General features: G+C 65.1%; 60 protein-coding genes and 2 pseudogenes (2 of these 62 only partly in view). 30 read left to right on the top strand and 32 right to left on the bottom strand.

The annotated features are described in order from the left end of the window. Both QBL02_RS11345 and QBL02_RS11340 read right to left on the bottom strand, forming a co-directional pair. On the bottom strand, positions 1 to 1,229 hold the 5' portion of the coding sequence (locus QBL02_RS11345) for a conjugal transfer protein TrbL (RefSeq protein WP_282726528.1). 151 nt of this gene lie to the left of the window's left edge; 1,229 of the gene's 1,380 nt are visible here — the first part of the coding sequence; it begins with the start codon at positions 1,227 to 1,229; its stop codon lies off the left edge, out of view. 30 nt (positions 1,230 to 1,259) lie between these two features. Then, a complete protein-coding gene (locus QBL02_RS11340) occupies positions 1,260 to 1,529 on the bottom strand; it encodes a DUF6112 family protein (protein ID WP_194582290.1) in 270 nt (89 codons plus the stop codon). Positions 1,530 to 1,878: 349 nt separating this feature from the next. On the opposite strand from QBL02_RS11340, the gene QBL02_RS11335 reads away from it, so the two are divergent. Next, positions 1,879 to 2,037: a hypothetical protein gene (locus tag QBL02_RS11335; protein WP_164743187.1), complete on the top strand. Its 159-nt coding sequence runs from the start codon at positions 1,879 to 1,881 to the stop codon at positions 2,035 to 2,037. Between the two features lie 8 nt (positions 2,038 to 2,045). Here QBL02_RS11335 and QBL02_RS11330 read toward each other — a convergent pair whose 3' ends face one another. The 13 genes from QBL02_RS11330 to QBL02_RS11270 all read right to left on the bottom strand — a co-directional run bounded on the left by QBL02_RS11330 (position 2,046) and on the right by QBL02_RS11270 (position 15,145). Then, positions 2,046 to 2,312 (bottom strand): DUF6112 family protein, encoded by a 267-nt coding sequence (locus tag QBL02_RS11330; RefSeq protein WP_114320130.1) that lies wholly within the window; start codon positions 2,310 to 2,312, stop codon positions 2,046 to 2,048. After that, complete coding sequence (locus QBL02_RS11325) at positions 2,312 to 3,493, bottom strand: M23 family metallopeptidase (RefSeq protein WP_114320131.1); 1,182 nt, start codon at positions 3,491 to 3,493, stop codon at positions 2,312 to 2,314. The genes QBL02_RS11330 and QBL02_RS11325 overlap by 1 nt, the downstream gene beginning before the upstream one ends. 6 nt (positions 3,494 to 3,499) lie before the next feature. After that, complete coding sequence (locus QBL02_RS11320; protein WP_114320132.1) at positions 3,500 to 4,195, bottom strand: hypothetical protein; 696 nt, start codon at positions 4,193 to 4,195, stop codon at positions 3,500 to 3,502. A 76-nt stretch (positions 4,196 to 4,271) separates the two neighbouring features. Then, positions 4,272 to 5,348, bottom strand: a complete 1,077-nt coding sequence (locus tag QBL02_RS11315; RefSeq protein ID WP_282726525.1) for a ParB N-terminal domain-containing protein — start codon at positions 5,346 to 5,348, stop codon at positions 4,272 to 4,274. Further along, positions 5,345 to 6,214: a hypothetical protein gene (locus QBL02_RS11310; protein WP_087013593.1), complete on the bottom strand. Its 870-nt coding sequence runs from the start codon at positions 6,212 to 6,214 to the stop codon at positions 5,345 to 5,347. Before QBL02_RS11310 ends, QBL02_RS11315 begins: the two co-directional genes overlap by 4 nt. Before the next feature lie 78 nt (positions 6,215 to 6,292). Then, entirely contained in the window at positions 6,293 to 6,718 is a 426-nt protein-coding gene (locus QBL02_RS11305; protein ID WP_282726524.1) for a hypothetical protein, read from the bottom strand. Next, the gene (locus QBL02_RS11300; RefSeq protein ID WP_282726523.1) at positions 6,715 to 7,395 is read right to left on the bottom strand and encodes a DUF2637 domain-containing protein; all 681 of its coding nucleotides are present in this window, start codon (positions 7,393 to 7,395) and stop codon (positions 6,715 to 6,717) included. The genes QBL02_RS11305 and QBL02_RS11300 overlap by 4 nt, the downstream gene beginning before the upstream one ends. Then, entirely contained in the window at positions 7,392 to 8,297 is a 906-nt protein-coding gene (locus QBL02_RS11295) for a bifunctional DNA primase/polymerase (protein ID WP_282726522.1), read from the bottom strand. Before QBL02_RS11295 ends, QBL02_RS11300 begins: the two co-directional genes overlap by 4 nt. Then, positions 8,297 to 9,379: an ArdC-like ssDNA-binding domain-containing protein gene (locus tag QBL02_RS11290; protein ID WP_114320137.1), complete on the bottom strand. Its 1,083-nt coding sequence runs from the start codon at positions 9,377 to 9,379 to the stop codon at positions 8,297 to 8,299. The genes QBL02_RS11295 and QBL02_RS11290 overlap by 1 nt, the downstream gene beginning before the upstream one ends. Before the next feature lie 145 nt (positions 9,380 to 9,524). Then, a complete protein-coding gene (locus QBL02_RS11285; RefSeq protein ID WP_226824064.1) occupies positions 9,525 to 10,541 on the bottom strand; it encodes an AraC family transcriptional regulator in 1,017 nt (338 codons plus the stop codon). Positions 10,542 to 10,611: 70 nt separating this feature from the next. Further along, positions 10,612 to 12,858, bottom strand: a complete 2,247-nt coding sequence (locus QBL02_RS11280) for a heavy metal translocating P-type ATPase (RefSeq protein WP_282726521.1) — start codon at positions 12,856 to 12,858, stop codon at positions 10,612 to 10,614. Next, complete coding sequence (locus tag QBL02_RS11275) at positions 12,855 to 14,924, bottom strand: cytochrome c oxidase assembly protein (protein ID WP_258771880.1); 2,070 nt, start codon at positions 14,922 to 14,924, stop codon at positions 12,855 to 12,857. Before QBL02_RS11275 ends, QBL02_RS11280 begins: the two co-directional genes overlap by 4 nt. Beyond that, positions 14,921 to 15,145, bottom strand: a complete 225-nt coding sequence (locus tag QBL02_RS11270; protein WP_114320140.1) for a heavy metal-associated domain-containing protein — start codon at positions 15,143 to 15,145, stop codon at positions 14,921 to 14,923. The genes QBL02_RS11275 and QBL02_RS11270 overlap by 4 nt, the downstream gene beginning before the upstream one ends. A 142-nt stretch (positions 15,146 to 15,287) precedes the next feature. Here QBL02_RS11270 and QBL02_RS11265 point away from each other — a divergent pair, with 142 nt between their 5' ends. The 8 genes from QBL02_RS11265 to QBL02_RS11230 are packed head-to-tail and all read left to right on the top strand — an operon-like array spanning position 15,288 to position 23,458. Then, a complete protein-coding gene (locus QBL02_RS11265) occupies positions 15,288 to 16,163 on the top strand; it encodes a TauD/TfdA family dioxygenase (RefSeq protein ID WP_258771881.1) in 876 nt (291 codons plus the stop codon). After that, on the top strand, positions 16,160 to 16,711 hold the full coding sequence (locus QBL02_RS11260; protein ID WP_114320141.1) for an FcoT family thioesterase: 552 nt from the start codon (positions 16,160 to 16,162) through the stop codon (positions 16,709 to 16,711). Before QBL02_RS11265 ends, QBL02_RS11260 begins: the two co-directional genes overlap by 4 nt. Then, positions 16,701 to 17,486, top strand: a complete 786-nt coding sequence (locus QBL02_RS11255; RefSeq protein ID WP_114320142.1) for a glycosyltransferase family 2 protein — start codon at positions 16,701 to 16,703, stop codon at positions 17,484 to 17,486. The genes QBL02_RS11260 and QBL02_RS11255 overlap by 11 nt, the downstream gene beginning before the upstream one ends. A gap of 4 nt (positions 17,487 to 17,490) precedes the next feature. After that, complete coding sequence (locus QBL02_RS11250) at positions 17,491 to 19,452, top strand: glycosyltransferase (RefSeq protein ID WP_114320143.1); 1,962 nt, start codon at positions 17,491 to 17,493, stop codon at positions 19,450 to 19,452. A gap of 10 nt (positions 19,453 to 19,462) precedes the next feature. Further along, the gene (locus tag QBL02_RS11245; protein ID WP_282726520.1) at positions 19,463 to 21,544 is read left to right on the top strand and encodes a hypothetical protein; all 2,082 of its coding nucleotides are present in this window, start codon (positions 19,463 to 19,465) and stop codon (positions 21,542 to 21,544) included. Next, complete coding sequence (locus tag QBL02_RS11240; protein WP_114320145.1) at positions 21,544 to 21,762, top strand: hypothetical protein; 219 nt, start codon at positions 21,544 to 21,546, stop codon at positions 21,760 to 21,762. Before QBL02_RS11245 ends, QBL02_RS11240 begins: the two co-directional genes overlap by 1 nt. Next, on the top strand, positions 21,759 to 22,829 hold the full coding sequence (locus QBL02_RS11235; protein ID WP_282726519.1) for a serine hydrolase domain-containing protein: 1,071 nt from the start codon (positions 21,759 to 21,761) through the stop codon (positions 22,827 to 22,829). The genes QBL02_RS11240 and QBL02_RS11235 overlap by 4 nt, the downstream gene beginning before the upstream one ends. Beyond that, complete coding sequence (locus QBL02_RS11230) at positions 22,826 to 23,458, top strand: 4'-phosphopantetheinyl transferase superfamily protein (protein WP_282726518.1); 633 nt, start codon at positions 22,826 to 22,828, stop codon at positions 23,456 to 23,458. The genes QBL02_RS11235 and QBL02_RS11230 overlap by 4 nt, the downstream gene beginning before the upstream one ends. 218 nt (positions 23,459 to 23,676) lie before the next feature. On the opposite strand, the gene QBL02_RS11225 is transcribed toward QBL02_RS11230, so the two are convergent. Next, a complete protein-coding gene (locus QBL02_RS11225) occupies positions 23,677 to 23,868 on the bottom strand; it encodes a hypothetical protein (protein WP_282726517.1) in 192 nt (63 codons plus the stop codon). A 141-nt stretch (positions 23,869 to 24,009) separates the two neighbouring features. Between QBL02_RS11225 and QBL02_RS11220 the strand changes: the two genes are divergently transcribed. From QBL02_RS11220 to QBL02_RS11200, 5 genes are all read left to right on the top strand, one after another. Then, positions 24,010 to 24,477: a hypothetical protein gene (locus tag QBL02_RS11220; RefSeq protein ID WP_282726516.1), complete on the top strand. Its 468-nt coding sequence runs from the start codon at positions 24,010 to 24,012 to the stop codon at positions 24,475 to 24,477. Next, positions 24,461 to 25,411: a glycoside hydrolase family 16 protein gene (locus QBL02_RS11215; RefSeq protein WP_282726515.1), complete on the top strand. Its 951-nt coding sequence runs from the start codon at positions 24,461 to 24,463 to the stop codon at positions 25,409 to 25,411. The genes QBL02_RS11220 and QBL02_RS11215 overlap by 17 nt, the downstream gene beginning before the upstream one ends. Before the next feature lie 232 nt (positions 25,412 to 25,643). Then, positions 25,644 to 26,234: a DUF5134 domain-containing protein gene (locus tag QBL02_RS11210; protein ID WP_114320150.1), complete on the top strand. Its 591-nt coding sequence runs from the start codon at positions 25,644 to 25,646 to the stop codon at positions 26,232 to 26,234. Positions 26,235 to 26,296: 62 nt separating this feature from the next. After that, the gene (locus QBL02_RS11205; protein ID WP_114320151.1) at positions 26,297 to 27,034 is read left to right on the top strand and encodes a YcnI family protein; all 738 of its coding nucleotides are present in this window, start codon (positions 26,297 to 26,299) and stop codon (positions 27,032 to 27,034) included. Beyond that, positions 27,031 to 28,752 (top strand): copper resistance protein CopC, encoded by a 1,722-nt coding sequence (locus tag QBL02_RS11200; protein WP_282726514.1) that lies wholly within the window; start codon positions 27,031 to 27,033, stop codon positions 28,750 to 28,752. Before QBL02_RS11205 ends, QBL02_RS11200 begins: the two co-directional genes overlap by 4 nt. A gap of 505 nt (positions 28,753 to 29,257) precedes the next feature. Here QBL02_RS11200 and QBL02_RS11195 read toward each other — a convergent pair. Next, entirely contained in the window at positions 29,258 to 29,635 is a 378-nt protein-coding gene (locus QBL02_RS11195; RefSeq protein WP_181871849.1) for a helix-turn-helix domain-containing protein, read from the bottom strand. A 66-nt stretch (positions 29,636 to 29,701) separates the two neighbouring features. Here QBL02_RS11195 and QBL02_RS11190 point away from each other — a divergent pair, with 66 nt between their 5' ends. Both QBL02_RS11190 and QBL02_RS11185 read left to right on the top strand, forming a co-directional pair. Continuing rightward, on the top strand, positions 29,702 to 30,565 hold the full coding sequence (locus tag QBL02_RS11190) for an NmrA family NAD(P)-binding protein (protein ID WP_282726513.1): 864 nt from the start codon (positions 29,702 to 29,704) through the stop codon (positions 30,563 to 30,565). 168 nt (positions 30,566 to 30,733) lie between these two features. After that, entirely contained in the window at positions 30,734 to 33,346 is a 2,613-nt protein-coding gene (locus tag QBL02_RS11185; RefSeq protein ID WP_282726512.1) for an excinuclease ABC subunit UvrA, read from the top strand. 477 nt (positions 33,347 to 33,823) lie between these two features. On the opposite strand, the gene QBL02_RS11180 is transcribed toward QBL02_RS11185, so the two are convergent. Beyond that, the gene (locus QBL02_RS11180) at positions 33,824 to 34,753 is read right to left on the bottom strand and encodes an AEC family transporter (protein ID WP_282726511.1); all 930 of its coding nucleotides are present in this window, start codon (positions 34,751 to 34,753) and stop codon (positions 33,824 to 33,826) included. A gap of 26 nt (positions 34,754 to 34,779) precedes the next feature. Between QBL02_RS11180 and QBL02_RS11175 the strand changes: the two genes are divergently transcribed. Together QBL02_RS11175 and QBL02_RS11170 are read left to right on the top strand one after the other, a co-directional pair. Beyond that, entirely contained in the window at positions 34,780 to 35,301 is a 522-nt protein-coding gene (locus QBL02_RS11175) for a CGNR zinc finger domain-containing protein (RefSeq protein WP_270910652.1), read from the top strand. A gap of 453 nt (positions 35,302 to 35,754) precedes the next feature. Further along, positions 35,755 to 37,173: an MFS transporter gene (locus QBL02_RS11170; RefSeq protein ID WP_282726510.1), complete on the top strand. Its 1,419-nt coding sequence runs from the start codon at positions 35,755 to 35,757 to the stop codon at positions 37,171 to 37,173. A gap of 58 nt (positions 37,174 to 37,231) precedes the next feature. Here QBL02_RS11170 and QBL02_RS11165 read toward each other — a convergent pair whose 3' ends face one another. Both QBL02_RS11165 and QBL02_RS11160 read right to left on the bottom strand, forming a co-directional pair. After that, on the bottom strand, positions 37,232 to 38,890 hold the full coding sequence (locus tag QBL02_RS11165) for an FAD-dependent oxidoreductase (RefSeq protein WP_282726509.1): 1,659 nt from the start codon (positions 38,888 to 38,890) through the stop codon (positions 37,232 to 37,234). 129 nt (positions 38,891 to 39,019) lie between these two features. Further along, positions 39,020 to 39,211 (bottom strand): annotated as a pseudogene (locus QBL02_RS11160) (hypothetical protein). A gap of 93 nt (positions 39,212 to 39,304) precedes the next feature. Here QBL02_RS11160 and QBL02_RS11155 point away from each other — a divergent pair. After that, positions 39,305 to 39,589, top strand: a complete 285-nt coding sequence (locus tag QBL02_RS11155; protein WP_282726508.1) for a metal-sensitive transcriptional regulator — start codon at positions 39,305 to 39,307, stop codon at positions 39,587 to 39,589. A 38-nt stretch (positions 39,590 to 39,627) separates the two neighbouring features. Here the strand turns inward: QBL02_RS11155 and QBL02_RS11150 are convergent, their stop codons facing one another. Further along, on the bottom strand, positions 39,628 to 40,221 hold the full coding sequence (locus QBL02_RS11150) for an ABATE domain-containing protein (protein WP_282726507.1): 594 nt from the start codon (positions 40,219 to 40,221) through the stop codon (positions 39,628 to 39,630). A gap of 96 nt (positions 40,222 to 40,317) precedes the next feature. Here QBL02_RS11150 and QBL02_RS11145 point away from each other — a divergent pair, with 96 nt between their 5' ends. The 3 genes from QBL02_RS11145 to QBL02_RS11135 are packed head-to-tail and all read left to right on the top strand — an operon-like array spanning position 40,318 to position 42,508. Continuing rightward, positions 40,318 to 41,385, top strand: a complete 1,068-nt coding sequence (locus QBL02_RS11145; RefSeq protein ID WP_282726506.1) for an LLM class flavin-dependent oxidoreductase — start codon at positions 40,318 to 40,320, stop codon at positions 41,383 to 41,385. Between the two features lie 50 nt (positions 41,386 to 41,435). Then, entirely contained in the window at positions 41,436 to 42,065 is a 630-nt protein-coding gene (locus QBL02_RS11140; RefSeq protein ID WP_282726505.1) for a cysteine hydrolase family protein, read from the top strand. 17 nt (positions 42,066 to 42,082) lie between these two features. Continuing rightward, positions 42,083 to 42,508: an OsmC family protein gene (locus tag QBL02_RS11135; RefSeq protein ID WP_282726504.1), complete on the top strand. Its 426-nt coding sequence runs from the start codon at positions 42,083 to 42,085 to the stop codon at positions 42,506 to 42,508. A gap of 138 nt (positions 42,509 to 42,646) precedes the next feature. Here the strand turns inward: QBL02_RS11135 and QBL02_RS11130 are convergent, their stop codons facing one another. After that, positions 42,647 to 43,054, bottom strand: coding sequence for a nuclear transport factor 2 family protein (locus QBL02_RS11130; protein ID WP_282726503.1), 408 nt, complete (start codon positions 43,052 to 43,054; stop codon positions 42,647 to 42,649). Between the two features lie 98 nt (positions 43,055 to 43,152). On the opposite strand from QBL02_RS11130, the gene QBL02_RS11125 reads away from it, so the two are divergent. Beyond that, positions 43,153 to 43,545 carry a helix-turn-helix domain-containing protein gene (locus QBL02_RS11125; RefSeq protein ID WP_282726502.1) on the top strand — a complete coding sequence of 131 codons (393 nt, stop codon included), beginning with the start codon at positions 43,153 to 43,155 and terminating at the stop codon, positions 43,543 to 43,545. Positions 43,546 to 43,580: 35 nt separating this feature from the next. On the opposite strand, the gene QBL02_RS11120 is transcribed toward QBL02_RS11125, so the two are convergent. Beyond that, positions 43,581 to 43,811: a hypothetical protein gene (locus tag QBL02_RS11120; RefSeq protein ID WP_282726501.1), complete on the bottom strand. Its 231-nt coding sequence runs from the start codon at positions 43,809 to 43,811 to the stop codon at positions 43,581 to 43,583. 169 nt (positions 43,812 to 43,980) lie between these two features. On the opposite strand from QBL02_RS11120, the gene QBL02_RS11115 reads away from it, so the two are divergent. After that, positions 43,981 to 44,349 (top strand): hypothetical protein, encoded by a 369-nt coding sequence (locus QBL02_RS11115; RefSeq protein WP_282726500.1) that lies wholly within the window; start codon positions 43,981 to 43,983, stop codon positions 44,347 to 44,349. A 231-nt stretch (positions 44,350 to 44,580) separates the two neighbouring features. Here QBL02_RS11115 and QBL02_RS11105 read toward each other — a convergent pair whose 3' ends face one another. From QBL02_RS11105 to QBL02_RS11080, 6 genes and pseudogenes are all read right to left on the bottom strand, one after another. Continuing rightward, positions 44,581 to 44,865, bottom strand: coding sequence for a carboxymuconolactone decarboxylase family protein (locus QBL02_RS11105; protein WP_282726499.1), 285 nt, complete (start codon positions 44,863 to 44,865; stop codon positions 44,581 to 44,583). A gap of 309 nt (positions 44,866 to 45,174) precedes the next feature. Beyond that, entirely contained in the window at positions 45,175 to 45,747 is a 573-nt protein-coding gene (locus QBL02_RS11100; RefSeq protein WP_282726498.1) for a class I SAM-dependent methyltransferase, read from the bottom strand. Positions 45,748 to 45,790: 43 nt separating this feature from the next. Beyond that, positions 45,791 to 46,171: pseudogene (trxA, locus tag QBL02_RS11095) on the bottom strand (thioredoxin); the annotation flags it as partial. Positions 46,172 to 46,204: 33 nt separating this feature from the next. Continuing rightward, positions 46,205 to 46,759 carry a TetR/AcrR family transcriptional regulator gene (locus QBL02_RS11090; RefSeq protein ID WP_282726497.1) on the bottom strand — a complete coding sequence of 185 codons (555 nt, stop codon included), beginning with the start codon at positions 46,757 to 46,759 and terminating at the stop codon, positions 46,205 to 46,207. Positions 46,760 to 46,777: 18 nt separating this feature from the next. Further along, on the bottom strand, positions 46,778 to 47,470 hold the full coding sequence (locus tag QBL02_RS11085; protein WP_282726496.1) for a DsbA family oxidoreductase: 693 nt from the start codon (positions 47,468 to 47,470) through the stop codon (positions 46,778 to 46,780). After that, positions 47,467 to 47,619 carry a hypothetical protein gene (locus tag QBL02_RS11080; RefSeq protein ID WP_282726495.1) on the bottom strand — a complete coding sequence of 51 codons (153 nt, stop codon included), beginning with the start codon at positions 47,617 to 47,619 and terminating at the stop codon, positions 47,467 to 47,469. The genes QBL02_RS11085 and QBL02_RS11080 overlap by 4 nt, the downstream gene beginning before the upstream one ends. 180 nt (positions 47,620 to 47,799) lie before the next feature. Here QBL02_RS11080 and QBL02_RS11075 point away from each other — a divergent pair, with 180 nt between their 5' ends. The 6 genes from QBL02_RS11075 to QBL02_RS11050 all read left to right on the top strand — a co-directional run bounded on the left by QBL02_RS11075 (position 47,800) and on the right by QBL02_RS11050 (position 52,318). Beyond that, positions 47,800 to 48,642, top strand: a complete 843-nt coding sequence (locus QBL02_RS11075) for an NAD(P)H-binding protein (protein WP_282726494.1) — start codon at positions 47,800 to 47,802, stop codon at positions 48,640 to 48,642. A 147-nt stretch (positions 48,643 to 48,789) separates the two neighbouring features. Then, positions 48,790 to 49,536, top strand: coding sequence for a thioredoxin domain-containing protein (locus QBL02_RS11070; protein WP_282726493.1), 747 nt, complete (start codon positions 48,790 to 48,792; stop codon positions 49,534 to 49,536). 7 nt (positions 49,537 to 49,543) lie between these two features. Beyond that, positions 49,544 to 50,413: a cytochrome c biogenesis CcdA family protein gene (locus QBL02_RS11065; protein WP_282726492.1), complete on the top strand. Its 870-nt coding sequence runs from the start codon at positions 49,544 to 49,546 to the stop codon at positions 50,411 to 50,413. Continuing rightward, the gene (locus QBL02_RS11060; protein ID WP_282726491.1) at positions 50,410 to 50,955 is read left to right on the top strand and encodes a hypothetical protein; all 546 of its coding nucleotides are present in this window, start codon (positions 50,410 to 50,412) and stop codon (positions 50,953 to 50,955) included. Before QBL02_RS11065 ends, QBL02_RS11060 begins: the two co-directional genes overlap by 4 nt. After that, complete coding sequence (locus QBL02_RS11055; RefSeq protein ID WP_282726490.1) at positions 50,952 to 51,335, top strand: BlaI/MecI/CopY family transcriptional regulator; 384 nt, start codon at positions 50,952 to 50,954, stop codon at positions 51,333 to 51,335. Before QBL02_RS11060 ends, QBL02_RS11055 begins: the two co-directional genes overlap by 4 nt. Further along, positions 51,332 to 52,318 (top strand): M56 family metallopeptidase, encoded by a 987-nt coding sequence (locus tag QBL02_RS11050; protein ID WP_282726489.1) that lies wholly within the window; start codon positions 51,332 to 51,334, stop codon positions 52,316 to 52,318. Before QBL02_RS11055 ends, QBL02_RS11050 begins: the two co-directional genes overlap by 4 nt. Before the next feature lie 142 nt (positions 52,319 to 52,460). Here QBL02_RS11050 and QBL02_RS11045 read toward each other — a convergent pair whose 3' ends face one another. The 3 genes in view from QBL02_RS11045 to QBL02_RS11035 are tightly spaced (each overlapping or abutting the next) and all read right to left on the bottom strand, a layout consistent with a single transcriptional unit that may run on beyond the window. Next, positions 52,461 to 52,826, bottom strand: coding sequence for an SDR family NAD(P)-dependent oxidoreductase (locus QBL02_RS11045; protein ID WP_282726488.1), 366 nt, complete (start codon positions 52,824 to 52,826; stop codon positions 52,461 to 52,463). Then, the gene (locus QBL02_RS11040) at positions 52,823 to 53,995 is read right to left on the bottom strand and encodes a glycosyltransferase (protein ID WP_349238644.1); all 1,173 of its coding nucleotides are present in this window, start codon (positions 53,993 to 53,995) and stop codon (positions 52,823 to 52,825) included. The genes QBL02_RS11045 and QBL02_RS11040 overlap by 4 nt, the downstream gene beginning before the upstream one ends. Further along, positions 53,995 to 54,602: the end of a hypothetical protein gene (locus tag QBL02_RS11035; RefSeq protein ID WP_282726486.1), read on the bottom strand. It continues 676 nt past the right edge of the window; only the last 608 of its 1,284 coding nucleotides appear in the window; its start codon lies beyond the right edge, outside the window; it ends in the stop codon at positions 53,995 to 53,997. Before QBL02_RS11035 ends, QBL02_RS11040 begins: the two co-directional genes overlap by 1 nt.

Here is a 54,602-nt window from a genome sequence, read left to right as displayed (position 1 = left end):
GCGGCACCGCCGACCTTGCCGCCGAGTTTCGGGCCCGCGGTCGCCGCCGCACCCACCACCTGGGCCCCGACGACGACAGCTGCCGCGGGCCCGGCGGCGGCCGCGCCCGCCCCGGCTCCTGCGCCGCTCGCGCCGGCTCCGACGCTCCCGGAAGCAGCCGCACCGCCGGTCGCGGCGGGTGCCGCACTGGACGCAGTTGGCGTAGCCCCACCGGCGGAGGGTCCCGCACTGCCGCCGCCTCCGGTAGGTGTGTCGCCGGCGCCATCGAGCACCTTCTTCGCCCCGTCCGTCTTCGGCGCTGACGGCACAGGGACGGGACGGTTGAGCGCGGACTTGGCTTCTTGTTCCGCGCTCATCGAGTGGTACATATCGAATCCGATGAACGTGACGAACTTGTACGTCATGTACGGGGCGAACGCGGCGATGAACATCAGCACGACCCCGGCGATGGGGTCGCTGATCGACGCGAGATCCAGCTCGATCGGAGCACTCACTTGGGTGATCGCGACGAGGAAGATCACCACGAGCACGAGCTTCGACAAGATCAGCGCGATCACGAACGTCGCCCACTTCCCGAACCAGCCCTTGGTCGCATCCCACGAGAACCCAGCGAGAGCGATGGGTGCGAACACGATCGCGACGAGCAGGAGGGCTTTGCGGATCAGGAGGGAGAACCACACGATCGCAGCCGCGCTGATGGCAAGGCCGGCGAGGAAGATCGTGACGATCGCCCCGACACCGGGAGCGGCGATGTTGATCCCCGCGAACCCCGCCGCGAGCAGGGTGATCCGGTCGCCGATGGATTCCATCGTGTTCCCCGTCGCCTGCACGATCCCGACCGCGAGCTGATCCGTGATCTCCAACAACAGCCCGGTGAGGCCGATAGCGACGAACGAGCCGAGAATGCTCTTCGCCGCTCCGAGAGCGGCGCGGGTGAGGGCGGTGGGGTCGCGGTGGATAAGGCCGGTGATCAGTTGCAGGCAGAAGAAGATCAGCACCACGAACACCGCCACCCCGAACAGGATGTTGTAGACCCCGACATAGCCTTCGTCTGTGACGTCGACGAGGGTGGTGGTGTCGAACACCGCCCAGACCGCCTCAAACAGCCACGCCGCCGCCCCGCCCATCGCCTGGGCGAGCCAGTCGAACGGGGCCGCGATCAACTGCGCGGCGCCTTGGCCGACGGTGTCGCACACTGCCGAGATCACCGGCACATCACACACACTCACCGCATCCTCCTTCCCTCGTACGCGGTGGGGCTAGACGGCTTGGCCGACGCCCCAGAAGAAGTTGATGAGCGTCACGCTGGCGCCGCAGATGATCGCCGCCCCACAGGACACGAGCACGCCGACCTTCCCGCGCGACGCGAGGTGCGGGTTGGAGGAGTTCGCGCCGAAACCCCACACGATCGCTGAGATGATCAGGGCGAGGACGGAGAGGATCAGGCCGACGGTCATGACCGCGCCGACGATGATGCGCAACTGCTCGATACCGGGAAGCCCGGTACCGTTCGGATCAATATCAATCACAGGGATGCTCCTTCTGCTCACAAGCGCCGGGGAATGGCGGACTTGCCAGCCAGGTGCACCATGAGGCCCCTTGATAGGCTCGATTGGTCACAGGCGGATTCGCGTTGCCCTGATGTCGGCAAACGAAGGAACGGGGCCAGGGGCGAGTCTTATTGATGTGATTGCCGCTACTCGAGTCACGAGAAGGGGCCGGTACCTTCTGGCAATGTGTGCTGTCGCCACTGGCGTGCTGCTAGCGGGATGCTCTCCGGTTTCCGACGTGAGGACCGTGGACGCAAACGGCAACCAGTGGTCGGTCGGGGTCGCTGACCCACGTTTCTCCGGGGACGACCGATGTGACTCTGATTCCATGATTGAGGCCACGGTTATGAGCGCGGACCTGCCACCTTCCGGCCTCGGCATCACTCTCAAGCCCGAAGCGACCGAGGATAATGCGCAACGCATCGCTGAGTGCCTTCGTAACGCGCTCACCAGCGGCGAGATCACCATCAGCCGACCGACGGACTAGGAGCAAAACTAGAGACGTTCGCCGACGGCGAGGAGGAAGTTGACCCAGGCGACGCCTGCTCCGGCGAGGGACGCGGTGCCGAGAGCAACCCAGGCCCCGATCCTGGCCTTGATGGCGGTGTGCGGGTTACCGGTCGATGAGGCGATAGCCCAGACGATCACGGAGACGATCAGCATGAGCACGGCGATGATGAGTACGAACATCAGCAGCGCGCCGATCACCGTACGCAGGTCGGCGGCGGCGCCGACGCCGCCGAAGTCGGGGAACACGTCCATCAGCGTCCACCTCCGCTCAGCGTGCAGGACGCACGGGAGGCGCTGCCGCCGGTGATGCCTTCGGCGTCGTGGTCGGTGAGCCATTGGTCGGCGTCGATCGCGGGCTGACCGGTGCCTCCGGGGCGGATTTCGAGGTGGAGGTGGGGGCCGGTGGATTTCCCGGAGGAGCCGACATCGCCGATGTGCTGCCCTGCGGTGACGGTCATGCCTTCGGTGACGTGGATTCCGTGCTCCCACATATGCGCGTAGTACGACGCGACACGTTCCCCGCCGACAGTGTGCTCCACGATGATGAGCCCGCCCCAGTTGCCGGTGTATCCGGCGTGGGTGACGATCCCATCGGCGACGGCGTAGATTGGGGTGCCGTCGGCGGCGGCGAAGTCGCTGCCGGAGTGGAACGCGGTCTCGAACGTGATCGGGTCGGTGCGCCACCCGAACGGGCTGGTCCGCACCCACGACCCCTCCGGCAACGGGAACACGACCCTGGTGGTCTCAGGCACCACCACATCACCACCGTTGCCACCGCCGCTTGATGGTGCGGGGCGGGTGAGGGCGGTGAGGATCGCTTCGGCGACGGGCTGATAGTTCTGATACCTGTCCGGGTATGCCGACACCTCGACGGCCTGGGCGGCTTCGCCTGGGTCGAGTTGCTGCCACCCGGGAATGTCAAGCAGCCCGCGCGGTGAGGGGTAGTTGGGTCCGGCCGGTCCGCCGTAGAACGCGCGGGCTTGATAGTTCGGGTCCATGAGCTCCGCAACGGTGCCCCAGCCGGCTTGCGGGCGCATCTGGAACAGGCCGAGGGAATCATGATCGGCTGCATCCCCATCGTTGGGGTAGTTCGCGGATTCGGGGTAGGTGCCGGTGTTGGTGAGCATCCGCAGGTGCGACTCCGTGAGCGCTGCCATCAACGCGATCACCACCCCTGCACGCCCCACCCCATCCGTCTGTCCACCGACGGTGATGATCGTGGCGGCGTGGGTGAGCTGCTGACGATTCAGTGTCACCGTCTCACCGTTGCGCGTGGTCGCGGTCAGTGAGTCCGGGATCGGCCCGACGATCAACGACCCCGGCGCGCACGCGGCGATGGCAGGGCTGGCGAGGACGGCGACGGAGAGGAGAACGGTCGCGGGACCGAAAAATACGGCAGCGACGGCGAGGGCTGCGAGGAGCTTCTTGAGCATGGCCGGTCACCGCAGCGGGTTGTCGAGCTGCGACAACCGCAACAAGAGACAGGTGTCGGTGATCGGCTCAGCCAGCGATGGCGCGGAGGCGCGTTCGGGGGTGCAGGTGAGGAACACGGTGAACGCAACCGGGTGTGTTGTCGTGACCGGATCGGTGCCCCAGTAACCGGTGCGGTAGCGGGTGCCGGAGATCGTGTACGCGACCGCACCGTCAGGAATCTGCCCCGGCACAGCCTGCGCCACCGCGTCATCCCATGCGGCAGGGATTTCGATGGTGTCGATGGTGAGCCGCTGCCGGGTCTGGTGGGTGCGGAGCTGCGCCCACACCTCTGCCGTCGGCAGGTACGCGCGGACGTCGGATGCTGCGCCGTCTGCCTCGGTGTCGGCGGTGACATCGGCGAGCATCTGCGCGTAATCGGCAGGCCCATACCCGCTGGTCGTATCCCAGGTGAACAGCGCCTCGGCCACCGCCACCGCGAACTCCTCCGGCCCGCCGAGCGCGACCACCGGCTCCGGTTCTGCCGGGACGAGTACCGGGCTCGTTGCCGTCGGGCCATCGGTAGAAGTGGGTTCAGTGGGTTCGGTGGTCTGGGGTCCGCGGATGAGTCCGTAGACGCCGACGCCGATGAGGAGGAGCAGGATGAGGCCGCCGGCGATGGCGGCGATGAGCACGGTGCGGCGGCGGCGAGCGGTGGGGTCCATCCTGGTGTCCTTCCCGACGAGATTCGGATCACCAGACAGGTGCACCAAGACACTCAGCAGGGAGGCGGCGGAGGGTTCAGGCGGTTTCGCGGCGCACGTTTCGTGCAATGCGGACGGTATCCAGGAACGCGATGGTCGCGGTGACGGCGTTCTCGAACATCGCCCACTGCTCACCCGACAAGGCCGGGCCGATGGTTTCGGGGTCGTAGCGTTCGGTCCAGGTGGAGAGCTCATCCCAGAGGTAGACGAACGACCGCACCGGCAGGAACTCCCGCGGCTGCTCTTCGACAGCGTGGAGCCGTGCTGATGCGAGCTGGGCGGGGCGCTTCTTCGTCGCAGACTTCGCACGCTCGACAGCGAGTTCCGCGAGACGTTCCAGGTCCGCAGGCCGCGCCGTGTCTGCGAGCTCGCGAAGACGGGCAGCTCCTGCGGCGGCGGCGTCGCGGATGCCTGCCGGTTGTCCAGGGTCGCCCGCGAGGGCGTCGAGTTCCGCAAGGGATTGCGCGGCGCGGATACGATGCTGCGCTCCGGTGATCGACCCGCCCGCATCGATCCGGTCAAGCTCCTCCCGCGCCCGCCGCTTTACGTCGTCGGGCTGTGCAAGGTCAGCGGCGAGATGCTGCAACTCGTTGATGCGTTCAAGCGAGGTGTACGCGTTGCGGCCGGTGACCATAAGCGCGGCCTGCTCGCGGGTCTTCCCGATACCCCCAGCCGACGGTGGGGCCACCGTGGCCCCACCGTGTGACCTGGGGTTTTCCTGTTTCGAAGTGAACCGTGACGCTTCCTGCCGGCCAGTCGCATCCTCGACCATGAGAGCTTTCAGCTCGGCGTAGAGGGTGGCTTCCTCCGTGCGGGTGAGGGGCTTGTGTAGGAGGTTGTCGTCCTGTTCGGCGAGGAGCTGCCCGAGGGTCGTAGAGATACCGGAGCGCACCCACACGTTCACCGTCTTCCACCCGAGCCGGCGGATCGCGGCCAAACGCCGGGCACCGCAGATCAGCATCCCGTCTGGGGTGATCGTGATCGGCTGCAACAGCCCATCCCGAGCGATCGACTCCACCAGCGAGTCGAGGTCGCCGTAGTCTTCGCGGTGACGGCGGCCGGCCCAGATCGAATCCACGGCACGCTCCAGCTCGATATGCCCCGGCTCGCTCATGACCGGCCCCGCATCACGCCGGGGGCTGCGACTCTGATTGCCGCACCCAAATCCGTGTCGTCCATGAGGTATGCCAAGGACTCACCGATCAGCAGCCGCAGCAACACCCCACGGCCCGCGTTCGTACCGGCCAGGTGTAGGTCGGGGGCGCCGAGGATGATCCGCAGCAGCCGGTACCAGGACGGTGCGGGGATGTCGAGCAGGGCGCGGGCGTGCTGGTCACGTCGTAGTGACTCGTATGCTCCTGCTCGGGAGATGGATTCTGCGAGGCGTGCGCAGATGCACTCGACTGCGGCGCGGGCGAGTTCTGGGTCCCACCCGTACCAGCACAGCAACGCGATCGTGTCCTCGACCGCTGACTCCACCCCCGTCGACCCCGACACCTCCCCGCGGTCGTCTTCGCCGTCGTCGTCATCGTTTGCGAAGGGGTCGGCGCGGAACGCGGGGTGATAGTCGGTAAGGGGGTTTTCGCGGTCGGAGAAGCGTTCGGCGTCATGGAAACTCGAATACCTGGGCCTGCGCGCTTGATGCACGGAGCACAGCAGCCCGTTGGCGCGGCTTTCTGCGATACAGGTGATCTGCACGGCGCGAGTGATGACCGCCCAGGGATCGTCCGCCCGCCGCACCGAGGGCGTGCGCATCGCCTCGAACGCCGCCGTCGCCGCCTCCCACGGATCGAGGCCGTGCTTGCGGGCCAGGGCGGCGTACTTGTCGGCCGCGTGCCGCATGAGTTCAGCGGCGGCCGGGTCATTCCGCCAGGCGTCGGGCCCTTCGGTGTTGAGGCGGGTGAGGAGTTCGCGGAGTCGTTCTGAGTTCTCGAACCCACGCCCGCGACCGTCGCGGCGTGGAGTGTTTCGTTGTGGCATGGTGGCACCTCCTGACAAGCAGGTGCGCACCGGCTCCCCACCAACCCCGTCGCGCCACCGTCTTCTGCGCATGGCGGCTCACACCAGCCCGATTCCAGATGGCCGCAACCACGACGAGGAGCGCGGCCGATCCTGCGGCTCGAACACATCGAACGACTCGAACACCGCAGACCCCGCAGGTGCCGCTCGGTGATCCCGGATGTCACGGGCATGATTCCGAGTCGCCCGGTAGGTCTGACCCGCCGCGCGGCGGGCACGGTGCGCGAGCTCGGTCTGAAAGTTGATGCCGAGGCCCGCGATCCTGGCGGTACTCGACGCGATCAGATCAGTCGGACGCACCCACGCGATCCCGCGCCCCACCCGCGAACCAGGATCAGCGCCGAGGGTGGTGAGTGAGGGGTCGCGGTGCACGGCAAACGCCGACCGCTCCGCCTCTGCACCCTCGGTCGCCTCGGGCCGCACATCAGGCAGCTCGGTGCGGTTCGTCTCTGCGTTGTCGTTCATGACGTCTCCTCCTTGCTGATGGCTGGGGTGAACCAGCGCCCGACGGTGGAGGGATGCACGCCCAGGTGCCGGGCGATCTTCTTGTTCGACCACCCCTCCACCTCCCGCAACTGGGTCGCCTCCGCCCGCCGCTCACTCACCGACACCACCGGCAACTCCACTGCCTGCGCCGGCTCAACTTCCGGCACGACGACCGGCCGTGAGGAAGTGGCGGCTTCGACCGAAGCATCCTCGATCGCGTTCGCGGCGCGCGCGGTGGTGGGGCGGGTGAGGATGACGGTGAGGTGCGTGATCGACAGCAGTACCAGCGGCGGGATCGCAGCGACCGACGCAGCCAAGATCGGTGGTACGTCGGTGTCGGCAGCGATGATCGCGTGGATCGCATTCGCCGTCACCGACACCACCGCCCCCGCAGCAAGCAGCGTCCACGGATACCACGTCGGGCGGGTCTGGCTGGCGAGGGCGACGACAGCGACGGTTGCGACGACGATGATGCCGTCCACGATCAACGGCCACGCCCACGCCTGACCGTCATCAATCCCAGACCGCCGCGCAAGATCAGCCAGCGCCGTAAAGCTGAGCCAGAATGCGCCGGCGGCGATGAACACCGTTCCCGTGATCGCCGTCATCACCGCCAAGCGGCGACCCCGCGGCGAGACAGCCTCGATGGGGTTCATGAGATCACCCGCCCCGGTGACCCGCGCACCACACGCCGCTCATCCGCCACGGGCTCCGCAGCGCGGGGTGCGGTGCGGTCGGTGCGGTAGGCGGAGCGGATCGTCGCCATGATCTCCCGCGACCCCAGCCCTGCATGCTCAGCCGCAGGACCCAGCGCTTCGAGAGTCGCAGCCGGCGGGGTGCCTGATTCGGCGAGACGGCAGGCAGCCCAGAACAGGCCACGGTTCCGCTCACCCTCACCACGCCCCGCCACCCAACCGGCAAGCACCTTCGCATCCGCCCCCCGCCGCTCCAACCGAGCAGTACGCGCACGGCCCATCGGGATCAGGGTGCGCGGGTCCAGGAACTCGCGCAGCCGTGCCGCATCCACCGGCACCGGGATGTCGCCTGATGTGACGATGAGCCGGTACGGCGCTCGCGCCCCGCCAGGGCGCAGCACCTTCGATGGCGGGGCGATGATGTAGCCGCCGTCACCCCGGAAATCGACATGCGCCCGTGCCGCCTGCCACGACGACTGCGCACGATCCGGGTGCGCCGGATAGTAGGCGTGGAGCCCGCCGGAGGGGGTGCGCACGAGCGCCGCCCACCCCGCCGCATACCCTTCGCGGTGCGCTTCGCGGAAAGCGGGGAACCCGGTGCCGGTCGCGTGCACGTCGACATCGACGACCTCGACCCCGGATGCGGCACCGGTGGGGATGCCGATGTTCGCGGACGGCCACCTCGACCACCACGCCGCAACCTGCCCAGGATCAGCGGTCGCGTCATGGAACCCACGGGCCACGAGCGGACGCTTCTCACCCGGCACGCACGGGAACACCGGCACCCCAGCCGCAGCGAACCGCGCCGCCGCCTCGGAGAGCGGCATCCCGCCGACTTCGGAGAACAGATCAACGGCACCCATCACAGGCTCCTCACCGACGACGCCACGGCGCGGCGCGGCTCCTCCGCCAAGGGATCAGCAGTCGTCTCGACCGCAGGCTCGGGGCGTTTCTTCGCTGGGGTTTCGCGGGTGAGGCCGGGAGGGTCGCCGTTGCTGATCTGCACGGTGGGCAGCTGGTCGAGAATGACTGCTGAGGTTTTGCGGACTCGTTCGCCGGTGGCTTGGACGACTTCGACCGGGGACTTCTCCGGCACCGTCGCCGCCCACCCCGACACATACGGGACCGTGTAGTCGCTGGTGTCCATGCCGTGCGCTGCGACGACCATCAACGCCACCGAATCCGCCTCCACCTCTCCAATCCCGCGATGCCCCGTCGCATCGGCGTTGTCTGGGCCGTGCAGGAGAACGTGGGCGAACTCGTGGACGAGGGTCTTCACCTGCGCCGCCTCGGGCATGTTCTCCCGCACCGCAACCGTCCGCGCACCGAAATCAGTGAGACCGTTCGCGCCGTGGATCATGCCCTCATGCGGCACCCGCAACACCCTGAACCCCTCCGCCTCCACGAGCCGTGCGATGCCCTCCCAGAGCCCATCGGGAGCTTCGCCTTCCAGCAGCCGTGGCGAGGGTGGTGCGGGGATCGGGTCGCCGGCGGTTTGGGAGGCATCCCAGACGTAGGCGGGTCGGACGCCGACCATGCGGGAGCGCACCGCCTCACCCGGTTTCGGTTTCTCGAACCTGCCGAGCCTGCGCCACGACTCCGCCACCTTCGGCGTGAACGACGCGAACCTCCCCGTCACCGGGGCGAGGATCATGTACCCCGACTGGCCCTTCTCGACCTGCCGGCCGAGCGCCTGCCACTGTTTGAACCCCGCCACATACGACGGCACCGGCTCCGGCACCCGGCCCGCCTCAAACGCCGCCTGATGCTGCACGAAGATCAGCAGCGTGTTGTTGAACGAACGAGCACGAAACCGAGCCGCAAACTCCAACGCCTGCTTCCAGTCCTCACCCGACACCAACGACTCCACCGCGCCGGTGAGCTGTTCATGCAGGGCGTCGAGCTTCGCATCCCGCGCCGCCCGCCCTTCCTCGCTGGTTGCCATCGCCGTCCTCCTTCCGCAGGTACCCGCACACGGCGGGTGACCTCTGCGACCAGAAGGTGCGCGAAGGGACTCAGGAGACGCAATCGAGACGGACGACGGACAAGTTTGTGAGCGACCGTCAGGTGCATCACTGAACCCGACGTGGTCAGCCTTGGTTTACCACCTGGTCAAAGGAAGGTCTTGGAATTCTGTCCTTCGTGGCAGTTTCATCTGAGAAACATGGCGCTTCTGTCGTAGATTGAACAGGCTGGGTTAGCCGATAGTTTCTGCGATAGCGCTGTGGATTGACCCCCACTCGTCGCCGAAATTGCAACGAGCCGTAGGCGGGGTCCTCCCATCCAACTTCTCGGCAAATACGAGAGATGGGCAGATCTGTTTGTCGTAGCAAGTCCGCCATGCGATCAGTTCTGAGCACCGTCAAGAAGGCAGACGGTGTCTTTCCATAGGCCTCAATAAAAACACGCCGCAACTGGGATTCTGAAAGATGAACGGATTTGGCAAGCTCGCTTAGAGTCCAACGGCGCGAGACATTCCTGCGCAGCTGATCCGCCACACTACGCGCCTCAGGTCTTGTGGGACGGTAAATCTGGCGATGAAGAGTGGCGGAATTCTGAGCACCGTTCTCGGCGCGATCAGTCGGTTCATTGCGGGCTTTCAAAGCTGGAATTACTTCGTCAAGAAAGGTTGAAAGCAGTGCTTGGAATCGATGAAATCTTCTTTCAGAATCTCCTTCCTCGCTGAGGCTTGCAAGTTCATCCAAGATTCGCGAGAGACTCATTACAGCTTGCTCCCCGAAACGAATCAGCTGAATTGGTTCAGGGTAATGCGTTTCGATAAACCAGATGACGTCTCTGCGAGTAATGAACTTGTCAGTATGCTGCCAGAACAGTTGGTCGACTACGTAGTCCTCATTGACGTACACGGTCGTTGCCGAGACCGACTCTTGAGGTATGGCTCCGCAAAGTGTGTTTGGGCCGATAATCGCTATATCGCCGACGGCAACATGGTATTCATCGCGCTCGCTCAGCAGTCTCGCTTGCCCACTTCGAACCACAAGAAACTTGACGTAGTCATATGCAGCCGGGGCAACTTCTCTATTGTGTACCGTGGTCGCTGCATAGAAAGGTCTGTTTCGGTGTCGCCCTCGTCCCCTGGTGCGCATCTCCATCTGAGATCAAGCTCTCGACCTATGAGATCTTCCGCGCGTACGCACGGCAGATACTTGAGGCAACTCAGCGAGAGCTTAGAAAACTCTGGAGTCGAAGGCTGTTGTAGACGACGAGAACTGAAGACAATGCCATCGCCCCGGCAGCAATGAGCGGGTTCAAGAACCCAGCTGCAGCGATCGGAATCGCAGCAACGTTGTATCCGAATGCCCAGACAAGGTTTACCCGAATCGTTTTCAACGTCTTTCGGGAGAGTGCGATGGCATCCGGGATGACTGCAAGATCGTCTCGAACTAGGATGACATCTGCGGATTTGAGGGCGATGTCGGAGCCACTGACCATCGCGAGACCGAGGTCTGCGGCGGCGAGCGCGACGGCGTCATTGATGCCGTCGCCGACCATTGCGACCCGTTCCCCTTGGGTCTGGAGGGCGCGCACGGCTTCGGCTTTGTCGGCAGGAAGGACCTCACTGAGGACGGTGTCGATTCCGAGTAGTGAGGCGGTGTAGTCGCCTGCGGCCTTGGAGTCACCGGTGAGGAGCACGGTTTTAAGTCCCTGCTTCCGGAGAGCTTCGACGGCCTTCTTGGCCCCAGGCTTGATGGTATCGGCGAGGTTGATAGCGCCGATCAGCTTCCCATCGACCGCGACAAACACCGTGGTCTCGGCGGGATTCTCGTGAAGTTCTGTCCCATTCGGTTCGTTGAAGTTCAGGGCTACGCCATGCTCGGCCAGAAGCGCCCTGTTGCCGACAATCGCGAGTTTGTCAGAGACCGTCGCTGTCGCTCCCTTCCCGGGAACGATATTGAAGTCAGTCGCGGCCTCCAGATCCGCAATTTGCTTCTTAGCTGCGGACATGATTGCGCGGGCAATGATGTGCTCTGAGCCCTGTTCGACTGAGGCTGCGACACGGAGCAAATCGTGTTCTTGGATGTGTTCCGGGGTGGCTGTGCCCGTCACTGTCATGGTGCCAGCAGTCAGTGTGCCGGTCTTGTCCAGAACGACGGTGGTGATGGTGCCGCTTGCCTCGAGTGCGTCTTGTCCTTTGACGAGGATACCGAGGCTGGCGCCTCTACCGATACCTACCATGAGTGCAGTGGGCGTTGCGAGGCCGAGTGCACAGGGGCAGGCAATGATCAGGACGGCGATGCCGATGCCGAAGGCGTCTTGAAACGCGGTGCCTGCAAGCATCCAGGCGAGTGTGACGAGAATCGCGAGAGCGATGACTGCTGGAACGAAGTAGGTGGTGATGCGGTCTACGAGTGTCTGTACTCGAGCTTTACGGGATTGGGCTTGTTCGGCGAGGGCGGCCATCTGCGCGAGTTGGGTGTGCGCTCCAACTGAAGTTGCACATACTTCGAGTCTTCCGTTGGTGCTGATAGTGCCACCGACGACGTTGTCTCCTGGACTGAGGTCTTTCGGGACAGGTTCCCCTGTCAACATACTGGTGTCCACTGATGCGTATCCGGCACTGATCGTGCCGTCCGCAGGTATCGTCTCGCCTGGAAGAACTACGAAAGTATCGCCGACCCGCAGAGACGCGGCAGGTTCGATGCTTTCGCTGCCGTCTCGGGTAATGCGCACGTGGGTGGACGCAAGCTGGCCCAGCGCGCCGAGCACGTCTCCCGCTTTTCTTCTGGAGCGTGTTTCGAAGTAGCGCCCAGCGAGCTGGAATGTCGTCATGCCGGCAGCGACATCGAGGTAGATGGAGTTCGCTCCTTCCGGGGTGACACCGAAGCCGAGCCAGTATCCGGCCCCGTCCTGTCCGATACCGAGTAGAAGGGATGTGACCGCCCAGCCGAACGATGCTGCGATGCCGAGTGACACGAGGGTGTCCATGCTGACATTCCCGTGGCGTAGGTTTCGGAGTGTGGCTTTGTGGAACGGCCAGGCTGCCCAGGTAACGATGGGCAGGGCGAGCATGATGCAGAGCCATTCCCAGCCGGGGAAGCGCCAGCCCGGAACCAGTGCGAGAACGATCGTGATGTCCATGAGCGGAACTGTGAGGATCGCGGCGACGAGGAGTCTGCGCCGCAGGGATGTGATCCTCACCTCTGTTGCGCGTCTCGACCAGGCGTCGTCGGCGTCGTCATGAACGCGCGCCCCGTATCCGGCCTTCTCCACTCGACGCACTGCTAGATCGGCCTCGTCGGGTGAGAGCCCAGTGAGAATCGCTCGTTCTGTCGCGTAGTTCACACTTGCCGTCACCCCCTCGAGTTGCCCCAAGGCGCGCTCGACTCGACCCGCGCATGCGGCGCAGGTCATGCCGGAGATGTCGAGTTGAAGGGGATCCGTGGCGTTCTGTTGGATCGTCATGAGCTGGTGCCTTCCTTCGTGCCGGGAAGCTGTGGCCCTCGCACGTTACGAGCTTGCCGGGCGCTGAGCTTTTCAAGCATCCGGTTGTAGTCGTCGAATTCGTCATCGAGCCCCGCGTCGAGGTGACGGTCCTTGCGGCGTGCGTCCTTTGCGTCCTGTCTCGACCACTGCACACCGAGCGCGATGATGACGAGGAGGAGTGGAATTTCCCCGCCTGCCCAGGCGACACCGCCGCCCAAGTATTGGGATGCTTTAAGGTCGGCCCAGGGCAAGTCCAGGTAGCGGTAGAAGTTCTCGGCGATGATATCCCCGCCGGACATCAGGATGACGCCGAAGAAGGCGTGGAAGGGCATCGCCGCAAGCACGAAGCCGAGCTTGCCGATGTGAGGAAGCGGTCGCGGAGGACGGTCCACGCCGATGACTAAGCCGTAGAACAAGTAACCGGCGATGAGGAAGTGCACGTTCATGAGCTGGTGGGCCCAGTGGAAACGCATGTACTCGCCGAAGATCCCCGAAAAATATAGGCCATAGTACGAGCCGACGAAGAGTGCGAAGACGATCAGGGGGTTGTAGATGAAGCGAAGCACCCGCCAGTGCAAAGCCCAGGTGACCCAGTCATGTATTCCGGCAGGGAGCTGCGGATTCGACTTGGTCGAGCGCAGGAGAAGTGTCACGATGCCGCCCATGACCAGCAGAATCGGCGCCAGCATGTTCAGGCTCATGTGCACGATCATGTGGATGCCGAAATCGGGGGCTGAGTACTTGCCGAAACCCGAGCTGGTGACAAATACCACCACGATCCAGCCGCTAAGCCAGGCCACGGTCCGTCCCGCCGGCCAAGCGTCCCCGCGGCGCCGGAGAGTATTCACTGCGATGAGATACACCGTGACCGCAGCCGCCGCGAGGAGCAGGAAGAGGATGTTCGGACGCCAATGCGTGAAGAGCACGAGCGGTGTTGGCGCTTCAGCTACTTCGAAGCCCAAGAACACCTGCGAGATGCTCGTGGGGACAAAATAGTGCGGAGGTGGGAAACGGGTCATCGCGGCGGTGACGCCCACCCATCCCGTGATCGCGACGGCCATACCGCCAAGCACGCGCACCAGCCGCTGCTCGTTAATGCGCCGGCGTCGCCAAATGTGCCACGAATACATCGTCAGTCCGCAGATGAGCGCCAGGAAGATCCATCGCGTGATGATCTGCCAGCCGGTCACCGAGTCGAGAAGCCCGGTTCCCGCCAGTTTGAACCAGGCGAGAAGCACATCGGCGCCAACGATAGCCGGCAGCGCGAAGACGAGGAACAGGAACATTCGCGGAAGCACGTCCGGCGCGACCAAACGACCGGATGCGACCCGGATCGCTGCGAGCAGGACTACACCGAACACCGCGCTAGTAAGTAGTGACTGGTAGACGCCCGCGTCGCTTCCGAAGTCGTGTTCGGGTCCGACCAGGATCTGGCCGACAACGACCGGGGCTAGAACGCCGAAGCATGCCGCCCACAGGGGAATCAGCAGTCCTGTCCATTTCTCAACGACCATGCTGAAGAAGAACACGACGAGCGCGGCGAGCAACGTGACGGTCCAAGCCTTCGGGAAGGAACTCGCCTCGTATAAGACTGACAGCGCGCTCGAAGTCCCGAGCCGCGCGAACGGCTGTCCATTGCTGTCAAGCATCGTGAACAACACCATGGCACCCGCTGCGGATGCCCAAAACCCTGAACTGATCTGGAGCACCTTCAGCTCGAGCGGGCTGCGTAGAAGGTCAGCGTTCCTGCCTCGCGCGTCCCGGAAGAACAGCAGCGTCAACAGCGCACCGACCGTCACCACAGCCGCAGCATCAGCGGCGGCCTGACCTACTGCCGTGAGAACGCCGACGTCGAGACCCGGAAAGCTCCGGCGAAGTAAGTCGTAGGGCGCTTGACCCCCAAGTATCGTGACCAGAGGTGCAGGTACGAGAACGAGCCCGGCACCCAAGGCAACCAGGGCCCGCACGACACCCGAACGCCTCTTGACGATTACTGGATCGTTCGCGCGAGCCTCATCAGGCTGGATCGAAGTAACCGCGGTCAAGAACCCTCGTTCTCCCAGGAGACAAGCTCGAAACCCGCTTCAGAAACGGCGTTCTCAATCGCAGATCGCTCGACCAAGCCTCCATAGCGCACCGCGACTGCCCCCGAAGCGGCGTCGACGTCTGCTCCCACAACGCCACCTATTGCGAGGAGCTCGGCGGACAGCGCCTGCTCACAGTGCCCGCAGGTCATCCCGTTCACGCGGAACTCCAGTTCATTCATCGGGGCATGAACCTTTCGCTTCATCTGACACAATCACCACTAAGTCTACGACATGTCGAGATGTGGGGATTCTCAGGGCACTCTCGGCAACTACGTCATGTAGAGTTACTACGTCTTGTAGCGCTAACCGGAGGAGGCAGACGTGATCGTAGAGCAGGGTAACGACGACACCATGGGCGTGGTTGTCAGGGACTTCAATGTCGACACCGTGACGTCCGAGGACATCGACCGCCTGAAGCAGTCGATCTACCGAGACAAGGTGGCCGTACTCAAAAACCAGGGCGACATCACCCCCGAGCAGTTCGTGAAACTCGGCCGCATGTTCGGCGAGCTCGTTAGCTATCACGAGCCGATGTACCATCACCCGGACTTCGAGGAGATCTTCGTCTCCTCGAACATTCCCGAAGACGGCAAGCAGATCGGCGTGCCGAAAACTGGAAAGTTCTGGCACGCCGACTACCAGTTCATGCCGCAGCCGTTCGCGTTCACGATCTTCTCCCCGAAGGTGTTGCCGCCGAAGAACCGCGGCACGTTCTTCATCAACATGGCTGCCGCGTACGAGGCGCTCCCGCAGGAGCTGAAGGATGCTGCAGCGGGAACCACCTCCTCTCACAGTGTGCGAAAGTTCTTCAAGATTCGTCCTGACGACGTGTACCGTCCGCTCGGCGAGATCATCCGCGAGGTCGAGGAGCACACGCCCGCGGTGACCTTCCCGACCGTCATGGAGCATCCTGTCACGGGTGAGAAGATCCTCTTCATCAGCGAGGGTTTCACTGTTGAGCTACATGGCAGCGACGACCCTGACCTGCTTGACAAGCTGTTCGAGGCTACCGGACAGTTGGATCAGGAGTTCGCGCACCCGAACATTTACCAGCACGCATACGAGCCCGGAGACATCGTGATCTGGGATAACCGCACCCTGATCCACCGCGCCCTGCACACGACCACCCCGGCCGCGACGGTGTCCCACCGGGTCACCGCCCTCGACGGTCTGCCGCTCTACGCTCGCGCACTGTGACCGCGCGGTTCTCGACGGGGTGGCTCGATGATCGCGAGCCGGTGTTTCATCGTGCGGTGAACCCTTACCGGGCCAAGGGATGCATCTATCTCACCGGCGCGGAGGTGACCCGCTCCGAAGAGGGGCAGGTCACCTCCCGTGGTCAGTTCCGGATCGGCGAGTCTTGCTACATCGACGACACCGGACACTTCAACGCGGCCGAGTTCGTGATCTGCTACAACCAGCTCATGTACACGACCCTCGCGGTCGCCGTGCATCATTCCCTCCTGCCCGCGTTCTCACACTGGACACTTGACGATTATTGGGCGCGGCAGCTCCCTGATGTCCTCATCCACAAGCTCTCCAGCAGCTACCAGCGACCGATCGATGCACGAGGGTTTCGTGCCGAGTTCACGATTACGAACCTCAGCACCCGCGCGCTCTCGCGCGGCATGCTCACCCTGGCGACGAGCATCCGTTTCGAAGACGACAACGGCGGCCGCGCAAAAGGTGAGGTGGCGCTCGCTCTCGTCAACGCTCCCGCAGCAGGAGACCAGCATGACCCCTGATGCCACTGTCACTGTAATCGTCCCGTCGCTTGATGAAGCGCAGAACCTCGAGGAAGTGCTCCCGAAGATTCCGGCGCAGTACGAACTCATCATCGTGGAAGGGTCGAGGTATCGCCGTACGAGCGAGCTCGTACGGGCCCTCCGGCCCGACGCCCGTGTCATCGAACAAACCCGATACGGCAAAGGCAACGCGGTGGCGTGTGGCTTCGCGGCTGCCAGCGGGGACATCATCGTCATGTTCGACGCGGACGGTTCTGCCGACCCTGCCGAGATTCCACGCTTCGTCCAGGCGATTGCTGACGGCGCCATGTTCGCGAAAGGCACCAGGTCGCGGGGCGGGGGAAGTGACGACATTACTCACCTCCGCAATGCCGGAAACGTGGGGTTGACGCTACTTACGAACCTGATGTTCGGGGTGCGCTACACCGACCTGTGCTACGGGTACAACGCCCTTCACCGCGACCTGCTCCCGCTCCTCGACCTCCCCGACACAGTACCTGTGGGAGGGACACCCCAGTGGGGCGATGGATTCGAGATCGAGACCCTGATCAACGTGCGGGCTGCGCTCGCCGGTGTCCCGATTACCGAGGTTCCGAGCCATGAACGCTCCCGCATCCATGGAGTCAGCAATCTCAACGCTTGGCGCGATGGGAAGCGGGTGCTTGCCACGTTGATCCGTGAGCGACGCACCGCGAAAGAACGCCTGATCGCAGTTGACCCTATGCATCAAGCCGACACCCCACTGTCGGTTCGCGGTCAGTTCCCCCTCTCGTAGTTCCATGCGCCTCGAGATCGTCATCTGCACATATACGGAGCACCGCAGTCACCTGGTGGACGCCTGCGTAGCCTCCGCGATCAAGGAACTCCCTGAGACCGGCATGATCACCATCGTGGTCGATCACGCAACCGCACACGCGCAGGCACTCGGCGAACACTACCGCCACACTCCTCGCGTGCACCTAATGGAGAATTCGAGGCAGCGCGGACTTTCCGGCGCGAGGAACACGGCGATCGCGGCCAGTACCGCTGATGTGCTGCTCTTCATCGACGACGACGCCGTCCTGCAAGAAGGCTGGTTCGAGGCGCTTGCTTCCCGGCTTGAAGACCCCAACATCGCAATCATCGCCGGTGCCGTCCAGCCAGATTGGGAGAGCGCAACTGGTGCCCCAACATGGTTCCCACCTGAGTTCGGATGGGTGGTGGGCTGTGATTACGTCGGCATGGCAGCGAATGGGTCAGAGATTCGCAACCCGATCGGCGCGTGTATGGCAATCCGCAGGGAGGTATTCACCGACATCGGGCTATTCGCCGAGGGACTCGGAAGGATCGGCACCCACCCTGTTGGCGGTGAAGAGACAGATCTGAGCATCCGGCTTCGCAGACAGATGCCAGATGCCCAGATCATCCGAGATACGGACCTGGCAGTGCGCCACTTCGTACCCCATGCGCGCGCACGCGTCTCCTACATGCTGCGCCGATGCTTCTGGGAAGGGCGCTCCAAAGCTCTGCTCCAAGCCCGTGCTTCTCTCCCGCGAAGCTTGGGATCGGAACGAACCCACGTCCTCACCACGGTCAGACGCGCGTTCCTCACGGACGTGCGGAGCATGGTTAGGGGCGACCGCTCAGCGTTCCCCCGGAACCACATGCGCCTGGCCGGCCTCTGCGCGGCAGGAACAGGGTTCGTAACCTCGCGACGACAGCATCGACGCCAGGCAGTACTCGAGGGCAGTCCGCACCTAGGCGTGGACGTCACCGTGTGCATCGCAACCCTCGGCCGCAGCCGTGCGCTGACAGAAACCGTCCGGGCGATCCTCACCGACACACAGGCCCAGGTGGAGGTGCTGGTTGTCGACAACGATCCCCGCTCCGGCCGTGTTCGCGCCATCCTCGATGACCTCCACGACTCACGGTTGCGGATCGCGACCGAACCCCGCAAGGGCCTCTCACTCGCGCGAAACCGTGGCATCTCCGCTGCCCGAGGCCGCATTGTGGCGTTCACTGACGATGACGCGCACCCGGAACCGGGGTGGGTCGACGCTCTCCTGTCGGCCATATCCGATCCGGTCGTGGGCGGCGTCACCGGCCGAGTCATGCCGATGTCCACTGACGCAGACGTGGAACGCTGGTTCGAGGAAGCGGTCGGCTTCGACAAGGGTGAGACGCGCACCGAATGGGGACGCGGCGACGCTGCCACCTCAAGATGGCAGTCGGGACGGCAAGGGCCGGTGTACCCGATTGCTGCGGGCGAGTTCGGCTCCGGCAACAATATGGCCTTTCCTCGCGCGTTCCTCGTCGAGCAGCACGGTTTCGCTGACACCCTCGGAGCAGGATCGCTAACACGAGGCGGCGAAGACCTTGACATGTTCCGAAGGGTGATTCTCGCAGGCAGGACCTTGCACTACGAACCTGCTGCTCTGGTGAAGCATCGCCACCGGGATACGTTGCCGGCGCTGCGCACACAACTGTTCGGGTACGGCACGGGCATGGCCGCGAACGTGACCCGGCTCGCAGCGACCTCACCCCGCCACATCGTGTCAGTGCTTCGCGCGTTGCCGGCCGGCCTCAGCATGCTGCTCTCCAAAGATTCGACGAAGAACAGCCAGCGGCCTGCCGACTATCCGCGTGCACTGGTGTGGATCGAACGTCTCGGGTACATTGCCGGCCCCGTACTGTATCTGCTCGAAGCGGTGCGAACAGGACTCGGGCTCCGGGGGCGCAGGAAGGGAGGCACCGATGCGTGAAGGTGCGTCGATGCGTCCTCTGATCGTTCTCTCCTGTGCGCTGTCCCTGCTGGTACCGATTCTCGCGTGGTGGGATCTGCCCGTGCCAGGCCGCACCGCCCTCGCAATCGCATTTGTACTCCTGGTCCCAGGAGCGCCCCTCGCCATCATCCTCATCCGCCGCTCCGGAGCTGTGCTCTGGACCCTCATCCCCGCACTCTCGCTCTCATCCGTGATGCTCCTCACCGTGGCGCAGGTCACGACGGGCACCTGGAGCACGCCGGCTGCCGCGACCATTCTGGGGCTGGGAAACGTGGCTTGTACGGCGTTCGCGTGGAATCGCACACCGCCCCTGCGAGTCAGGCGCCCGGTTCTGCGCAGACCCGGACGACGGCGAGTCACATCCATCATGGCGCTCTTCACCGCGGTCGCGTTGTGGTGGGCGGCGACGACCAGCGTCGATCTCGACGCGGCCGGTGCTGCCGGCCTGGTCACCGTTCTGCCCTGGACCTATTGGCTGGCACTTATCCTTGCCGTCTCTGTCGCGGTCTTCGCAATCACCAGCAAGCCTGAGCCAGACGGAGTCATGGCGGCGATTGGGGTCGCCGTCCTGGCGGTCATGGTCACCACATTCGTGGGCATCGCGGACGGCGGATCACCGGTCGGCACCGCCTACGTGCATGTCGGCTTCGTGGACTGGATCTCCCAAACCGGGACCCTACGCGAGGCAGTGGATGCACGGTTCAGCTGGCCTGGGTTCTTCACCGCTGCCTCGGCGGTGACCGGCTGGGCGGGCATTGCCGACGCGACGCCGCTCGTCGTGCTCTTCCCCGTACTCGCGGTGCTCCTGAGTATGGCACCGGTGTACGTCATCGGCATGGCGGTGTTCCGGGACCGTGCGATTGCGTGGACCGGGGTGTTGCTGTTCGTGCTCGGCAACTGGGTGCAGCAGGACTATTTCGCCCCACAGGCGGTCGCATTCCCGCTGATGCTGACGGTCATCGCGGTGCTGCTCTGGCAGACCAGCGAGACCGGGATCCCCGCAGGCCCTGCACGGGGTTGGAGGCGACATCTCGAGCCGATGCGCCGGACTCCAGCCCGACTTCCGGGATTTTCTGCCTGCCGCGCCCTCATGCTCGAAGCGGCGCTGCTGGTGATCGCGAGCGCGATCGTCGTCTCTCATCAACTCACCCCGGTTTCGCTCATCGTCGTATTGCTGCTGCTGAGCGTGCTCGGTGCGACGCGATCGCGAACCCTGTGGTTCGGTGTCTCGGTGGTGTTCGCTACGTGGTTCGCTTTTGGTGCAACCGACTGGTGGACGGGGCATCTGAGCGTGCTCATCGACGGGTTTGGGCGTCTCGATGAGGCCGTCGGTGCCGGTGTCGTAGAACGCGTCTCCGGTGACCCCGTCTACCAGGCGATGCAGTCGGCACGGATCGGCTGGTCCGCGTTGTTCGCCATCGCGGGATTGGTCGGTTGGTTGGTTACTCGAGGCGGCAGGCTTCCGATGCCCGTGACCGCTGCTCTTGTGGTCGCACCAGTGTCGCTCGTGCTTGGGCAGCCGTACGGTGGTGAGGTCGTGCTTCGTGTGTATCTGTATGCATTGCCGATTCTCGCAGTCCTCGCGGCAGGCGGCATCGCACCGCTCGTCCGGGCGCGAAGTGCTCTGTCTCGTCTCGCCCTCATGTTGATCATGGTGCTCGCCGCTGCGGGAGTGACCACCGCGCGTGGCGTGAACGTCGCTTTCGAACGCACGCCCGCGGATGTGCTTGAGGTCGCACGCGCGGTGCTGTGGGAGACCCCGACCGGGAGCACGATCCGCCCGTTGGCGACCGAGGGCGCGTTACGGGTCGCCCGGATCGGCGATCTCCACCACCCGCCCTCCGTGGACGGCGATGGCACCGCGTTCGAACGCCTGCTGCAGCAGGCGCCCGACGTGGTATTTCTCACCACCATGCGAGAGCGGTACGAGCAGATCACCAGGGGCGCAAGACCGGGCTGGTACGAAAACGTTGCGACGCTCCTGGAAGCGAGCGGCCAGTACCAGGTGACCCATCGCACAGAGCACGTGATCGTGCTCGAACGGATACCCGGTCTCGGAGAGGATGAGTGATGACGCTACTGGACTGGTTGATCGGCGGGATCGCTGGGATCGCCGCCGCGACCGCATTTGCAATGTACGCCTGGTCGGTGGTGCTCCGTGAGCGGCGCGGCCCCGACGCCCATAGAGTGACGCTGCGCCAATCGCGGCCGGTATTCACCACACTGTTCGTGTTCATTGCCGCCCTTGGAGTAGCACTCTTGGTGCTGCGTCTTGGAGTCCTCTCATGAAGAAGTCGACCTGGGTCACGGCGCTGCTCATCGCGGCTGTCACAGCCGTCGGAGCATTCGGCGTGACGCACGGCAATGCTGCTCCTGCCTTGTCCTCAAGCTTGACCGGGGATTCGGATCTTGCTGCAGAAGCGGCGCCATATCTCAGCGGTGTCAGGGATCGCGTGTCGATCTGCGTGTGGGAGGACGGTAGGTTCACGTCAGCTGGATTCGGAGCCGACGCCAACACCAGATATGAGATCGGGTCCATCACCAAGACATTCACCGGCATGCTTCTCGCCGACGCAGTCGCTCGCGACGAAGTCGATATCGACGACCCGGTCGGCCGCTACCTCCCGCTTGACGACGCACCGGTTGCCTCGGTCACGCTCCGTGAGCTTGCCGCGCACACCAGCGGCCTCGGGGAATGGGGTGACGATGAGCGAGATGACACTTGGATGCGCTGGTGGGTGGAAGACATCCGAGGCGACACCATCCACAATCTCGATCTCGATCTCGAAGCACTCTACGATCGTGCACGCACCGACTCGTTGTCGACTCGAGGCGAGTACCGATACTCCAATATCGGCTTCGCGCTCCTCGGGCATGCGCTCGCCGAAGCGGCGGGAATCTCCTACGACACCCTGCTGCAGGAGCGAGTGCTGGGCCCAGGAGGTATGAGCGACTCAGGACTTACCTCCGACACTGACCGGAATGCGCAACGAGGTTATCGCGCTGACGGTCGTGCGGCACCTCCGTGGCGGCTCGGCGCCTATGCGCCCTCCGGTGGCGTGTACTCTACCGTCACTGATCTCTGCCAATACGCGGTTCGGCTCATCGACACGCACGAATCGGATGCGGCAGAGACAGACGTTGATGTGCTCGGAACCGTGATGGCGGGTACAGATCTTGGATGGGATGTCTCTGAAGAAGGGGACAGCTTCGTCCTGTCGAAGACGGGGCAGACTGGCGGCTTCCAGTCCGTGGTCGCTCTCGCTCCTTCAGCGTCGCGCGTGGTGGTCGCCCTCACCAACACTGCGAACGATCTCGACCCACTCGTGCAGGCTCTCCTCGAGGGCGGTCGGTGACCGTGGTTGGATCGGTGCGGATCCGAGCCGGACACGTCTATGCGGGTGCGCCGGCGGTGGGTATTGAGCAGGAAGTTGCAGCGGGTATGGGGCCGGCCAGGCGCACTGAGTTCTGTTCGGCACGTGCCCTCGCGCATGATGCCCTCGCGAGTCTCGGACTCACTGCACCACAAGGCATCGGGCAAGCCGGTACGGGTGCACCGCTCTGGCCGCAAGGAGTATCGGGCAGCATCGCTCACTCCGGCGACCGCATCGCCGTTGCCGTTACCGATACCCCCGGCATATTCATTGGCATCGACCTCGAACCGGTCGGTGCCGTACCGGCTGACGTAGCAGTTTCCGTGACCACTCCCGGCGAACTCGCGGACGCGCATTCACGGAGCGGTCTGACGGTGAACTCTCCGCTCCTGCACACGCTGTTATACGTCGCGAAGGAGAGCACCTTCAAAGCACTGAACATGGCCGACGCCGAGCAGATCTGGCACCCACGAAGTCTTCCCGTCCAACTCGCTGACTGGGAAGAACACCACGGGACATTCACCATCAACCATGACTTGCAGGTGCAGGGCCACTGGTGGATAGATAACGGCTATGTCTTCGCGAGTACCACGATCGGGCTGGAATCATGACTCCGTGGACGGAAGTATCCGTGATCGTGCCGTTCCGGAACGCTGCCGTAGACCTTCCATACGCTTTCACTCAACTCGCGCGTCTCAAAGGGCCAGTGGAGATACTTCTCATCGACGACGCCTCCACCGATAACGGCCCCAAACTCGCCGAATCCTATAGCCGCAACGATCCCCGGACACGTGTGATCCACCGGACCAAACCTGGTGGTTCAACACGCTCACGCATGGCCGGCGTCAACGCAGCTCGGGGCCACTACATCTGGTTCTGCGACGTCGACGACGAATGGGAACCCGACATCGTCACCACCCTGCTCCACGAAGCCACATTGCACGACGCCGATCTTGTTGCGTGCCGTGCGGAACGAGTCGAGGTAGATGGTCGCCGCTGGATCATGGAAGGTTCGCCACATGCACGCAGTGCCTCCGGTCACGAACTGTCGTCACTCGTATGGACTGGGCAGCTCCGTGGGTATCTGTGGAACAAACTCATTCGCCGCACCCTCATCCCACCGCTTCGGCGAGAGCCCCTCTCCTCTCAGGACGACTTCCTCATGACTCTCGACATCCTCGAGCACACTCACCGCGTGCGCCTTATCCCCGACATCAAATATCGGTACTTGGAAAAAGCAGACTCAATCAGTACCGGGGCCGCCTTGCGACAAGAGAACGTGCAACGCTGCCGTAACGAAGCAATGCAACGTCTCCTGCCAGCGCATCCCACACGGCGTGAGCAGCGCGATGCCGACGCGTTCACGCTCTGGTTCTACCTGGTGCCGTCGATCGCGACACCCGTCCACCGCGGCTGGGCCGACGAAGACGCCACTGCAGCGCGAAAGAAACTCACCTCACAGATCGCCTGGCGAACCATTCTCCATTTGGCAAGAAATCAGCCCTCCGTCGCCGCGCATGCGGCACTCATCCGGGCCAGCGGGCGCTACTACCCAACGCTTTACCGTCTGTCGAGAAGGGTGACACGGGGGCTCCGCACCGGTAATCTACGAAATGTGGAGAAAAAGTGATGGGCCGGCAGTGATGGGCCAACGCAGTGCAGCTGTGGCCAGTTACGCTCGCCGCGGTCTGACCGTCGCGATCGCCGGGGCGATCGTCCTGTCCGCCTGCTCACCGGCTCCATCACAGGGGTCCGCGCATGTCGACAAAGCAGCAGTAAGCACCCTCAGTCAGCACAGCCACAGCCAACCCATCACCGCTGAGGGGAACAGTGTCGCGACGTTAACTGTCCAGGCACAGGACAACGACAGCGCAGAAGTCGTGACCGACGATGACACCTGGTCCACTGTCTTCTTCGATGACTTCGACCGGAGTTCTCTCGGCACCGACTGGTCCGCGTATACCGGAAGGCCGAGCTCGGATCCGCGCACCTGGTGGGATCCGACGATGGTGTGGCTCAGCAACGGATCACTTGTTCTTGCCGGCGCCCCGTCCACCGGGCATACGAACTTGTGGCGTACCGGCGCAGTCTCGAACTGGAAAGCCGCGCAGACCTACGGGAAGTGGGAGGTGCGTTTCCGTACCCACGCCAGTCAGGTCCTCAGCTACCACTTCCTCTTATGGCCGCAGGCAGAAAGCTGGCCTCCCGAGATCGACATTGCCGAAGGGTACTCGCGAGAACGAACGAACTCGCAGTCGTTCCTGCACTGGGTCGACGAGAGCGGAATCCGGCGACAGACGAGCTTCTCCGTCAACGGCAACTTCTCAGAGTGGAACACCGTCGCCGTCGAATGGACTCCAAACGCAGTCCGCTTCTTCCTCAACGGCCAAGCCTACGGCGAAGCTACAGGGTTGGCCGTACCGCACGAGCCGATGTTCCTCGCCCTCCAGACAGAGACTCGCCTCGCTGCGTCTCTACAAGGGCAGAGCAGACAGACTCAATTTGTGTGGATTGACTGGGTTCGGATATCCGCACTGGACAGTCAAGAGCTGGCCCCGAACTAAACAAGCCGCTGCATTTGCCAGGACTGCCAGCCCTTGTCTGCTCAATTGCTTGGGTGCCAGTCCGCGAATGCTTCGAGTTCCTCCTTTGACGTCAGGAAGGCTCCACCGGGTAATCACATTCACGTGAAGCGAGAGACGGTCTCATCTCGCGGAGCCCGCGAAGGCGCTTTAACCTCTGAGGCTTCCCTTCGCTAGCATTGCTACTACATATTGTAGAGATAAGGTGTGTGGCATGCTGTCTGACCCGGTGCTCCAATGGGTGCTGACGCTCAACTTCTCCGCGACCGCCATGTACGCAACCGTGAGACTTTTCGCCGATCGGAAGCTGCTGCTCATCGTGGGCAACATATTGCACCTGGTGATGAGCGTCGTGATGATCGCCATGTGCTGGCCGTGGTGGACCGTACTGCCGTCACTCCCGCAGACGCTCTTCTTCTCGGCCGGCACGGCGTGGTTCGGTGCGGTGGCACTCCTCCAGATGCGGCGTCGCATCACCCGGGCTGCCGCGGGCGGACACAGCGCGTGGCATCAGGTGGCACACGCGGTCATGATGCTCGCGATGGTTTGGATGCTCCTCGCGATGCCCTCCGGAATCGACGCCACGACGCATGACCATCACCATGGAGGGCTCGAGCCGTGGGCGGCCCTGACCGGGGTTGCCATCACAGCGGCGCTGGCAGTATCCGGTGTGATCTTTCTTGTCGAATTCATCCGCTGCGTGCGCGGGCGTACGACCTGGCTCGGGCACACCGGGGATGTCGCCTCCGGGGCGTTCATGAGTTTCGGAATGGCAGCGATGTGCTGGCCGATGATCACCGGCTAAACGCCCTTCACCACCATCAACCCGCCGGACCTGCCGGCGGATCGACAAGAAAGAGAGACACCATGAGTACACGGCGCACCAAGAGGCCCCTGCTGATCGGAACCGGAGCCCTCGCGGCTACCGCTGCACTGGTTCTGGGCGGGGCCGTCGCTGCGAATGCACACGTCAGCATCGCCGAAGGCCCGGTCGAGGCCGGCTCGTATTCGATCCTCACGTTCGGTGTGCCGCATGGATGCGATGGGTCAGCTACCACCGAGGTGGCGATCCAGATTCCCGAGGGCATCAACGCCGTCACCCCCACCCGCAACAGCCTGTACACCGTCGAGAAGGTGATGGAAGGCCTCGACACCCCCATCACCGACAGTCACGGGAACGAGGTCACCGAACGCGTCGCGCAGGTCGTCTACACGTCCGCGACGCCGCTCCCGGATGGGCAGCGGGACGCGTTTGAGCTCTCGCTGCAGATCCCCGAGGACGCCGCAGACAGCACCCTGTACTTCCCGACCGTGCAGACCTGCGAGCAGGGCGAGACCGCCTGGGTGCAGATCCCGGAAGAAGGTCAGGACGGCCACGATCTGGACGCACCCGCCCCGAGCGTCGACATCATCGCTGCCAGCGACGCTGGATCGCACGGGCACGGCGACAGCAGCGACTCCGCCGCCGATGCGCACGACGAGGATTCGGCGTCCGCGGCGGATCCTGCGGATCAAACGCCGCTCGTGGTCACCTCGCTCGCCGTCGGCAGTATCGGCCTCATCGTCGCGGTGATCGCACTGCTGAGGGGACGCAAGACGGCGTGAGCACTCTCATCACCGGGAAACACTCACCGCGACGCGGCCTAGCCCTATCTCTCCGAACGCTGGCAGTCCTCCTCCTGGGAGGACTGCTCACGCTGACGGGAGCGCAGGCGGCGTCCGCGCACGCTGAGCTGCTGTCCACAACACCGGAGAACGGTGCCGTGCTCGATGAGGCTCCCGCGGAGGCGGTGCTGACGTTCAACGAGTCCGTACAGCTCATCGACGGCAGCATCCGCCTGTTTCCCGGCGATGAAGACCCCCTCACCCTCGACGCGCACGTCAGCAACACCAGCGTCATCGCCGCGCTCCCCGCCGACCTAGCCGACGGAGCCTATGCGCTGAGCTACCGCGTCGTCTCAGCAGACGGGCACCCCATCTCCGGCGCGATCACCTTCACCATCGGAGATACCCCGCAAGCGGTCGCGACGACGCCCGTCGTGGAAACCGCGACGCCTCCGAGCACGCAGTTCGCCGTCAGCGTTCTGACGGCACTGCAATACCTCACGCTCCTGATCTTCGCTGGCCTGATCCTGTTCGAGCGCCTGGTGCTGCGCAGCAACACGCCGCCCGACCGCCCTTCCAGGAACATCCTTCGCCTGACGGGCATCGTAGCGGCAGCCGCCTCACTGCTCCTCATTCCCGCGTCGGCACTCAACGTGGCAGGAGAATCACTGGCCGCGGTGGTCAGCCCGTCGGCCTGGTGGCCAGGTGTCTTCTGGGCCCCAGTGGTTGCGGCCATCATCGTATGCGTGGGGCTCACTGGTGCCGCAGTGCTGTGGACACGACAGCAGGATCGCAGAGGGACGCGTCTGCTTGCCGCGCTGCTGCCCCTTCTCGCTCTGGCCGCGCCCGTGCTCGTCGGACATACCCAGCTAATGGAACCGCGAGCTCTGATCATCGCCGCCGACCTCGGACACCTCCTCGCCGGCTCCTTCTGGACCGGAGGAGTCCTCGGCCTCCTCCTGTTCCTCGCGGCGACCCGCGCGACCACCGTCCGGGAGGCAAGCACGGCGCCGGCCCTCGCCGCGAAGGTCGTGCAGAAGTTCTCTCGCTTGGCGATCTGGAGCGTCGTCATCCTCGCCGTCAGCGGAACCGTCATGGGCGTCCTGATCGTGGGAAGCTTTGACGCTCTCATCACGACGAGCTACGGCCTCACCCTCCTACTCAAGATTGGGATCGTCATCCCCGTCATCGCGATCGCTGTCTACAACCGGACCCGACTGCTCCCACGCATCACGTCACGACCGACCGCTCGCATGCAATGGCAGACGCTGACCCGAACCCTCAGCTACGAAGCCGCGCTCCTCATCGCGGTCCTGCTCCTGACCGGATTTCTCACCAACCTCAGCCCCACACACGAACATCACGACACCTCAAGCGCGAGCACAGCGGCGACCGCGCAGACGGTCACCATCGACGCGGATGCTCAAGGACTCGCGCTGCGAGGCGAACTCGAACCGGCGCTGACTGGGGAGAACGAGATCACCTTCACTCTTGAATACGACGGTGAATCGGTCGCTCCCGACGAGGTGACCTTGCGCACCACCCAGGCCGAGCACGATCTCGGACCATTCGAGACCACAGCCGAACTCGACCCCGCAACTGGCGAATACTCCGCGGAGCTCAATATGCCTGTCGCGGGAGAGTGGGAGTTACAGGTACTCGCCCGCGTATCCACCTTCGCTCAGCCGATCGTCACGATACCCGTCACGGTCAATTAGTCTCGAGGCTTAGCCCCAGCACTAGCGTTTGCCGTCCTTGCTGAAAATCGATAGGAACTCTGTGGGTCCGACGCCGGCTGCGTCCATCCAATGCGGTATCCGCGTGTCGAAGTCGGCGGCCTCGTCGGGACCAAGGATGACGTCTCGAAGCTGCCGTCGACGGCGCCCGTCTCGACGGCGCGAGAATTAGCAATGACACCGTCCGCCGAAGTCACCTCCCGATACCCGTCGGCCACAAGCCCCAGCGGCGAGTACCCATCGCAGCTGAGTACACCGTGCATATGAGGTGCAAGCGGTTGCGTGGTTCATGGTTGTCCAGCACGAGCACACGGCGGCGGGCGCGTACAAGGATCAGTGCCGCGCTCAACCCGCAGCGCCGCCTCCGATGACGATGACGTCCCACCGCTCCTGCACATCACGCAGCAAAGCACGGGGCAACCCGAAGGTCGGGAGACCAGGGGAGCGCCGGTGGGTGGCTCCAGCAGCCAGGATTCCGGAGCTGTCTTTAGCGGCGCAGGTCAGATCCCGCGCGTGCAGGCGCGGGGTGCGTGTTGTCGCTAGTGAAGGCAGACGCGGGCGCGGCCATCCCCCACGCGTACATCGCGTCCAATACCGGCCGCAGCTGCCAGCCCAGATCGGTCAGCTCGTAGACCACCCGCGGTGGGATCTCTGCGTATGCGGTGCGTGTGACGATCCCCCGCGCTTCGAACAGCCGCAGCCGGTTGGTCAACGTATGCGCGCTTATGCCACCCAAAGCCTCGCGCAGTTGACCAAAGCGCTGCGGGCCGTGCATCAACTCACGCACGATCAGTGTCGCCCACGGCCCGTCGAACAACATCAGGAACCTGGCGACGCCGCACTCGGGAAGGTCCACCTCACTCACGTTTCTCAGCATACGCGCCATTGGTGCAGTTGACGTAACCGATGCATCATATGCACTAATAGAGGTATGGCTTACATCGTGCATGGTGCTACCGGCGCCCAAGGGTTCCCCGTTCTCACTGCTCTCATCGCCGCTGGCAAGCAGGCTGTCGCCGCCGTCCGAACTCCCGCGGGCCTGCCTGAAGGAGTGGACGCTGTCTCCGTTGATCTCTCTGACGCCGATGCGCTTACCGTGGCGTACACTGGCGCGGAAGGCGTGTTCGTGCATCTGCCGATGGACGGCTCCGACCGTGCCCCCGCGTACGTCGAGGCAATCACCGCTGCGGTGGCCGCCGCCCGTCCGGGCCGGGTCGTGATCTCCACGAGCGGACAGGTCGTCGACCAGCCCGGCACTCCGTTGCAGGCGCCGGAGAACAGCCCGCTCGCGACCCTGATCCGCAACATCATTGATACCGGGGTGCCTACCGCCGTGGTCGCGCCACGGCTGTATCTGGAGAATCTGCTGCTTCCCGTGGTCGCGGGACCGGCCGCCGAAGAGGGAGTACTGCGCTACCCGCTGCCGGAAGCGTTCCCGGTGTCCTGGAGCTCACATCTGGACGTCGCCGATGTCGTCGTCCGTCTCCTCAGCGACACCTCGGAGACCGGCACTATCGCGATCGGTCACCTGCCCGGGCTTACCGGCCCCGACCTCGCGCGTGGGTTCTCCGAGCGGCTCGGCCGTGAGGTCCGGTACGAGGCGATCTCGCCTGAGGAGTTCGGTGAGATGATCACGCCTCTGTTCGGTGCCGAAGCGGCCTCGCCTGTTATCAGGCTCTACCAGGCGCTGAACGCGCTGGATGGCAATACGATCGTCAAGGCCAACAGCGCCCAGACCCTCCTCGGGCTGACCCCTCGCACGGTGGTCTCATGGCTGGGCGCCGTCGGCGCCTGAACTAGGGCGATCCGAGACCGGTCGTGGGTTCCGTCAGCGATCTGAAGGAACCCACGACCGTTTGCCCCGGAGGCGGTTCGTCTTCTTGCGACGGGGCAGCGGGAGCATGGCCGTGTCAGGGCAGGAATGACTAGAACGGGAGACTTCGTGGAAAGGAACCGCACCGAGATGCCAGAGCACCAGGATCCAGTGGTCACCGAGGTGCGCGGAGCCCGCGTGCATAATCTTCGTAACGTGGACGTCGATGTCCCATTGCGGCAACTCGTCGCGATCGCCGGAGTATCGGGGTCGGGGAAGTCGTCACTGGCGATGGGAGTCCTGTACGCAGAAGGATCGCGGAGGTACGTCGAAGCACTCTCCACCTACACGCGACGTCGTATGTCTCATGCATCTCGCGCCAAGGTGGATTCCGTACGGCACGTCCCTGCCGCGCTGGCGTTGCGTCAACGCCCCGGAGTCTCCGGCGTTCGATCGACGTTCGGAACCTCAACCGAACTGCTGAATGTCCTACGGGTGATGTTCTCCCGGCTCGGTTCGCACCTGTGTCCGAACGGACACCGGCTGCAGCCGACGATCGATGTTGCGGCGAACAAGGACCTGCTCTGCCCGGTCTGCGGTGCGGAGTTCTATCCTCCGGGGGCGGAGTCGCTGGCGTTCAACTCCGATGGGGCGTGCCCCGCGTGTGCCGGTACAGGCGTGGTGCGGGACATCGATGATGCGACGCTGGTCCCGGATCCCTCCCGGTCGATTGCGGATGGCGCGGTAACGCCGTGGGGAATGTTCGGGCTCTCGGTGATGCCTCAGGTCGCCGCGGCGATGGGGGTCCGCATCGATGTCCCCTACGCCGATCTGACCGAGGCGGAGCGGGAGATTGTGCTCGATGGCGCGGCGGAGAAACGCGAGATCACAGTTCCTTCGAAGACCGGGAAGCTGTTCGATCTGAACTTCACGTACCGCAGCGCCCGTCAGGCCGTACGCGAGGCGATGAATAACGCGACCAGCGAGAAGGGGCTGGCCCGTATCAACCGGTTCATCACCGCGCATACCTGCCCGGCATGCCATGGCACACGCCTGTCTGAAGCCGCCCGGGGCACCACGGTGGACGGCAAGAATCTTGCTCAGGCCACCGCGCTGACACTTGCCGAGGCTATGGAGTGGGTGCCGAAGGTGACGGCAACGCTCCCCGCGGATATGCGGCCTATGGCGGAGATGATCGCGCAGCAGTTCACCGAGATGGGTCGCCGTCTTATGGAACTGGGTTTGGGATACCTCACGCTCGACCGCGCCAGTTCCACGCTGTCCACTGGAGAGCGGCAACGAGTGCAGCTGGCCCGGGCCGTGCGCAACGAGACGACCGGAGTGCTCTACGTGCTCGACGAACCCTCCATCGGGCTCCACCCGGGGAATATCGAAGGACTGATCGGAGTCATGAGAGACCTCCTCGCCGGAGGGAACTCGGTGGTCCTCGTCGACCACGATGTGCAGGTGCTGCGCGAGGCGGACTGGATGATCGAGATCGGTCCCGGATCCGGGACCGCCGGTGGCACCGTCCTTGCCCAGGGCACCATCGATGATGTCCAGCGGGATCCGGCCTCGCTCATCGGCAGCTTCCTCACCGGGGACGCATCTGTTGTCATCCGCGACCGCGTCGCGGAGCCCGATCTGTTCGCCCACGGTACGGTACGGCTGGAAACAACGCCGATCCACACCGTCGGAGCGCTCGAAGTCACGATCCCCAAAGGCCGCCTGACAGCGGTCACCGGCATGTCCGGGTCCGGGAAGACCACACTCGTTCTCGACAGTCTCGTGCCTGCCCTGGCTGCTTCTCATGCTGAAGAGCCGTTCCCCGCGCACGTGAAGACCGTTGACGCATCGGGGGTGAGCCGGGCAGACGTGGTCGACGCGACACCGATCGGCACGAACGTCCGCTCAACCGTTGCCACCTACAGCGGCGCCCTCGATGATCTGCGCCGCGCCTACGCCAGCCTCCCCTCCGTGAAGGAACAGGGCCTCACAGCCGGCGACTTCTCCTACAACACCGGATCGCTCCGGTGCCCTCGTTGCGAAGGCACTGGGCAGGTCGTCCTCGACGTACAGTTCCTCCCCGACGTCGATATCCCCTGCCCCGACTGCGACGGCACCCGGTACAGCCCGAGCGCCTCTCAGTTCCGCCTCGCAACCCCCGAAGGGTCCGTGTCGCTTCCCGATTTGCTCCGCAGCACCGTGGCGGATGCTGTGCAGTTGCTTGAGAGACACCCCCGCGTGCGCAAGAAGCTGGCAACTCTTATTGATCTCGGTCTCGGCTATCTCACCCTCGGGGAAGACACTCCCGCACTGTCCGGCGGCGAGGCACAACGTCTGAAGCTCGCCGCCGAGCTCGGCCGTACCCACACCGGATCTTTGTTCGTCTTCGACGAGCCCTCCGTCGGACTGCACCCGCTCGACATCCGCACTCTGCTGGGCGTACTGGACCGGCTGCTTGCCACCGGCGCAACCGTGATCGTCATCGAGCACGACCTCGACATGATCGCCAACGCCGACTACATCATCGACCTCGGACCCGGTGGCGGCGCCGACGGCGGACGGATCATCGCCACCGGCAGCCCACAAGCCGTCGCTGCGAGCCCCACCAGCGTCACCGGACGCTTCCTCGCTCACCTCCTTCACCACCGCTCCTCAGTGGAAGGAACATGCCGCGATGGATCTTCCGCCGCCTCAACTGCAACATCACCGCGATCGGACTTGGCCCGGCGGTCTCCTACGCCAGCCACCGATACCTAACCGCCGCATACCGCATCAACTCTGCCGCTTCACGGTCATACCGCTATGCCCCACGCCCGGACTCGCCGGGCGGGTCAATAGGGCGCGCATCCTTCGGGGCTCTCGAAGCCCACTGCCAGCCGAGGCCGCAGATTCCCCTGCATAGGAGGCTGGGTGTTCAGCCCGTTAGCGCTTCGCGCGTAGCAGGTGCGCCAGTAGCCCCCAGACCCACGCGTGAGCCAGCACGCCCCTGTCCTCTGCTCCCCTCAGCAAAAGAGAGGACCAATCTGCGCGGCGCGCGCTGGTCGGCCCTCGTGTTGTCGCTCGGTAGCCCTCGTTTGCCCGCGAGCAGGCGCTCTGAACCACTCGCCGCAGGCCGATCAGCTTCCTCGCCGGTTGAGCGAAGGGATGAGACCGTAGCGTCGCCGGAACTTACCCAAGGCCGAATGACGGCTGAGGTCGCACGCACCAGCGTCGGTGCGTGTCTAGTGGCACTGATCACGAAGCCAAGTGGCCTGCGAGGGCGAGCGCGATGGGCATCGTCGCGAGCGCTGCGAGAGTCTGGACTCCGGTGGTGCCCGCGATGAGCCGGGTATCACCACCCATGCGGGAGGCAAGGACGTAGGCGCTTGGGGCGGTGGGGACAGCGCATATGAGGACAATGCTGGTCAGCGATGCTCCGGCCATCTCGAACTGCAGCGCGATGGCGATCGCTGCGGCGGGGAGGATGGCGAGCTTCAGGATGGTGGCGATGCCGATATGGAGTAGATCGCTGCGACGGAAGGTGAAGTGCAGAGCTGCCCCGGCTATGAGCGTGCCGCACGCGAGGGCAGGTGCGGCGAGCATGTCCAGCGTCGCGATAGCGACACCCGGCAGCACGACCGGCAGCACGTTCAGCAGCAGTCCAGTGGCGCAGGCCATGATGAGCGGGTTGCCGATCAGTTCACGCCCCAACGGCACACGCTTCACGGCGTGGTCACGTTCGCCGTAGACGGCGAGCGTGCTCACGCAGATCAGGTTGACCAGTGGCACGATGACGGCGCTAGCCAGTGCGAAAGCCGCCACTCCGTCCGGCCCGTGGAGGGCGGACGCGAAGATCAATCCGATGTAGGTGTTGATGCGGATTGAACCCTGCACGAGCGAAGTCAACTGTGGGCCATCTGCCCGGGTGAGGCGAGCGACGACGAATGCGAGTGCAGCAACGATCAGTGTCGGGACCGCGAGGCTGAGCATGAGCGCGCCCGGCTGAATGACGGTGAGATCGGTTTGACTGATAGAGCTGATGAACAGGGCGGGCGTGAAAACCCAGTAGCTCATCCAGGACAGCCCATCCCAGAATGTCGCGTCCGTCAGACACCGTCGCCGCAGGAGCGCACCGAGGGCGAGGAGCAGCAGGATCGGGACGATCGCGGTGACGACTACATTCATTTCACCAACTGTGGTGCAATGAGTCAATGCAGTTCAACCATGACAATATGACCGGGGTGTGGCTCGCCGCGGATCTCGCCACGCTCGCCGGTCGAGTGTGGAACCAGGATGACGCCACCGAGATCCTGGCCGACCACCAGATCCGCCGCCGATCGCTCACCGCCACCGCCGCGGAGGATCTTCGTGAGTGGGCGCTGCAGTTGCGCACTCCGTTTGTCGTCGAGGACGAGTCGGAGCGGTGCGACGCGATCAATACGCTGCTGGATGCGGGTACGGCGCGGGCATACCTCACCATGCACGATGGCCTGCGTCCACACTTGCATTTCGCCGCCGACGAGGACGATATCGTCGCGCGGGTGAAGGCGGTCACCGCAGGCGGACTGGCGATCTTCACCGTTGAGTCCGACGGGGGCCGCTTGGGAGGCTGCCGGCGCGAGGGCTGTCCTGTCGTGTTCGTCGATACCAGCCGCAACGGCCGACGCGTCTACTGTTCCACCACGTGTGGGAACTACGACGCAGTGCGTCGTCACCGGGCGACGACACATTGAACCGGGGAGCCACCTGACGCGCGCACCGTACCTGCGCGGGGGAGATGAAAGGTGTCCGCGCGAGAACGGGCACACTCAAGTGACGACCGCCATCGTGCACGCTCAACGCAGGCCAGGACTCGGACCGCTTGCCACCCACGCGTTCGTGGAAACGAGCGGCGCAAGATCGCCGCTGATACCCGCATCCCGGGCCCATCGCAACCGATCCCGATAGCGCTACCTTCCCTAGCCCAGTGGCTCTGGGCTAGGGAATGCCGAATATTCGTTGCTAGCATGTTCGTCATGTCAGGCGCTTCGAGCTCGGCCGCATGCGCGGCAGTGACCAGGACTTCCCGCTAGCGGCGGGACGTCCACCTCACCCCCAGTTACCTCCTGGAACGTCCAGTCGCTTCGTGATCCATCCGGAGCGGCCCTTCGTGCTGCTCGCAACACTTCTGAGCGACGGAGCAATCGGTGCTTTCAGGCATTTCCTCTTCCAACCGCGGGATCGGTCCCGCCCCTGTGCGCGCATGGCTCGTGCTGTGCGCGCTGTCCATGCTGCAGTTCTTCATCGCGGTCGACGTGACCGTGGTCAACATCGCGCTGCCCTCGATCGGCGCGGACTTCGACGTCGAGGGCCACTCTCTGACCTGGGTCGTGGTCGGCTACACGATCACCGGTGGCGGGCTGCTGATGCTCGGCGGCCGGCTCGGCGACCTCTTCGGACGCCGCCCTCCCCTTCTGATCGGCATGGCCCTCTTCGGCGCGGCGTCACTGCTGGCCGGCCTTGCACCAGCGTTCCCCGTCCTGGTCGCCGCACGCCTGCTCCAGGGCGCAGGCGAGGCTGTCGCGCTTCCCGCGGCGATGGCCACCATTGTAATGCTCTTCCCCGAGGGGTCTCAGCGGGCGCGCGCCCTGAGCGTGTGGGCCGCGGTCGCCAGCTGCGGCCTGGTGCTCGGGTTCGCCCTCTCGGGGATCATCACCGCGCAGCTGGGCTGGCGCTGGATCTTCCTGATCTCGGTCCCGTTCATCCTGGCCGTGATCGTGGCTGTGCTCGTACTGATCCCGGCGGACCGGCCTTCGTCTCGTGACCGGGTCCGCCTGGACCTTCCCGGGTCGTTTCTGTTGACGGCGTGCCCGCTGCTGTTCGTCTATGCTGCGGTCGAGGTCGGCGACCCCGGGACCACTCCGTGGCTGAGCGTGGCCGCGCTGGTCGGCTCGATGCTGGCCGCCGTCGGTTTCGTCCGGGTCGAGTCGAGGTCGCCGAACCCACTGGTCCCGCTGGCCTTCTTCGCCGACCGCGCGCGGCTGCGGGCGAACCTGACGACGATGCTCCTCAGCGGCGCGCTGTCGACGTCCTTCCTGCTGTTCACGTTCTACCTGCAGGACAGGCTCGGGATCGGACCGCTGGGGGCGGGTCTGACGATGCTGCCTCTGGCCGTGGCGCTGATCGCGGCATCGGGGCTCATTCCCCGGCTACTGGGACGCTGGGGCGCTCGCGCGTGCGTGCTGATCGGGCTCGCGGCCGCCGCGGGCGCGATGGCGGTGGTCGCGGTCGTGGGCGTCATGGGCGGCGGCGCGGCATGGCTGCTCCCGGTGATGCTGCTCATCGCGGCCGGCATGGGCTTCGGACTCGTGGGCCTGCAGTACATCGCGGTCAGTGGGACCACCGACGTGGACGCAGGGATCGCCTCCGGCGTCCAGCGAGCGGCCGACCAGCTCGGAGGGGCGGCCGGTGTGGCGGTGTATGTGGGCCTCGGTTTCGCCCCCGCCCTGCACGCCGGAGATCCGTTCGTCATCGCGGCCACGCTCGCGGTCGCAGGACTGGCTGCTGGTGCCGTGATCATGTCCCGGTCACCGACCAGTGCTACGGCGCAGCCGCGGGCGGAGTAGCTGAGAAGCCTGCCGCGTCGCGCGAAGACGGCTGCCGGCAGAATCCGCGCAGCCGTCTTCACTCACGCACATTCTGGCAACTTCTCTGCAAGGCGCACTGCCCAGCACGCCAGGTCCGGTACCCGCCGTCGAGGTTGCGGACCGAGAAGCCGTGCTGCATGAGGAGCCGGGTCGCGATGTGGCCGCGCAGGCCGACCTGGCAGTGCACGACGAGTTCTCCGGGCGGCAACTCTGTGAGGCGCTCGCGCAGGTCGTCGAGCGGGACGTTGATCGACCCGGGGATGCTCCCGGCGGAGTGCTCGTCGCGCGAGCGGACGTCGATGAGCGCTGCGCCCGAGGCACGCGCCTGTTCGAGCTCGTGCCACTGGAGGGTGGGCGTCGTGCCGTTGCGTGTGTTCTCGGCGGCGTATCCGGCGATGTTCACGGCGTCCTTGGCGGAGCCGAACTGGGGCGCGTAGGCGAGCTCCAGGTGCGCGAGCTCGGACGCGGTCAGGCCTGCGTGCATCGCGGTCGCGATGACGTCGATGCGCTTGTCCACGCCGTCGCGGCCGACGATCTGCGCCCCCAGGATCCTGTCCGTCTCCCGGTCGGCAAGGAGCTTGATCGAGAGCACCTCCGCGCCGGGGTAGTACCCGGCATGCGAGCTCGGATGCACGTGCACCTGATAGTGCGGGCGACCCGCGGCGCGCAGAGCCTTCTCGCTCCAGCCCACCTTCGCTGCCACCAGGCCGAAGACCCCCACCACACCGGTGCCGAGCGCCGGACGCGCAGTGGCGTCTCGTCCGGCGATGACGTCGGCGACCATTCGCCCATGCCGATTCGCCAGTCCCGCCATCGTCACGAGCGCGGCATCGCCGCCGACGAGGTCATGCTTTTCGACGCCGTCGCCGACGGCGAAGACGTGCGGGTCGCTGGTCCGGTTGGCACTGTCGACCCAGATGCCGCCGCTCTCCCCGATGCGCAGGCCAGCATCGGCGGCCAGAGCGGTCTCGGGGACGACGCCGGCGGCGTCGACGACGAACGCGGCAGGGATGCGGGAGCCGTCGCTCAGCACCACGGCGTCGCGTTCGATGCGGTCGATCTGGGTGCCCAGGCGCAGGTCGACGCCGTGCGCGCGGATCTCCTCTGCCAGGGGCGTGGCCATCTCCGGGTCCAGCGGCGACAGCACCTGAGCGCTTCTCTGGACCAGTGTCACCTGGGCTTCGCGGGCGACGAGGTTTTCGACCGCCTCCAGCCCCGTGTAGCCGGCTCCGACCAAGATGACAGGGGTGCCGGGCGTCTGCACTGCGGCATAGATCGCGTCGGCATCGGGCACCGTGCGCAGCGTCATGACCGGCATCCCCGGCTCCTCGAGGAGAGGTCGCGGGCGCGCGCCGGGGGCCAGGACGAGGTGATCGTAGGACTCCGTGGTCGACGCTCCGGTGCTCAGGTCCGTCACCTCGACGGTCCGGGCCGCGGTGTCGATGCGCGTCGCCTCGTGGCACACCCGGACGTCGAGTCGGAACCTGCGGTGCAGCGACTCGGGGGTCTGCAGCAGCAGGGAAGAGCGATCAGCGATCGTGCCGCCGACGTAGTAGGGCAGGCCGCAGTTCGCATAGGAGACCTCCCCTCCGCGCTCGATCACCACGATCTGAGCGTCCTCCATGAGTCGGCGCAGGCGCGTGGCGGCGGACATCCCGCCCGCCACGCCGCCGATGACCACGATCTTCGGGCTCATCGCTCCGGTCCCGTCGTGCACGCACATCGATCGGTGATCGGCACATCTCCGAGCGCCTGCTCGATGTGCTGTCCGCAGCCGTCCCAGGTCGGCTTGCCGCAGCGGGAGCACGTCACGCGCTGGCACATGTCAGCCCCTCCGTCCGAACAGGCGGGCGAAGAACCCTCCGCGCCTCGCGTCGGCCGCCTCTCGCTGCGCCGCGGTGTGCGAACCGCCGCACCACTACGCAGAAGGCACCGTCTGCTTCACCTGCTGGACATGCTGGCCGCACCCGGCCCATGTCGTCTTGCCGCACACGCGGCACCTCACTGCTCGGCACATCGATGACTCCTCGTCCATATACTCCAGGGGGTATGTCCACAATACTCCCCGGGGTATGCTGGGAGTCAACTCGACGATGGAAGAAGGACAGCCATGGCAGACGCCGCCCCCTCGCCAGCCCACGACGAGGCCGCCCAGCGCAACATCATCAACCGCCTCCGGCGGGCGCAGGGACAGTTGGCGGCGGTCACTGCCGCCGTCGAGGCCGGCGCGCCCTGCCGAGACGTCGTCCAGCAGCTCGCCGCCGTGTCCAAGGCCCTCGACCGCGCGGGGTTCCTCGTGATCTCGACCGCGCTCAAGGAATGCCTGACCGAGCCGGAAAGCGAGGACGCCCCGTCCGCGGAGGAGCTGGAGAAGCTCTTCCTGTCGCTGGCCTGAGACAGCGACGCGGACGGCGTAGAGGGCTTTTCCCTCGCCTAGGCCGGAACCCCACGCTGCTCGCGCCGGCGGGCGTAGGCACGCGCGGCGCGCACCCGGTCGCCGCAGCGGTTCGAGCACCACTGCCGGCGCGCGTGGGTGCGCAGGAAGAGCTGCTGGCAGGAATCGGACTCGCAGGCGGCGATCTGCGAGGCGGCGTCGCCGGTGAGCAGCGAGGCGGCATCTTCGGCGATGATCGCCATGGCGTGCTCCACGGCCTGAGTCATGGGATGCTCCGCACTGCGGAAGAACCGCAACTCGGCATCGAAGCGCAACAGGAGCGCGCCAGGGGCGCTGCTCAGTGCGCGGTTGAGCGCCTCGACCGCCTTCGGCGCGGGGACGTCCATCGAGATCTGCGCGACGAAGAGGTCGCGCAGATCGTGCCGGAATCGGACGAGCCGGCCCTGGCAATGCTCCTGCAGCCCCGACTCCGGGGCGATCAGTCCGTGATCGACCAGCCATGCGGTGGCGGCTTCGGGCGTGGACAGCTCGTCGCGATCCCTGCCGCCGGGCGATCCGTGCACGGTGTCGACGAGGGCCAGGCTGGGGTGCTCGCGCGTGCCCGGCACAGTCGGTTGAACTGTCTGCGTCATGCCTCTCATGGTATCAGTTGCACTTTTCCGTGACACTCCTGCTAGGCTCGGTCACGCTAAAGATCGCTTTATTCCATGAGACAGGAGCTTGCCCCCATGCAGTCAGAGCCTGGTGGAGGTACCGCGCCGTTCGCCCTGTCCGTGCTCGCCGGAGGCGGCACGGGGGTCGGGACCACCGCCCAGGACGGGCTCGCGAGCACCATTGCGCTTGCCCAGACGGCCGATGCGCTCGGGTACCGCCGGTTCTGGATGTCCGAGCACCACGGCATGGGGGCAACGTCCGTGTCCTCGCCGCCGTTGATGGTCGCCCACCTCATCGCCGAGACCACCCGGATCCATCTCGGCGCGGGCGGCGTGATGCTCCCCAACCACTCCCCACTGCTGGTCGCCGAGCAGTTCGGGATGCTCGATGCTCTGGCCCCCGGGCGCATCGACCTGGGGCTCGGGCGCGCACCGGGCACCGACGGCGCGACCGCTGCCGCCCTGCGACAGGGCGCGGATCCCAACGACAGCTTCCCCCAGCAGGTGCTCGAGCTGCTCGGATTCCTCGGCGATGACTTCCCGCCCGGGCACCCGTACGGGTCCGTGCATGCGGTGCCGGGCCCGTGGCAGGCGACCCAGAACCGTGTGCCAGCCTCAGCCACCGGGCCAGAGATCTGGATGCTGGGATCCTCGCCGTACTCGGCGAAGCTCGCAGCGCAGCTGGGCCGCCCCTACGCCTTCGCCCTGCAGTTCGGCGACGCCGACATCGACACCGCGCTGCGCATCTACCGCGAGGAATTCCAGCCCTCCGAGGTGCTCGCCGCGCCGCGCACGATAGTCAGCGTGCCTGCGGCGATCAGCGAGGACCCGGATCAGGCGCGACGCCAAGCCGCGACCTCAGCCATGGCGATGCTGCGGATGTTCACGCGCAAGGGCTACCTCCTACTGCCGCCCGAAGAGGTCGAGGCCTACCCCGCCACCACCCAGGAGCGCCAGATCCTCGACGCCTACATCGGCCGCACGTTCCACGGCACCCCGGCTACCGTCGCGGAGCGCCTCGAATCCCTGCACGCACGGACGGACGTCGACGAGGTCATGCTCGTCGTCAGCGGGCACTCGGCCGAGATTGACCGACGCGGCATCGAGCTAATCGCCGACCACTACGCCCTCTCGCGCAGCTGACCACCGAACCGACCGACCACAGCACCACCTCACACACAGGAGAGAACACCATGACCGCACCCCACCGCGCCCTCGTCGTCATCGACGCCCAGCAGGAGTACTTCGAGGGACTCCTCCCGGTCCAGCACCCCGACCGCGACGCCTCGATAGCCCGCATCGATGACGCGATCCAGGCCGCCGAGCAGGCCGGCATCCCGGTCGTACTGGTGCAGCACGAGCTGCCCGCCGAGGCCCCGGTCTTCGCCGCCGGATCGCCGACCTGGCAGAACCACCCCGTGGTCGCCGCGCACGAGGCGCGCGCCTCGCACCGCGTGACCAAGCAGTCCTCGAGCGTCTTCGCCGGCACCGACCTCGAGCAGTGGCTGCGCGCGCAGGGCATCGACACCATCACCCTGGTGGGCTACATGACCAACAACTGCGTGCTCGCCTCCGCGGCAGCCGCCGAGCCGCTCGGCTTCGCCGTCGAGGTCCTCTCCGACGCGACCGGCGCGATCGACCTGGCCAACGAGGCCGGACGCGCCTCCGCCCAGCAGGTCCACGAGACCCTCATGGCACTGCTGCACTCGAACTGGGCCGCCGTCACCGACACCGCAGGATGGACGGCCGCTCTGCACGCCGGCGAGGCGCTGAGCAAGAGCGACCTGCCGACGTCCGCCGCCCAGGGCCGCAGCGCCGTCTGAACAAGGAGATATCGATCATGGCAGGACATGCACCCATTCCCGAGCTCGTCGCTCAGCGCACCGCGGCCGGCACCTACACCGTTCGCAACAGCGCCGGTGCCGAGCTGCAGATCGGCATGCCCGGTGCCGCCGGCGCGTTCTCGCCCGTCGAGCTGCTGCAGGCCGCGCTGGCCGGCTGCGCGTCCCTCTCCGCCGAGGCCCAGCTGGTGAGCCGACTCGGCGAGGACTTCGATGCGGTCACGACCGTCGGCGCGGTCTACGACGCGGAGCAGAACCGGGTGGAGAAGCTCGCCACGACGATCGCGGTGGACTCCTCGGAGCTCGATGCAGACGAGCACGACAAGCTGATCTCGAGCGCGGCACGAGTCATCGACAAGCTATGCACCGTGAAACGATCGCTGAACGCCGGCATCGAGGCGACCACCGAGCTCGTACGGCAGTAACGAGGCGACTGACCATCGATGATCGATGGTCATGCCGCCCAGGTGGTGCGAGACGGGCCCGGGACGGGTCGCGCGAAACGACAGAGCAGCCCTGCGACCATGAGGTCGCGGGGCTGCTCTGTTATCGACAGCGCGTGATCAGCCGCGGCCCCAGAAGGCGTCCTCCGCCGCGCCGTCCTCGGAGAACAGGTGCACGGCGACGATCTTGCCGTCACGGACGGTCAGCAGATCCACACCCGCCATGTCCATCGATGCGCCCGAGCGCGCGCCGGTGAAGCGGACCGGAACGGCGACGAGCTCGCCGTTGACCATCGCGGGTCCGGTGACCGCGAGCTGGAAGCTGCCCTCGCTGGCCTCCATCATCCCGCCGAGCAGCGCGCCGACGCCCTCGACGCCGACGTGGTCCCCGGAGAACTGGTTGGCCCCCGGCTGGTACCACACCACCTCAGGGCTCAGCTGGGCCATGGCGGTGGGGACGTCGCCGCCGCCCAGGGCGTCGAAGTAGGCAGCCGCGACGGCGGCGGGGGCGGTCTGGTTCTCGGTCATGGGATCTCCTTCATCGTGCGGATCGTGGATACACTGATGGTAACGATCTGTAACCTGTTACCTCAACGTAACTAGCGAGATGGGGAGGAAGGGAAGACATGGATGAGCAGCCGCCGTGGAACGTGATGGTCGCGACGTGTCCCTCGCGCACGTCGCTGGCGCGGATCGCGAACAAGTGGACCGCGATGACGGTGATCGCTCTCAGCGAGGGCCGCCTGCGGTTCGGGGAGATCCGGAAGGCCGTGGACGGGATCAGCGGGAAGGTCCTCGCCGAGACGCTGCGCGACCTCGAGCGCGACGGCATCGTCTCGCGGACCGCGTACGACCAGATGCCCCCGCGGGTGGAGTACGAGCTCACCGCGCTGGGCCGGACCCTGCAGGAGCCTCTCGCGGCGCTGGGCCGATGGGCGGAGACGCACATCGTCGAGGTCGAATCGGCACGCGCGGCCTACGACGAGAAGTCGGCGCAGGCCGATGCCGCGATGAGCTGACGCCGGGCGCTGGTCTGGATCGCAGACCGAGGGCGTCAGCGGCTCACGGAGGGCTTGCGCCTGCTGCGGAGCGCGACCACCGCGGCCGCCGAGTACAGCACGCCTGCCGCTGCGATCAGGCCCCCGGCCCACGGGCTCCGCGGGATCGTGATCGCTCCGAGCCCTACGTCCCCGAGCAGCAGCGCGAGGCCCGCGAGGGCGACCGCCACGCCGGCGATGATCTTCTCGATGCAGCGCCAGCGGAACTGCCTGTAGGCACTGGCCATGGCTGTCCCTCCGCTCCTGATCCCTGTCTCAGAGGCACGGTAACTCAGAGTCGTCAGGACAGGAGACCACCGACGTCGCTAGGCCGTAGTCGATCGAATCTCAGACCTGCGTTGATGAGTTTCACGAGTGGTCACCTGATCTGACGGCCCGCGGGGTGAAACTGGATGGATGCCAGCACGACGAGGACGCAACGAACTTCAGGGCCACGCGTTCGCGGGCTGGGTGACGGCGAGGGAGCTCTCCGCGGAGGACCTGGATCTGATCGAGGTGATCGAGGAGCGCCGACCGGGACTGGACTGGACGACTCAGAAGGCGCTGGACAAGCGCCAGGCCGCCGTCGAGGGCGACATCCTCCCGACCTGTGAGTGCGGCTGGAAGGGGCTCGCGGAGGACTGGCAGGAGCTCGATCCCGGCGACCACGACAAGCTGGTCTCGAGCGCGGCACGAGTCATCGACAAGCTGTGCACCGTGAAGCGGTCGCTGAACGCCGGCATCGAGGCGGCCACCAAGCTTGAACGGCAGCAGCTCAGCGACTGATCATCCACGATCAGCGGTCATGCCGCCACATGAGGCGCTCGACCGCGCGGGTTCCTCGTCATCTCGAGCGCGCTCAAGGAATGCCTGAGCGATCCTGATGACGATCAGGCGCTTTCGGCGGAGGAGCTGGAGAAGCTCTTCCTGCAACTGGCCTGAGATGACGAAGCGGACGGCAGGACGGAATCTCTCACGCTCCGCCCTGCCGTCCGCTTGGATGAGATCGAGCGCAGGTCACTCGTCCTCGGCGATGGCCTTCATGGCCTTCCAGCCGTGGGTAACTCCTCCTCCGGCTCGGAGGGCGGCGGCGACCATGACGGCCTCGGCGACGTCACCCTTGGACGCGCCGGCCTTGATGGCACGATTCGCGTGGTCCTCGATGCAGAACGGGCACTGGGTGGTCACTGCGACCCCGACCGCGATCAGCTCGCGGGTCGCAATTTCCTTCTTGAACACAGCATTGTCGAACCCGAAGAAGGCCGAGACCATCTCAGGCGCGGCGTCCTTGATGTCCGCCATGAACTTCGCTTCCTTGTCATGATCGTGCCTTGATTCTCTTTCTTGATTGGTTCTTTCCAAGGTGGTCAAGGTACGTCCGGCACAGGCGGGGCCGGACCTGGGGGTCATCTCACGCCCTTGGCCAGTAGTGCTCGCCCTGGAGGTGCTCCCTGCACTGAGCGACTACGGACTCTAGACAGTTCCAATTCGCCCAGGTCATGGGTGCTTTCTGTGTCTACGGCTTTTATGTCTACGGCGCGATCCCGGCGGTCTCGGCAATGAATGCCCCGAAGCTAGGCACCCTCCCTTGGGCTCTAGGCTGAGCCGAGGTCATCGATCAGCTCCAGTAGCAGTGCGCGCCCGCAGCAGGAATCCTCCGCGACGAGTGAGCGATTCGATCTCAACGAAGCCGGCGGTGTCGAACATACGAGCAAGGTCGTTAGGGGGTCCTCCCGACGGTGGGCTGAACCCACACACCACTGCTCCTCCGGGCGCTAGGACCCGCGAGACCTCCCGTAATCCCGCGACGGGGTCGGGCCAGAAGTGCAGGTTGTCGATCATCATCGCCGCGTCCTGGCTGTCATCGGGCAGCGGAAGTGTGTCTGCGGTGCTGCGGATCAGCGTCATACGTCCGGCGGCTATCGCCTCGCTGTTGCGTTGTGCGGCGTGCCGGTGCATGAGCTCAGAGGGGTCCACTCCCGTCACATGTCCTTGGGGGACGGTGTCGGCCAACAGGGCGAGCCCGACTCCGGGCCCGAAACCGATTTCGAGCACATGGAGGTCCGGGGCAGGAAGCTCCAGGCGCTTCACCGCGGCGGCCTGGAGCAGGCGTCCTGATCGAGCCATGAGCTCGGCACCAGCCTCTCCTGGCGTACCTGCTGGAAGCACGAACATCTGGTACATGTCCATCACTTTCGACCCCAGTTCGCGAGCTGGACACACGCCGTCAGGCCGTGGATGTGGTGGCCCGGGCGTGAACGTCTTTCATGTCGAGTGCCTGGACCTTGGCGATCAGGTCTTCCAGTTGGGGGCCGCGCAGGGCGCCGGGCTGGGAGAAGACGAGCACGTTTTCGCGGAACACCATCAGCGTTGGGATCGAGCTGATGCGGAACTGCGCCGCGAGCTCCTGCTCCGCGTCGGTGTCGATCTTCCCGAAGGTGATATCGGGGTGGGTCTGCGAGGCTTTCTCGAATACGGGTCCGAATGCTCGGCACGGGCCGCACCATGCAGCCCAAAAGTCGAGCAGCACGATTTCGTTGCTGGCAATGGTGGACTGCAGTGTGTCCTTGGTGATTTCCACGGTTGTCATGAGAGATTCCTTTCGATTCCTTCGTGCCTGGTTCCTGGGAGCACGCGCCGATCAGCGGCAGGTGCGCAGTCCGGCGAGAACCCAATCGCAGCGTCTGAGGTAGTCCTGCCTGGTGCAGGTCGCTTCGCGAGCGATCACGCCGCGCTCCCAGATCAGCGCATACAGATCCTGTGCGGTCACCTCTGGCCGGATGCCCCCGGCCGCTTGGGCCTGATCGAGCAGGTCGATCGCGAAGGTCCGGGCTCGATCACACAGGGCGATCAGGACCGGGGAGTCGGGTTCGACGCGCAAGAACACGTCATTGGCGGCCGGCTCTTCGAACTGCAGCAGCCATACTCGTCGCAGGTACTCCTCTAACCGGTCCACCGCGCCCATGTCCAGGGCGCTGACCGAGGTGATGATGCCGTCCACCCGCTCGGCGACGAGTTCCTCGACGACAGCGTCGATCAGCCCAGCACGACCCCCGAAACGGTGATAGATCGTCCCCTTCGCCTTCCCCGCCAGGCGTGCAACATCGTCGAGAGGGGAGGTCAGACCGTTCTCGCGGAACACCGTCAATGCCGCCTGCCGGATACTCTCGACATTGCGGCGCGCGTCAGCGCGCATCGCGCCCTCCCGGGATGTTCACGCCCGATCCCCGGCCGGGGTGCGCGCAGCGTCCCAGGCGGTCACCAGTGCCCGCACGAACGCGTCGCGGGGCTGAGCGCCGGAGAGCGCGTAGGTGCCGTCGATGAGAAAGTACGGCACACCCTGGATACCGCGCTGACGCGCCGCGTCAACGTCCGCGGTAACGTCCGCGTCAAACGCATCACCGCTCAGTGCGTCGCGTGCAGTGTTCTCATCGAGACCGGCCGCGCCCGCCAGCGTCACGAGGGTGTCGATGTCGGCGATGTTCTTCCCGTCGGTGAAATGAGCGCGGAACAACGCATCGACCATCGCCTCGCCCGCACCCTGACTAGCCGCGAAATGGGTGAGCCGATGCGCGGTGCGCGTGTTGATCGTGATCGTCTGATCGAACCGATACTCCAACCCGGCCTCCGCGCCGCGCTGCATCAACTGTCGGTGGCCGGCCTCCAACTGCTCCGCAGTGACGCCTTGCCGCTGCGACAGCAGCGCGTTCAAATCCGTGGGCGTGTCAGTAGGCAGGTCGGGCATCAGCTGATAGCTGCGGTAACGGACCTGTACCCGATCCGCGTGCTCGAACGCATCAATCGCCTCGTGCAGCACAGTGTGGCCGAGATAGCAGAACGGGCACATCACATCGCTCCACACCTCCACCACCAGCTCGCGGTCGGCCGCATCCACCGGGCCGCTCATGCGCAGTACCCGTCCAGACCACACACGCCAACCCCGTCAGCACTAAGGTCGGTGACCTGATTCAGCTCGACGTCGGGTGCAGCAGGGGCTTCTGCGGTGCTGGTCGTGACCGGCCCGGTCTGATCCTGAATCTTCATTGTTGACGACATGGTCAAGAACCATACCCGTACATGACCATGGGGTCAAGTTCTGCTCGCACCTGTCGGGGGCGTCGCGGCGGCAAGGTGGGTGGGATGGTCCAACAGGACGCGACCTGCATCACCCAATCGATGACCACCGGCTGTTAGTGCAGTTGACGTAACCGATGCATTGTGTGCACTAATAGGGGTATGACTTTCATTGTGCATGGCGCCACAGGCGCTCAAGGTTCCCCCGTTCTCACCGCTCTCCGCTCGGCCGGCCACGATGCCGCCGCCGCCGTCCGCGACGCCCAGAAGGCGACCGGACAGGCGGTCCCGATCGACAACACCTCGGTGGAGTCCCTCATCGCCGCGTACACCGGCACGGAGGGCGTGTTCATCCACCTGCCCCTGGGCAGTCCCGACGATCAGGTCACGTTCGCGCGAAACATCGCGGAAGCGGTCACCACGGCCCGCCCCGGACGAGTAGTCTTCTCCACCAGCGGATACCCCACCGCGACGCCCGACGGAACGCCGACCGCCCACGGCATCCTGCAGCAGGCTCTCGAGGCCTCGGGAGTGTCCTACGCGGTCATCGCGCCGAAGATCTTCCTCGAGAACCTTCTCCTGCCCGTCACTCTTTCACCTGCGCGGGAAGAGGGCGTCTTGCGATACCCGATCCGAGATGACTACGCGGTGTCGTGGATCTCCCACCTGGACATGGCCGATATCGCTGCCCGTCTGCTCACGGACACCACCGTCACCGGGATCGTCACCGCCGGCGCCCTTCCCGCGCTGCTCGGCCGGAACCTCGCCGAGGGCTTCGCCCGCTACCTGGATCGACCCGTCGAATTCGAGAGCCAGGACCCTGAGGCATACGGCCAGCAGATCATCCCCATCTTCGGCGCAGACGCCGGACGTCCCGTCATCGACTCCTACCACGCACGCTGGGCCATGCCCGGAGAGGTGATCGACGAGGAACGCTCCGCCCAGAAACTCCTCGGCATCCGCCCCCGCCCGGTCGAGCAATGGCTACGCGAGATCAACGCCTGAACCCGAGATAGATACGAGCGCGTCACTCGTCATCGGCCCTATTCGTGCGGCCAGGTGACAAACGGGCCCAGGAAATCGCTCTGCCATCCTCGATAGTCGACTATGTGGGATAGTAGATAGCGACGAGCCAAGGAGACGGAATCGCACATGAGGCAGAAGACGCAGGATCTGGGGTCCAAGTGCCGGTGGTCCCGGCGGTTGAACATCGTGTTGGGAGCAGTTTCGGTGTTCCTCGCGGTCGTCGTCGCTGCCCAACTCTTTCCCGGGCAGACTCCGACGACGGCCGCACCGGGTGAGTCCTCCGGCTCTGCGGCCGAACAGTCCACGGGCGGCGGCGGGGATATGGAGTTCGTGCGTCGTGATCCCGACGATCCGATGGCGATTGGCGATGTGAATGCGCCCGTAGTTCTGACGGAGTGGGTTGACATGCGCTGTCCGTTCTGTGCGCTCTACAGCCGTGACACGCTGCCGATCCTGATCGAGGAGTACGTCGACACCGGTCAAGTACGGGTTGAGTTCCATGACGTGGTGTTCTATGGCGAGCACTCCGAGAACGCCGCCATCGCGGCACGCGCTGCGGGGAAGCAGGACATGTACGTGGAGTACCTGACGACCGTCTACGCCGCCGCCCCGGAGAGCGGGCACCCGGATATGCCCCGCGACATGCTCATCGATTTCGCCGAACAAGCAGGAGTGCCCGATATGGAGCAGTTCGTCGCCGATCTCGATGATGCACAGTTGCTGCAGGACGTGCATGCCAGTACGCAGCAGGCGCAGCAGCTCGGGGTCACTGCGGTGCCGTTCTTCGTTGCAGGCAACACGGCATTATCCGGGGCGCAGCCGGTGGACGTGTTCCGGGAGTTCCTCGACCAAGCGCTAACAGGGACAGAGTGAGGGTCCGATGGACATCGGTCTGCTCGGGGCGTTTCTCGGCGGCATTCTCACCCTACTGAGCCCATGCTCGGCGATGCTTCTGCCCGCGTTCTTCTCCTATGCCTTCGCCAGCACGAAAACACTGCTGACCCGCACCGGCGTGTTCTACCTTGGACTGATTACCACACTTGTCCCGCTCGGGGTACTCGCCGGCACTCTCGGAGCCTTTGTGAACGAGCACCGCTTCACCTTCGTCACCATCGCCTCGATCATCGTGATCACCCTTGGCGTGGTCATGTTGCTGAACGTCCCCGTTCCCCTCCTCACCCGTGGTGCGGCATCCGAGGGCACCTCCGGCGCGGCGGTGTATGCGCTCGGCACCGTCTACGGACTCGCCGGTGTTTGCGCCGGCCCACTATTGGGTGCGGTGCTGACCGTCGCCGCCGTCTCCGGCAACGCCCTCACCGGCGGGTTCATCATCCTTGTCTTCGCCGCCGGGATGGCGCTGCCCTTGCTGCTGCTGTCCTTGCTGTGGGGGCGGCTCCCATTCGTGAAACGCCTCATCCGCCCGCGCGAGGTCAAGATCGGTCGCTGGCGCAACACATGGACCGGGATCATCGGCGGTGCGCTCACCATCACCGTCGGCATCCTTCTCTTGGCGACCGGCGGCACCACGACACTCAGCGGCATCCTCGGTGCATCCGACCAAGCCGCTCTCGAAGGTACCGTCCTCCAGAAAGCCGGCCACGTTCCTGACCTTCTCATCGTCGGCATCGTCCTGGCTGCCGCAGGCACCGGCTGGCTCACCGCCAGAGCCCTGCGGAAACGTTCCCGCACGAGCACGTTCTCCGCCGGAGCCGCCGCCTACAAAACACCACAGGAAGAGAACGAAAGATGACCGGCATCACCACGAATTCCATTGAGCTGGCGGTGCAAGGGCTACGTAGCTGGAGGGCCAGGCAGGTGCTCGTCGCCACCTTTGTCGCGGTGGGTTTCGGACTATTGCTGGGGGTGGTGACCGTGCTGATCCCGAATTCGTTCTTCGCCAGGGACATCCCACCGGTGTGGTGGAACTACCCGGTCTGGATCCTCACCTCCCTGTTCTCAGGGATGCTCGCAGCCACCTATGTGCGGGGGTGGGGCATCGAGGCAGGGGCGGACGAATCAATTGACGGTCGCAGTGATGCGGCGGACCGACGGACAGGCCGGTTCGGTGTCGCCGGCGGCCTGCTTGCATGGTTCGCGGTCGGGTGCCCGGTGTGCAACAAGCTCGCTCTGCTGGCGCTGGGATACTCCGGCGCGATCACCTGGTTCGCCCCCGTGCAACCCTTCCTGGCCATTGGGGCGCTCGTGCTGACCACCGTCGCACTGGTGTGGAGGCTGCGGGGGCAGGTCTCCTGCCCCCTTCCCACCACCCGTGAGAAGGAGATGGCCCGATGAACACTGCGCTGGGAGACGAACCGCCCCGTCTGGGAGCCTTGGAGGCGCAGGTGATGGATACGCTCTGGGATCACGGACCCAGCACGATCCGAGGCGTCATCGATCATCTGCCCAGCGACCCCGCCTACACGACCATCGCCACGGTGCTGACCAACCTGGACCGCAAGCACCTGGTGGCCTCCCGGAAGGAGGGCCACTCGACACTATACGAGGCCCGCGCCTCGCGGGAGGAGCACGTGGCGTCGGTGATGAACCATGCGCTCGATACCAGCAAGGACCGCGCGGCATCGATCCTGCGCTTCATGGACAATATCCCAGAAACCGACCTTGCGCTGCTGCGCGACTACCTGCAGCGCCGCGACGACGGACCTCAGGCATGAGCGCCCCGACCCTGGCTGTGTCGCTCATCATCGGCCTGGGACTCTCAGCGATCGCCGGCCCCTGGGTACTCCGGCACGCCGCTCCTGCGTTGATGCGCCTGCCACGGCTCGCCATTGCTCTGCTCACCGGCAGCATCCTCGCCTGGGTGTTGGCGTTGCTCGCACTCGGCCCGATGCTCGCCTGGGTGATCTCCGGCCCCGCAGTCCTGCCAGGAGGCGCCGCGGAAGTCTGCCAGCAATGCCTGACCGCTGCGAACCCGTTCACATCCAGCCCGAGCATCGAAACCGTCGTCCCCGTCGTCGTGCTGCTAGCGCTCCCCACCGTCGGCGCGGCATTCCACGCCATTTCGATCATCCTCGAAACACAGCGGCGACGGCGACGCACCCTCCGCACCGCACGCAGGCTCCATGCCCACAGCGAACCCCGCTCGCTCCACGGCTACTCAGTGCTCGTCGCCGACGACCCGCACCCGTTTGCGCTCACCTTGCCCGAACGGCACGGCGGCATCGTAATCTCCACCGGCGCGATCGACCTGCTCGCACCGGACGAACTCGCCGCAGTCCTCGCCCACGAGCACGCCCACCTGCGCCAGCATCATCACCTCCTCACCGACATCCTGGCCAGCCTGACCCGCCGACTGCGCTGGATCCCACTGATCGCCGCCGCCGAAGATGCGCTCGGCCATTACCTCGAGATCGCCGCCGACGACACCGCACGACGACACGTCGGAACACCCGCGCTCGCCAGTGCGCTGCTCACGCTCGGACGCGCCGGGCATCCTCACCACCACGACGGCGCGGCGCTCGACGGCGCACTGCATGCACTCGGCCCCGACCGCATCCGGCACCTCGTCCAACCCGGTACCGGCATGGCCGGCGTGATCTCCACCACCGTCAGTGCCGGCTGTCTGACCGCGCTCACCTTCCTCGCTGCCAGCGTGCACGTAGCTTATGCCATCGCCGCCCTCACTGGATGCAACTGACCCGGTAGCCGGTGATGACGGGACGGCCCATCTCCTCCGGCACGTCGCCCAGGAGTCGAACCAGGAATACCCGCTCAGCGCTTTCAACGGTGAGGACGCGATGCAACACAGAATGTGTCACCCCGTGGAGAGGTAAACGTAGTCACACCTGGCCTGAGCCATGGCCACGATGAGGCCTGTGCCCGGTCGGTCTTAACAGTGAATCGAGATTCTGCCGAAAGTATCGGACGGGGTGAAGCACAGAATCACCAACTGCTTTCACGCCAGCGAGATGAATGACCGCGTCGAAGTCCACGCCGCTGAGCGCCAGTTCGGTAGCGACCGCATCGGTGAGATCCGTGACGACGAGCCGCACCTGCCGCGCTGCGAGATCCTGCACCCGCCGAATGCCTTCAGCGCTCCCTTCGGATAGATCATCAACAACAACGACATCCATGCCGTTCTGCAGAAGCACCAGCGCAGTGTGGGTTCCGATGTATCCCGCGCCGCCAGTGATGAGCACCTTCACGATTCGCCTTCGTTCTGCGTCGGCGGTCGCTGGCTCCGCGCACCAGAGTCTTTCGCTATTGCGGCCGCTGTCACCTCATCGAATAGCCGTTCGAGAGGGGGTGTACGCAGAGCGACATCGAACTGTTCTCGCACTCGCTGCCTTGCAGCCTCGCCCATCGAGGCCCGCAGGTCTTCATCAGCGAGGAGTTCACGTAGCGAGGAAGCAAGCTCGGCTGTGTCGCCTTCCCGCACCAGGAGCCCTGTCTTTCCATCGACGACCGCCTCCGGCACCCCCCCGTGACGGTAAGCGACAGCAGGGACACCCGCGAGGGCGGCCTCGAGGAAGACCATGCCGAAACCCTCAGCGTCACCGTCGGCGGCGTACTGAGAGGGGGCTAATAAGATGCGTGCTCGCGCAAGATGTTGCGCCACTCGCGTCGGTGGCAGCGAACCGGTGAAGGTCACCCGGAGGTCAAGTTGCTTCGCAAGCGCTTCAGCATCAGCGCGGAGTGGTCCGTCTCCGATCACTTCACAGGTAAGGGCGTGCGCATCGGGTTGAGCGGCGATCGCCTGCAACGCATCTCTCACACCCTTCTTCGGAACCAATCGGCCCAGGAACACCACATCGACCGGGCGAGAGACAGCAATGGCGGGCTCAGTGACTGGAACGCCGATCGGGAGCACACGTACTCGTCCCTGTGGAGCACCCCACCTGAGAGCCTCGTCACGGATGAACTCGGAAACGGCAACCACAGCATCGGCGCTGCGGAGCACCTTCCGGATTCGACAGCGATTGATGCAGCCCCGGACACCACGAACGCGCGGGAGCGCCGTGACATCGTATCCATGGACGGTGACGACAAGCGGAATCTGCAACGCCCGGCATGCGCGGAGGATCATCCACGCGTCCTTCGCGAAGTGCGCATGGACGAGGTCTGGCCGAGTCTGCCTGAGGGCCTCTCGAATACGCATTGAGCGACCCGTGGCTGACACCCAGAAGAGCGCTGCGCGATCCCGGAGTGAACGCGTGAACACCACCGGCTCCTCCTCTCGAGACAGCGGAGAGCAAACTCGAAGGGAGCCAAGCAGCGTGGGCTGCCACCTAGTCATCGCATCAAGCTGGTTGCGGATGAACGTTTCAGACCCCGGAAGGGAATCCAACCGCCAGACAGTCACACGCCTCGCCATCACAGAGCTCCATCCGTGCGCAGGCGACGCAGCAAGATCCACAGCGGTGGAATGGCGGCGATGAGGATCAGGATGTCATGTGTGAGAAACGCCCACCCGACCGCGACGATACCGAGCTGTTTGATCCACAGTGCAACCAGTGCGACGACAACGAGCGATGCCACAAGCTGAACGATCATCGGATATGCGATGCGTCGGGCGACACGGGCAAGCGCACCGTAAAGCATCGCGACCCCCGACACTGCGTGTGCAATCCCCATCAATATCAGCAGTTCGCTGCCGTGCTCGGCATATTCACTGCCGTACAAGTGCAGCGCAATCGGGCCGACCACTCCGACACCGATTCCCCGAACCACGCTGACTCCACACAACACCAGCGCGAAGGAGCGCACAAGCGCCCCCACATTCGCACCGGGCTTCGATGCCGCAGCAACAAAAGGCCCGGTGACCAGGCTCGTCATCATGAGCGAAGCCGCGACAATGGTCCATGCAATGTTGTAATAGGCTGCGTCGTCAACGCCAGCGGCTGTGATGACGATAGTGGGGATCGCGATACCGGGAAGCGCCTGCGCGAGCATCCACCCCAAGGACACCACACCAAACTGAG

The organism is Leucobacter sp. UT-8R-CII-1-4, assembly GCF_030010235.1.
Taxonomy (GTDB): Bacteria; Actinomycetota; Actinomycetes; order Actinomycetales; family Microbacteriaceae; genus Leucobacter.
This window is presented reverse-complemented; position numbering and strand designations above follow the sequence as displayed.

Excerpts from the sequence above, each read along its gene's own strand:
- QBL02_RS11335 (WP_164743187.1), top strand. The coding sequence starts at position 1,879 with ATGATTGAGGCCACGGTTATGAGCGCGGACCTGCCACCTTCCGGCCTC.
- QBL02_RS11330 (WP_114320130.1), bottom strand. The coding sequence starts at position 2,312 with ATGGACGTGTTCCCCGACTTCGGCGGCGTCGGCGCCGCCGCCGACCTG.
- QBL02_RS11325 (WP_114320131.1), bottom strand. The coding sequence starts at position 3,493 with ATGCTCAAGAAGCTCCTCGCAGCCCTCGCCGTCGCTGCCGTATTTTTC.
- QBL02_RS11320 (WP_114320132.1), bottom strand. The coding sequence starts at position 4,195 with ATGGACCCCACCGCTCGCCGCCGCCGCACCGTGCTCATCGCCGCCATC.
- QBL02_RS11315 (WP_282726525.1), bottom strand. The coding sequence starts at position 5,348 with ATGAGCGAGCCGGGGCATATCGAGCTGGAGCGTGCCGTGGATTCGATC.
- QBL02_RS11310 (WP_087013593.1), bottom strand. The coding sequence starts at position 6,214 with ATGCCACAACGAAACACTCCACGCCGCGACGGTCGCGGGCGTGGGTTC.
- QBL02_RS11305 (WP_282726524.1), bottom strand. The coding sequence starts at position 6,718 with ATGAACGACAACGCAGAGACGAACCGCACCGAGCTGCCTGATGTGCGG.
- QBL02_RS11300 (WP_282726523.1), bottom strand. The coding sequence starts at position 7,395 with ATGAACCCCATCGAGGCTGTCTCGCCGCGGGGTCGCCGCTTGGCGGTG.
- QBL02_RS11295 (WP_282726522.1), bottom strand. The coding sequence starts at position 8,297 with ATGGGTGCCGTTGATCTGTTCTCCGAAGTCGGCGGGATGCCGCTCTCC.
- QBL02_RS11290 (WP_114320137.1), bottom strand. The coding sequence starts at position 9,379 with ATGGCAACCAGCGAGGAAGGGCGGGCGGCGCGGGATGCGAAGCTCGAC.
- QBL02_RS11285 (WP_226824064.1), bottom strand. The coding sequence starts at position 10,541 with ATGCGCACCAGGGGACGAGGGCGACACCGAAACAGACCTTTCTATGCA.
- QBL02_RS11280 (WP_282726521.1), bottom strand. The coding sequence starts at position 12,858 with ATGACGATCCAACAGAACGCCACGGATCCCCTTCAACTCGACATCTCC.
- QBL02_RS11270 (WP_114320140.1), bottom strand. The coding sequence starts at position 15,145 with ATGAATGAACTGGAGTTCCGCGTGAACGGGATGACCTGCGGGCACTGT.
- QBL02_RS11255 (WP_114320142.1), top strand. The coding sequence starts at position 16,701 with ATGACCCCTGATGCCACTGTCACTGTAATCGTCCCGTCGCTTGATGAA.
- QBL02_RS11250 (WP_114320143.1), top strand. The coding sequence starts at position 17,491 with ATGCGCCTCGAGATCGTCATCTGCACATATACGGAGCACCGCAGTCAC.
- QBL02_RS11245 (WP_282726520.1), top strand. The coding sequence starts at position 19,463 with ATGCGTCCTCTGATCGTTCTCTCCTGTGCGCTGTCCCTGCTGGTACCG.
- QBL02_RS11240 (WP_114320145.1), top strand. The coding sequence starts at position 21,544 with ATGACGCTACTGGACTGGTTGATCGGCGGGATCGCTGGGATCGCCGCC.
- QBL02_RS11235 (WP_282726519.1), top strand. The coding sequence starts at position 21,759 with ATGAAGAAGTCGACCTGGGTCACGGCGCTGCTCATCGCGGCTGTCACA.
- QBL02_RS11225 (WP_282726517.1), bottom strand. The coding sequence starts at position 23,868 with ATGTGGCGAACCTTCCATGATCCAGCGGCGACCATCTACCTCGACTCG.
- QBL02_RS11220 (WP_282726516.1), top strand. The coding sequence starts at position 24,010 with ATGACTCTCGACATCCTCGAGCACACTCACCGCGTGCGCCTTATCCCC.
- QBL02_RS11215 (WP_282726515.1), top strand. The coding sequence starts at position 24,461 with ATGTGGAGAAAAAGTGATGGGCCGGCAGTGATGGGCCAACGCAGTGCA.
- QBL02_RS11210 (WP_114320150.1), top strand. The coding sequence starts at position 25,644 with ATGCTGTCTGACCCGGTGCTCCAATGGGTGCTGACGCTCAACTTCTCC.
- QBL02_RS11205 (WP_114320151.1), top strand. The coding sequence starts at position 26,297 with ATGAGTACACGGCGCACCAAGAGGCCCCTGCTGATCGGAACCGGAGCC.
- QBL02_RS11190 (WP_282726513.1), top strand. The coding sequence starts at position 29,702 with ATGGCTTACATCGTGCATGGTGCTACCGGCGCCCAAGGGTTCCCCGTT.
- QBL02_RS11185 (WP_282726512.1), top strand. The coding sequence starts at position 30,734 with ATGCCAGAGCACCAGGATCCAGTGGTCACCGAGGTGCGCGGAGCCCGC.
- QBL02_RS11180 (WP_282726511.1), bottom strand. The coding sequence starts at position 34,753 with ATGAATGTAGTCGTCACCGCGATCGTCCCGATCCTGCTGCTCCTCGCC.
- QBL02_RS11175 (WP_270910652.1), top strand. The coding sequence starts at position 34,780 with ATGCAGTTCAACCATGACAATATGACCGGGGTGTGGCTCGCCGCGGAT.
- QBL02_RS11165 (WP_282726509.1), bottom strand. The coding sequence starts at position 38,890 with ATGAGCCCGAAGATCGTGGTCATCGGCGGCGTGGCGGGCGGGATGTCC.
- QBL02_RS11155 (WP_282726508.1), top strand. The coding sequence starts at position 39,305 with ATGGCAGACGCCGCCCCCTCGCCAGCCCACGACGAGGCCGCCCAGCGC.
- QBL02_RS11150 (WP_282726507.1), bottom strand. The coding sequence starts at position 40,221 with ATGACGCAGACAGTTCAACCGACTGTGCCGGGCACGCGCGAGCACCCC.
- QBL02_RS11145 (WP_282726506.1), top strand. The coding sequence starts at position 40,318 with ATGCAGTCAGAGCCTGGTGGAGGTACCGCGCCGTTCGCCCTGTCCGTG.
- QBL02_RS11140 (WP_282726505.1), top strand. The coding sequence starts at position 41,436 with ATGACCGCACCCCACCGCGCCCTCGTCGTCATCGACGCCCAGCAGGAG.
- QBL02_RS11135 (WP_282726504.1), top strand. The coding sequence starts at position 42,083 with ATGGCAGGACATGCACCCATTCCCGAGCTCGTCGCTCAGCGCACCGCG.
- QBL02_RS11130 (WP_282726503.1), bottom strand. The coding sequence starts at position 43,054 with ATGACCGAGAACCAGACCGCCCCCGCCGCCGTCGCGGCTGCCTACTTC.
- QBL02_RS11125 (WP_282726502.1), top strand. The coding sequence starts at position 43,153 with ATGGATGAGCAGCCGCCGTGGAACGTGATGGTCGCGACGTGTCCCTCG.
- QBL02_RS11120 (WP_282726501.1), bottom strand. The coding sequence starts at position 43,811 with ATGGCCAGTGCCTACAGGCAGTTCCGCTGGCGCTGCATCGAGAAGATC.
- QBL02_RS11115 (WP_282726500.1), top strand. The coding sequence starts at position 43,981 with ATGCCAGCACGACGAGGACGCAACGAACTTCAGGGCCACGCGTTCGCG.
- QBL02_RS11105 (WP_282726499.1), bottom strand. The coding sequence starts at position 44,865 with ATGGCGGACATCAAGGACGCCGCGCCTGAGATGGTCTCGGCCTTCTTC.
- QBL02_RS11100 (WP_282726498.1), bottom strand. The coding sequence starts at position 45,747 with ATGTACCAGATGTTCGTGCTTCCAGCAGGTACGCCAGGAGAGGCTGGT.
- QBL02_RS11090 (WP_282726497.1), bottom strand. The coding sequence starts at position 46,759 with ATGCGCGCTGACGCGCGCCGCAATGTCGAGAGTATCCGGCAGGCGGCA.
- QBL02_RS11085 (WP_282726496.1), bottom strand. The coding sequence starts at position 47,470 with ATGAGCGGCCCGGTGGATGCGGCCGACCGCGAGCTGGTGGTGGAGGTG.
- QBL02_RS11080 (WP_282726495.1), bottom strand. The coding sequence starts at position 47,619 with ATGTCGTCAACAATGAAGATTCAGGATCAGACCGGGCCGGTCACGACC.
- QBL02_RS11075 (WP_282726494.1), top strand. The coding sequence starts at position 47,800 with ATGACTTTCATTGTGCATGGCGCCACAGGCGCTCAAGGTTCCCCCGTT.
- QBL02_RS11070 (WP_282726493.1), top strand. The coding sequence starts at position 48,790 with ATGAGGCAGAAGACGCAGGATCTGGGGTCCAAGTGCCGGTGGTCCCGG.
- QBL02_RS11065 (WP_282726492.1), top strand. The coding sequence starts at position 49,544 with ATGGACATCGGTCTGCTCGGGGCGTTTCTCGGCGGCATTCTCACCCTA.
- QBL02_RS11060 (WP_282726491.1), top strand. The coding sequence starts at position 50,410 with ATGACCGGCATCACCACGAATTCCATTGAGCTGGCGGTGCAAGGGCTA.
- QBL02_RS11055 (WP_282726490.1), top strand. The coding sequence starts at position 50,952 with ATGAACACTGCGCTGGGAGACGAACCGCCCCGTCTGGGAGCCTTGGAG.
- QBL02_RS11050 (WP_282726489.1), top strand. The coding sequence starts at position 51,332 with ATGAGCGCCCCGACCCTGGCTGTGTCGCTCATCATCGGCCTGGGACTC.
- QBL02_RS11040 (WP_349238644.1), bottom strand. The coding sequence starts at position 53,995 with ATGGCGAGGCGTGTGACTGTCTGGCGGTTGGATTCCCTTCCGGGGTCT.